Annotated in this window: 55 protein-coding genes, 3 tRNA genes and 8 pseudogenes; 34 read left to right on the top strand and 32 right to left on the bottom strand. The window is 34.7% G+C overall.

The genetic code is table 11. The features are described 5' to 3' along the window. Positions 1-102: 102 nt before the first annotated feature. A complete protein-coding gene (gene purN / locus AAGD62_RS01485; protein WP_010082490.1) occupies positions 103-663 on the top strand; it encodes a phosphoribosylglycinamide formyltransferase in 561 nt (186 codons plus the stop codon). Between the two features lie 9 nt (positions 664-672). Here purN and AAGD62_RS01480 read toward each other — a convergent pair whose 3' ends face one another. The 4 genes from AAGD62_RS01480 to ribF are packed head-to-tail and all read right to left on the bottom strand — an operon-like array spanning position 673 to position 4,754. After that, positions 673-1,992, bottom strand: a complete 1,320-nt coding sequence (locus AAGD62_RS01480) for a M16 family metallopeptidase (protein ID WP_010962819.1) — start codon at positions 1,990-1,992, stop codon at positions 673-675. After that, entirely contained in the window at positions 1,979-3,319 is a 1,341-nt protein-coding gene (locus AAGD62_RS01475; protein WP_155969065.1) for a M16 family metallopeptidase, read from the bottom strand. Before AAGD62_RS01475 ends, AAGD62_RS01480 begins: the two co-directional genes overlap by 14 nt. Positions 3,320-3,348: 29 nt before the next feature. Next, the gene (gene lspA / locus AAGD62_RS01470) at positions 3,349-3,825 is read right to left on the bottom strand and encodes a signal peptidase II (RefSeq protein ID WP_006279329.1); all 477 of its coding nucleotides are present in this window, start codon (positions 3,823-3,825) and stop codon (positions 3,349-3,351) included. Continuing rightward, complete coding sequence (ribF, locus tag AAGD62_RS01465; RefSeq protein ID WP_010082493.1) at positions 3,822-4,754, bottom strand: riboflavin biosynthesis protein RibF; 933 nt, start codon at positions 4,752-4,754, stop codon at positions 3,822-3,824. Before ribF ends, lspA begins: the two co-directional genes overlap by 4 nt. A gap of 68 nt (positions 4,755-4,822) precedes the next feature. Between ribF and grxC the strand changes: the two genes are divergently transcribed. The 6 genes from grxC to AAGD62_RS01435 all read left to right on the top strand — a co-directional run bounded on the left by grxC (position 4,823) and on the right by AAGD62_RS01435 (position 10,714). Further along, positions 4,823-5,161 carry a glutaredoxin 3 gene (gene grxC / locus AAGD62_RS01460; RefSeq protein ID WP_007550037.1) on the top strand — a complete coding sequence of 113 codons (339 nt, stop codon included), beginning with the start codon at positions 4,823-4,825 and terminating at the stop codon, positions 5,159-5,161. Between the two features lie 115 nt (positions 5,162-5,276). Then, positions 5,277-6,149, top strand: a complete 873-nt coding sequence (locus AAGD62_RS01455; RefSeq protein ID WP_007550039.1) for a hypothetical protein — start codon at positions 5,277-5,279, stop codon at positions 6,147-6,149. Positions 6,150-7,099: 950 nt separating this feature from the next. Continuing rightward, a complete protein-coding gene (locus AAGD62_RS01450) occupies positions 7,100-7,699 on the top strand; it encodes a peroxiredoxin (RefSeq protein WP_155969063.1) in 600 nt (199 codons plus the stop codon). Then, positions 7,686-8,624 carry a thioredoxin-disulfide reductase gene (gene trxB / locus AAGD62_RS01445; protein ID WP_155969061.1) on the top strand — a complete coding sequence of 313 codons (939 nt, stop codon included), beginning with the start codon at positions 7,686-7,688 and terminating at the stop codon, positions 8,622-8,624. Before AAGD62_RS01450 ends, trxB begins: the two co-directional genes overlap by 14 nt. 207 nt (positions 8,625-8,831) lie before the next feature. Next, complete coding sequence (locus AAGD62_RS01440; RefSeq protein ID WP_231115827.1) at positions 8,832-10,262, top strand: ankyrin repeat domain-containing protein; 1,431 nt, start codon at positions 8,832-8,834, stop codon at positions 10,260-10,262. Between the two features lie 134 nt (positions 10,263-10,396). Beyond that, a complete protein-coding gene (locus AAGD62_RS01435) occupies positions 10,397-10,714 on the top strand; it encodes a hypothetical protein (protein ID WP_231115826.1) in 318 nt (105 codons plus the stop codon). Here AAGD62_RS01435 and AAGD62_RS01430 read toward each other — a convergent pair. The 3 genes from AAGD62_RS01430 to AAGD62_RS01420 are packed head-to-tail and all read right to left on the bottom strand — an operon-like array spanning position 10,711 to position 14,124. Next, positions 10,711-11,640: a tyrosine recombinase XerC gene (locus AAGD62_RS01430; RefSeq protein WP_155969059.1), complete on the bottom strand. Its 930-nt coding sequence runs from the start codon at positions 11,638-11,640 to the stop codon at positions 10,711-10,713. The genes AAGD62_RS01435 and AAGD62_RS01430 overlap by 4 nt on opposite strands. 2 nt (positions 11,641-11,642) lie before the next feature. Continuing rightward, on the bottom strand, positions 11,643-13,022 hold the full coding sequence (gene lpdA / locus AAGD62_RS01425; protein WP_155969057.1) for a dihydrolipoyl dehydrogenase: 1,380 nt from the start codon (positions 13,020-13,022) through the stop codon (positions 11,643-11,645). Continuing rightward, positions 13,015-14,124, bottom strand: coding sequence for a PQQ-binding-like beta-propeller repeat protein (locus AAGD62_RS01420; RefSeq protein WP_155969055.1), 1,110 nt, complete (start codon positions 14,122-14,124; stop codon positions 13,015-13,017). The genes lpdA and AAGD62_RS01420 overlap by 8 nt, the downstream gene beginning before the upstream one ends. Before the next feature lie 357 nt (positions 14,125-14,481). Between AAGD62_RS01420 and AAGD62_RS01415 the strand changes: the two genes are divergently transcribed. The 3 genes from AAGD62_RS01415 (at position 14,482) to AAGD62_RS01405 (ending at position 15,408) form a co-directional block, all read left to right on the top strand. Beyond that, positions 14,482-14,775 carry a transposase gene (locus tag AAGD62_RS01415; protein ID WP_080717625.1) on the top strand — a complete coding sequence of 98 codons (294 nt, stop codon included), beginning with the start codon at positions 14,482-14,484 and terminating at the stop codon, positions 14,773-14,775. 262 nt (positions 14,776-15,037) lie between these two features. Continuing rightward, entirely contained in the window at positions 15,038-15,187 is a 150-nt protein-coding gene (locus AAGD62_RS01410) for a hypothetical protein (protein ID WP_285520262.1), read from the top strand. Beyond that, positions 15,157-15,408 carry a hypothetical protein gene (locus AAGD62_RS01405; RefSeq protein ID WP_022626339.1) on the top strand — a complete coding sequence of 84 codons (252 nt, stop codon included), beginning with the start codon at positions 15,157-15,159 and terminating at the stop codon, positions 15,406-15,408. Before AAGD62_RS01410 ends, AAGD62_RS01405 begins: the two co-directional genes overlap by 31 nt. 106 nt (positions 15,409-15,514) lie before the next feature. Here the strand turns inward: AAGD62_RS01405 and AAGD62_RS01400 are convergent. Next, positions 15,515-15,601: transfer RNA gene (locus AAGD62_RS01400), tRNA-Ser, on the bottom strand. Between the two features lie 31 nt (positions 15,602-15,632). Continuing rightward, a complete protein-coding gene (locus AAGD62_RS01395) occupies positions 15,633-16,439 on the bottom strand; it encodes a DUF2163 domain-containing protein (protein ID WP_010962809.1) in 807 nt (268 codons plus the stop codon). Between the two features lie 145 nt (positions 16,440-16,584). Between AAGD62_RS01395 and AAGD62_RS01390 the strand changes: the two genes are divergently transcribed. The 6 genes from AAGD62_RS01390 (at position 16,585) to AAGD62_RS01365 (ending at position 26,588) form a co-directional block, all read left to right on the top strand. Then, positions 16,585-17,417 (top strand): IS5-like element ISWpi1 family transposase gene (locus tag AAGD62_RS01390; protein ID WP_094189578.1). Its coding sequence is split into 2 segments (ribosomal slippage): positions 16,585-16,954 and positions 16,954-17,417, totalling 834 coding nucleotides; the frame shifts between segments, so codons are not numbered across the junction. A 39-nt stretch (positions 17,418-17,456) separates the two neighbouring features. Continuing rightward, positions 17,457-18,329: a hypothetical protein gene (locus AAGD62_RS01385; RefSeq protein WP_341812727.1), complete on the top strand. Its 873-nt coding sequence runs from the start codon at positions 17,457-17,459 to the stop codon at positions 18,327-18,329. A gap of 552 nt (positions 18,330-18,881) precedes the next feature. Next, positions 18,882-19,121, top strand: a complete 240-nt coding sequence (locus tag AAGD62_RS01380; protein ID WP_341812726.1) for an IS630 transposase-related protein — start codon at positions 18,882-18,884, stop codon at positions 19,119-19,121. Between the two features lie 27 nt (positions 19,122-19,148). Beyond that, positions 19,149-19,981, top strand: a protein-coding gene (locus AAGD62_RS01375; RefSeq protein WP_341812725.1) for an IS5-like element ISWpi1 family transposase whose coding sequence is annotated in 2 segments (ribosomal slippage) — positions 19,149-19,518 and positions 19,518-19,981 — 834 coding nt in all. Because the reading frame shifts where the segments join, the coding sequence is not laid out codon by codon here. Then, on the top strand, positions 19,974-25,697 hold the full coding sequence (locus AAGD62_RS01370) for a hypothetical protein (RefSeq protein ID WP_341812724.1): 5,724 nt from the start codon (positions 19,974-19,976) through the stop codon (positions 25,695-25,697). Before AAGD62_RS01375 ends, AAGD62_RS01370 begins: the two co-directional genes overlap by 8 nt. A 58-nt stretch (positions 25,698-25,755) precedes the next feature. Beyond that, positions 25,756-26,588, top strand: a protein-coding gene (locus tag AAGD62_RS01365) for an IS5-like element ISWpi1 family transposase (protein WP_094189578.1) whose coding sequence is annotated in 2 segments (ribosomal slippage) — positions 25,756-26,125 and positions 26,125-26,588 — 834 coding nt in all. Because the reading frame shifts where the segments join, the coding sequence is not laid out codon by codon here. Between the two features lie 23 nt (positions 26,589-26,611). Here the strand turns inward: AAGD62_RS01365 and AAGD62_RS01360 are convergent. Beyond that, positions 26,612-27,207 (bottom strand): annotated as a pseudogene (locus AAGD62_RS01360) (IS5-like element ISWpi1 family transposase); the annotation flags it as partial. A 95-nt stretch (positions 27,208-27,302) separates the two neighbouring features. Here AAGD62_RS01360 and AAGD62_RS01355 point away from each other — a divergent pair. Beyond that, complete coding sequence (locus AAGD62_RS01355) at positions 27,303-27,704, top strand: hypothetical protein (RefSeq protein WP_246484375.1); 402 nt, start codon at positions 27,303-27,305, stop codon at positions 27,702-27,704. A gap of 97 nt (positions 27,705-27,801) precedes the next feature. Here AAGD62_RS01355 and ccmE read toward each other — a convergent pair whose 3' ends face one another. From ccmE to AAGD62_RS01305, 10 genes and pseudogenes are all read right to left on the bottom strand, one after another. Beyond that, the gene (gene ccmE, locus AAGD62_RS01350; protein WP_155969452.1) at positions 27,802-28,194 is read right to left on the bottom strand and encodes a cytochrome c maturation protein CcmE; all 393 of its coding nucleotides are present in this window, start codon (positions 28,192-28,194) and stop codon (positions 27,802-27,804) included. Further along, positions 28,178-28,315, bottom strand: coding sequence for a hypothetical protein (locus AAGD62_RS01345; RefSeq protein WP_182158513.1), 138 nt, complete (start codon positions 28,313-28,315; stop codon positions 28,178-28,180). Before AAGD62_RS01345 ends, ccmE begins: the two co-directional genes overlap by 17 nt. Further along, positions 28,312-29,163: a biotin--[acetyl-CoA-carboxylase] ligase gene (locus AAGD62_RS01340; RefSeq protein ID WP_155969450.1), complete on the bottom strand. Its 852-nt coding sequence runs from the start codon at positions 29,161-29,163 to the stop codon at positions 28,312-28,314. The genes AAGD62_RS01345 and AAGD62_RS01340 overlap by 4 nt, the downstream gene beginning before the upstream one ends. A gap of 12 nt (positions 29,164-29,175) precedes the next feature. After that, positions 29,176-30,552 carry an NADH-quinone oxidoreductase subunit N gene (locus AAGD62_RS01335; RefSeq protein ID WP_155969448.1) on the bottom strand — a complete coding sequence of 459 codons (1,377 nt, stop codon included), beginning with the start codon at positions 30,550-30,552 and terminating at the stop codon, positions 29,176-29,178. Next, complete coding sequence (locus tag AAGD62_RS01330; RefSeq protein WP_155969446.1) at positions 30,549-31,991, bottom strand: NuoM family protein; 1,443 nt, start codon at positions 31,989-31,991, stop codon at positions 30,549-30,551. The genes AAGD62_RS01335 and AAGD62_RS01330 overlap by 4 nt, the downstream gene beginning before the upstream one ends. Before the next feature lie 3 nt (positions 31,992-31,994). Beyond that, positions 31,995-33,842, bottom strand: coding sequence for an NADH-quinone oxidoreductase subunit L (nuoL, locus tag AAGD62_RS01325; RefSeq protein ID WP_155969443.1), 1,848 nt, complete (start codon positions 33,840-33,842; stop codon positions 31,995-31,997). A 4-nt stretch (positions 33,843-33,846) separates the two neighbouring features. Next, complete coding sequence (gene nuoK / locus AAGD62_RS01320) at positions 33,847-34,155, bottom strand: NADH-quinone oxidoreductase subunit NuoK (protein ID WP_341812754.1); 309 nt, start codon at positions 34,153-34,155, stop codon at positions 33,847-33,849. Further along, positions 34,146-34,733, bottom strand: a complete 588-nt coding sequence (locus AAGD62_RS01315; RefSeq protein WP_006279581.1) for an NADH-quinone oxidoreductase subunit J — start codon at positions 34,731-34,733, stop codon at positions 34,146-34,148. The genes nuoK and AAGD62_RS01315 overlap by 10 nt, the downstream gene beginning before the upstream one ends. A gap of 73 nt (positions 34,734-34,806) precedes the next feature. Beyond that, positions 34,807-35,088 carry a hypothetical protein gene (locus AAGD62_RS01310; RefSeq protein WP_155969441.1) on the bottom strand — a complete coding sequence of 94 codons (282 nt, stop codon included), beginning with the start codon at positions 35,086-35,088 and terminating at the stop codon, positions 34,807-34,809. Continuing rightward, positions 35,085-35,435, bottom strand: a pseudogene (locus tag AAGD62_RS01305) (IS5-like element ISWpi1 family transposase); the annotation flags it as partial. The pseudogene AAGD62_RS01305 and the gene AAGD62_RS01310, both read right to left, overlap by 4 nt. 58 nt (positions 35,436-35,493) lie before the next feature. Here AAGD62_RS01305 and AAGD62_RS01300 point away from each other — a divergent pair. The 3 genes and pseudogenes from AAGD62_RS01300 to AAGD62_RS01290 form a co-directional block, all read left to right on the top strand. Then, positions 35,494-35,921 (top strand): annotated as a pseudogene (locus tag AAGD62_RS01300) (IS5-like element ISWpi1 family transposase); the annotation flags it as partial. A 51-nt stretch (positions 35,922-35,972) separates the two neighbouring features. Then, positions 35,973-36,320: an IS630 transposase-related protein gene (locus AAGD62_RS01295; protein ID WP_155968342.1), complete on the top strand. Its 348-nt coding sequence runs from the start codon at positions 35,973-35,975 to the stop codon at positions 36,318-36,320. Between the two features lie 19 nt (positions 36,321-36,339). Next, on the top strand, positions 36,340-36,831 hold the full coding sequence (locus AAGD62_RS01290; protein ID WP_155968340.1) for an IS630 family transposase: 492 nt from the start codon (positions 36,340-36,342) through the stop codon (positions 36,829-36,831). 36 nt (positions 36,832-36,867) lie between these two features. On the opposite strand, the pseudogene AAGD62_RS01285 reads toward AAGD62_RS01290, so the two are convergent. Then, positions 36,868-37,700, bottom strand: a pseudogene (locus AAGD62_RS01285) (IS5 family transposase). Between the two features lie 58 nt (positions 37,701-37,758). On the opposite strand from AAGD62_RS01285, the pseudogene AAGD62_RS01280 reads away from it, so the two are divergent. After that, positions 37,759-37,938, top strand: a pseudogene (locus AAGD62_RS01280) (transposase); the annotation flags it as partial. A gap of 121 nt (positions 37,939-38,059) precedes the next feature. Here the strand turns inward: AAGD62_RS01280 and glmS are convergent. The 3 genes from glmS to AAGD62_RS01265 form a co-directional block, all read right to left on the bottom strand. Beyond that, complete coding sequence (gene glmS / locus AAGD62_RS01275; RefSeq protein WP_155969556.1) at positions 38,060-39,880, bottom strand: glutamine--fructose-6-phosphate transaminase (isomerizing); 1,821 nt, start codon at positions 39,878-39,880, stop codon at positions 38,060-38,062. An 80-nt stretch (positions 39,881-39,960) separates the two neighbouring features. Further along, complete coding sequence (gene yajC, locus AAGD62_RS01270) at positions 39,961-40,332, bottom strand: preprotein translocase subunit YajC (protein ID WP_155968557.1); 372 nt, start codon at positions 40,330-40,332, stop codon at positions 39,961-39,963. 137 nt (positions 40,333-40,469) lie between these two features. Beyond that, positions 40,470-40,546: transfer RNA gene (locus tag AAGD62_RS01265), tRNA-Asp, on the bottom strand. A gap of 191 nt (positions 40,547-40,737) precedes the next feature. Here AAGD62_RS01265 and rpsB point away from each other — a divergent pair. From rpsB to AAGD62_RS01230, 7 genes are read left to right on the top strand one after another with little or no spacing between them, the layout of a single operon-like run. Continuing rightward, on the top strand, positions 40,738-41,586 hold the full coding sequence (gene rpsB / locus AAGD62_RS01260) for a 30S ribosomal protein S2 (RefSeq protein ID WP_010962661.1): 849 nt from the start codon (positions 40,738-40,740) through the stop codon (positions 41,584-41,586). Further along, on the top strand, positions 41,567-42,427 hold the full coding sequence (gene tsf, locus AAGD62_RS01255; RefSeq protein WP_155968559.1) for a translation elongation factor Ts: 861 nt from the start codon (positions 41,567-41,569) through the stop codon (positions 42,425-42,427). The genes rpsB and tsf overlap by 20 nt, the downstream gene beginning before the upstream one ends. 10 nt (positions 42,428-42,437) lie before the next feature. Beyond that, a complete protein-coding gene (pyrH, locus tag AAGD62_RS01250; protein ID WP_155968561.1) occupies positions 42,438-43,181 on the top strand; it encodes a UMP kinase in 744 nt (247 codons plus the stop codon). Positions 43,182-43,188: 7 nt separating this feature from the next. Beyond that, entirely contained in the window at positions 43,189-43,746 is a 558-nt protein-coding gene (gene frr / locus AAGD62_RS01245) for a ribosome recycling factor (RefSeq protein WP_155968563.1), read from the top strand. A 5-nt stretch (positions 43,747-43,751) separates the two neighbouring features. Then, positions 43,752-44,015 (top strand): hypothetical protein, encoded by a 264-nt coding sequence (locus AAGD62_RS06820; RefSeq protein ID WP_039964055.1) that lies wholly within the window; start codon positions 43,752-43,754, stop codon positions 44,013-44,015. A 6-nt stretch (positions 44,016-44,021) separates the two neighbouring features. Continuing rightward, positions 44,022-44,717 (top strand): polyprenyl diphosphate synthase, encoded by a 696-nt coding sequence (uppS, locus tag AAGD62_RS01235; RefSeq protein ID WP_155968565.1) that lies wholly within the window; start codon positions 44,022-44,024, stop codon positions 44,715-44,717. After that, positions 44,707-45,333 carry a phosphatidate cytidylyltransferase gene (locus tag AAGD62_RS01230; protein WP_015589049.1) on the top strand — a complete coding sequence of 209 codons (627 nt, stop codon included), beginning with the start codon at positions 44,707-44,709 and terminating at the stop codon, positions 45,331-45,333. The genes uppS and AAGD62_RS01230 overlap by 11 nt, the downstream gene beginning before the upstream one ends. 16 nt (positions 45,334-45,349) lie before the next feature. On the opposite strand, the gene AAGD62_RS01225 is transcribed toward AAGD62_RS01230, so the two are convergent. Further along, positions 45,350-45,541, bottom strand: a complete 192-nt coding sequence (locus AAGD62_RS01225) for a zinc-finger domain-containing protein (protein WP_006279326.1) — start codon at positions 45,539-45,541, stop codon at positions 45,350-45,352. 68 nt (positions 45,542-45,609) lie between these two features. After that, positions 45,610-46,116 carry a pantetheine-phosphate adenylyltransferase gene (gene coaD / locus AAGD62_RS01220; protein ID WP_015589048.1) on the bottom strand — a complete coding sequence of 169 codons (507 nt, stop codon included), beginning with the start codon at positions 46,114-46,116 and terminating at the stop codon, positions 45,610-45,612. Between the two features lie 79 nt (positions 46,117-46,195). Between coaD and AAGD62_RS01215 the strand changes: the two genes are divergently transcribed. The 3 genes and pseudogenes from AAGD62_RS01215 to AAGD62_RS06815 form a co-directional block, all read left to right on the top strand. Beyond that, positions 46,196-46,268, top strand: a tRNA-Phe gene (locus tag AAGD62_RS01215). A gap of 228 nt (positions 46,269-46,496) precedes the next feature. Continuing rightward, entirely contained in the window at positions 46,497-47,360 is an 864-nt protein-coding gene (locus tag AAGD62_RS01210) for a gamma-glutamyl-gamma-aminobutyrate hydrolase family protein (protein ID WP_155969558.1), read from the top strand. Between the two features lie 221 nt (positions 47,361-47,581). Beyond that, positions 47,582-47,712 (top strand): annotated as a pseudogene (locus tag AAGD62_RS06815) (IS4 family transposase); the annotation flags it as partial. Positions 47,713-47,736: 24 nt separating this feature from the next. Here AAGD62_RS06815 and AAGD62_RS01200 read toward each other — a convergent pair. The 6 genes and pseudogenes from AAGD62_RS01200 to AAGD62_RS01175 form a co-directional block, all read right to left on the bottom strand. Continuing rightward, positions 47,737-48,569: pseudogene (locus tag AAGD62_RS01200) on the bottom strand (IS5 family transposase). A 71-nt stretch (positions 48,570-48,640) separates the two neighbouring features. Then, positions 48,641-49,123 (bottom strand): IS630 family transposase, encoded by a 483-nt coding sequence (locus tag AAGD62_RS01195; protein WP_231115908.1) that lies wholly within the window; start codon positions 49,121-49,123, stop codon positions 48,641-48,643. Positions 49,124-49,151: 28 nt separating this feature from the next. After that, positions 49,152-49,499, bottom strand: a complete 348-nt coding sequence (locus tag AAGD62_RS01190) for an IS630 transposase-related protein (protein ID WP_155968342.1) — start codon at positions 49,497-49,499, stop codon at positions 49,152-49,154. A gap of 85 nt (positions 49,500-49,584) precedes the next feature. Continuing rightward, complete coding sequence (argS, locus tag AAGD62_RS01185; RefSeq protein ID WP_155968533.1) at positions 49,585-51,291, bottom strand: arginine--tRNA ligase; 1,707 nt, start codon at positions 51,289-51,291, stop codon at positions 49,585-49,587. Positions 51,292-51,384: 93 nt separating this feature from the next. Further along, complete coding sequence (locus tag AAGD62_RS01180) at positions 51,385-51,621, bottom strand: hypothetical protein (RefSeq protein ID WP_155968535.1); 237 nt, start codon at positions 51,619-51,621, stop codon at positions 51,385-51,387. 195 nt (positions 51,622-51,816) lie between these two features. Next, positions 51,817-53,532: an ABC transporter ATP-binding protein gene (locus tag AAGD62_RS01175; RefSeq protein ID WP_155968537.1), complete on the bottom strand. Its 1,716-nt coding sequence runs from the start codon at positions 53,530-53,532 to the stop codon at positions 51,817-51,819. A gap of 796 nt (positions 53,533-54,328) precedes the next feature. On the opposite strand from AAGD62_RS01175, the pseudogene AAGD62_RS01170 reads away from it, so the two are divergent. The 3 genes and pseudogenes from AAGD62_RS01170 to AAGD62_RS01160 form a co-directional block, all read left to right on the top strand. Then, a pseudogene (locus AAGD62_RS01170) lies at positions 54,329-54,574 on the top strand (PD-(D/E)XK nuclease family transposase); the annotation flags it as partial. Between the two features lie 634 nt (positions 54,575-55,208). Beyond that, positions 55,209-56,756, top strand: a complete 1,548-nt coding sequence (gene ltrA, locus AAGD62_RS01165; protein ID WP_341812753.1) for a group II intron reverse transcriptase/maturase — start codon at positions 55,209-55,211, stop codon at positions 56,754-56,756. Continuing rightward, complete coding sequence (locus tag AAGD62_RS01160; protein WP_213863500.1) at positions 56,753-57,571, top strand: Rpn family recombination-promoting nuclease/putative transposase; 819 nt, start codon at positions 56,753-56,755, stop codon at positions 57,569-57,571. The genes ltrA and AAGD62_RS01160 overlap by 4 nt, the downstream gene beginning before the upstream one ends. The last annotated feature ends 100 nt before the right edge of the window (positions 57,572-57,671 follow it).

Raw genomic sequence — 57,671 nt, 5'->3', positions numbered from 1 at the left:
CACTTATATAAAGAGTTTAGTCTGCCTTCTTTGCTATAAAATAAGTTTTCCTTTTGAGCTGTTTTGTTAGTATTAACTAAATTCTAAACTAACTGTGCTATAATGAAAAAGATAAAACTCGGAATACTAATTTCAGGTAGGGGGTCGAATATGCAGGCCTTAATAGAAGCATGTCAAGATCAGAATTTTTCCGCAGAAGTTGCATGTGTTATCACAAATAATAGCGAAGCTGCTGGTCTGAAAATAGCAGAGCAAGCAGGAATCTCAGCGTTTATTGTTAAAGATAAACCGCTTGATGCTGGTAAAATTCACGAAATACTTGTTCAACATAAGGTTGATTTAATTTGCCTTGCAGGGTTTATGAGAATTCTCAAAGCTGATTTTCTGAGTAAATGGCATAACAAGGTGATAAATATTCATCCCTCTTTACTTCCGTCTTTTAAAGGCCTAAACGCTCAAGAGCAAGCTCTAAAAGCAGGTGTAAAAATTACAGGTTGTACTGTACATTATGTCACTCCTGAAGTTGATGCTGGAGCCATAATTGCTCAAGTTGTTGTACCAGTGTTACCAGCTGATGATATTCAAAGCCTCTCAGAACGCATTCTAGCTGAGGAGCATAAGTGTTATGTAGAAGCAGTAAGGTCAATAGCAGAAGATATATGACTGTAATAATTATTGACCTTGAGCGTTTTTTCCAACTTCAACAAAAAATAAATTTTCAGGTTCCAGTAAAGAACTTGCCAGTTCGTTTACTTCCTCTAATTTAACATCATTAATGATATTCGCATAATTATTTATACGGTTAACATCACGATCATTTATCTGCATATTATCTAGCAGCGTTGCTGTATTTGTGTTATTGGACAGGAAAAGGACAAGATTATTTACCAAGCCAATTTTTGCATCCTTGAACAATTGTTCGTCAATTCCTTGCTTTTTTATTCTGCTAAATGTATCTTTTACTGCTGATATAGCTTTGCCAGCAGTAGAACTATCAGTACTTATAAATCCAGATATAATATTTCCATGTTTATTGGAAATAATACTTGCATAAACACCATAAGTAATACCCAAGTTTTGCCTCAGTTCTGTCATTAATATTGAATTCAGCCTCATGCCACCAAGTGCATCAATTAAGACACCAGCGTTATAATAATTAGGATCTTCATAAGCTATACCTTTTTGAGCAAAAAGTATCACACTCTGTGGTATATCCATAAAAATATTCTTACTTTCTGCAGAACCAAAATTATTTTTTACAGGTATTTTTCTAACTTTTGATCTTTTTGACGGCAATTTAGATAAATATTTATCTAATAGCGTAATAATTTCTTCTTTTTTTGTACAACCAGCAACACTGATAACTATGTTATCTTTAGCAAAATTACGCTTTATGTATGTTAAAACATCGTCTCTAGTAATGCTCATTATAGTATCAAGAGTACCGTACACACTTTTTGAGTAAGGATGTTTTTTAAACAATAACGTATCTAATTCTTTTCCAGCAACAAAATAAGGATTTTTTTCAAGATTATTAAAATCAACTTTGGCTTTCTCGAAAACTCTATTCAACCCTTCAGGGTCAACTTTAGGACGCATTATAGTATCGCTCAGTAATGAAATTGCTTCCTCTAGATTGTCAGACAAAGTATTTAATGAAACCCTAAATGCTTCTAAATCAGCAATAAAATTTAAACTAATCCCTTTATCTTCAAGCTTTTTCGCAAAATCTTTGGCATCATTTTTTCCTGCCCCTTCTTGGATTACAAGAGAAGTAAACCAAGCAAGCCCCTGTTTTTCCTTATTCTCATACACATAACCTGCATCCTTGAACGATATATTTAGTGAAACTTTTGGCAAATCATGATTTTCTACAAATAAAAACTTAAATCCTTTACGGGTAGTGACCTCCTCTATATTTAGGTTACCACTTGCTTGTAAATTAAAGCCTAGACAGAAAAAAAATAGAAATATAATTTTACTTATTCTCATTATTATCTCCTTTTGGTAATAAACGACCAATTAACTTATTAGCAGAAAAAATAGCACGGATTTTATTATTTACATCCTCTAGATTGACATCATTAATCTTGCTATATGAAATATCTATTTCATCAAGTGGAATACCAAGTGCAAGGTGTGGCACATAGAACATCGCTATATGAGTTAAGTCAGATAGATTATCAAACTGTGCTGCCTTATACCTATATTTTGAGCTTTGTAATTCCTCGCTCGTCACCTCTTTAGATACGAAGCCATTAATAGCATTATCTAACTCTCTTTCAACAATATCTAAATTAGCGCCACTTTTTGGAATTATCATAATATCAATGTAGCCATCACTAAAAGCTAGGCTATTATAATAAGCAAACACTGATACTGCCACATCTTTATCTAAAACCAAATCTTTATACAGTTTGCTGGATTTGCCGCCACCTAAAATGTCAACCGCTAAATGAGCAGCAGAGGCTTCATTTATGTGATCAAATAAGGGAACACGATAACGAAAATATAAAACTGATTCTTTTACTTCAGTGCTCTCTAAGGTCACCGATAGACCTGCATTATGCACTGGATCCTGATTTGGGTAATGTCTCATTACAGGCTTAGCTTTAATTTCGCCATATTTTTCTTCTGCTAATTTCACTACTTCATCAAACTCCACATCACCCACAATCAGCAATATTGCATTACCAGGGTGATAATAACTATCGTGAAACCTCACTATGTCATCCTGATTGTAAGTTTTGATATCGCTCTCCCAGCCAATAACAGATCTACCATAGCCATTACGGTAAAATGCACTATCCATTTCTTCCCACAACAAGTTATGAGGTTGGTTATCAAATCTCATTTTTCTTTCTTCCAGTACAATGTTTTTTTCTCTATCTATTTTATCTTGAGTAACATTAAAGTTTCCCATTCTATCTGCTTCAACTTCCATTGCCAGTGGTAAATCTTTTTTGGGGACCAACTCATAATAACAGGTATATTCTTTAGTGGTAAGCGCGTTAAATTTAGCCCCAATGCTACTCATAGTGGCTTCTATGTCTTTAAACTTTCCTGTAGTTTTAAACATTAAGTGTTCAAAGTAGTGAGCCAATCCTGCTTTGCCGATTGGATCATCCATTCCCCCAACTTTGTATATTACTGCATGTAAAACAGATGGAATCCGATGATTAGGAACAACATAAACATCTAGTCCGTTACTGAGTTTAGCATATTTTATGTTGTGCTCTATGCTCAAAGCCTTCAAAGAAATTGAGCAAGTAAAAAAAAGTACAGGTAGTATAAGAAAACTAAAAAACTTGTGAAGCATTATTTCGACCTAATATAAAAACAATTATTTTATTCCTCATTTTGTTTAGAAATAAGCATATCGTATATATACCACTTATATAACAATGTAAACATTCCACAAACTATAGATAAATCTGCTAAATTAAAGGCTGGCCAATACCAATCATCAATATGAAAATATATGAAATCATATACAGCTCCCCAATAGATCCTATCAACTACGTTTCCGATTGCTCCACCAATCATCAGAGAAAAACCAAGGTAAGTTGACTGATCGTCAGACTTGTATATCAAATATGCAAGTATACCAATTATTAGTATTGAAAATGCTGAAAAAAAGAAACCGCCATGTGGTAAAGCGCTACACATTCCAAAACTAATACCTGAATTCCAAACTTCAACTAGTTTTATAAAACTAGCGATCTCAATTGATTCTCCTTCATCAATCAATGAGTTTATGTACAATTTGCTCGTTTGGTCAATCAATACTATAATTAATATAACAACTAAGCATAACTTTTTCATAAATTTGCCTTTAACCTATAAACTTTAAGTATATCATAATTTATCTGTTTTGTTAACTCCTCAATACTATGGAATTTTTTTTCTGACCTTATGAATTTTAAAAGTTGTATATTGACTTTATGACTATATACGTCTTCATCAAAATCGAATATGTGCATTTCTATTATAGGCTTTTTCAGATCCTTAAAAGTAGGTCTCATACCAATATTGACTACTCCATATAACCAATTTGGATTACTATCAGGAAAAGTCACTCTAGCGTAATATGTGCCAAACTTAGGTTTTATCATGCAATCTTCTATAGGAATATTTATGGTTGGAAATCCTATTTCTCTACCTCTACATGCACCTTTTGTCACAACACCAGAAACTTGATAAGGCCTGCCGAGCAATTTATTAGCAATTTCTATTTCGCCCCTTTGTACATACTCCCTTATTGAAGAAGAAGAGCAAATTTTGCCGTCAATTGTTAATGGCTCTAATTTAGTCAAAGAGTATCCATATATTTCAGAATATTTCTCTAGAGTTAATATATTACCCAATCGTTTATGACCAAAAGTGCAATTTTCTCCGACAATTATGTGTTTAGCGCCATATTTATCTATTAAAATCTCACTGATAAAGTCATCGCAGCTAACCTCAGAAAAACCTCTATTAAAATTAATAATATATAAGTAATCTATACCATAGCTGCTGATTAGTTCCTTTTTTTGTTCTTGGTCTATTAACCTAAAATTGTTTCTACCAAATAAAACAGTTGATGGGTGAGGCTCAAAAGTTAAAACTGCAGAGGGTAATCCTCTTTCTTGTGCTACCTTCTTTAGAGTAGAAATTGCAAACTCGTGTCCTAAATGAATGCCATCGAAATTTCCGAAGGTTAGTGCTATATTATTTTCTATTCCTTGCTCACAATTATAAATAATTTTCATACAATTTGATGTTTTTACATGTTTCTTATATATAATAACTATATTTTAGTAAGCTACGGAGATAAATTGTGAAAAATGTTGTGATATATGTAAAGAAGGGCTGTCCATACTGCATAAGGGCAAAGGATTTACTAGATAAAAAAGGTGTGAAGTATGAAGAAATTGATGTGCTCAAAAACTCAGATCTATTTAACGACATAAAATCAAAGTATAACGTTAGAACAGTTCCACAGATTTTTATCAACGATAAGCACATTGGGGGGTGTGACAAATTGATGGATCTTGAAAAAGAAGGAAAGTTGGATGATATGCTAAATAATAATGACAATCACACTGATGTCACAACCTACACAAACAGCAATGATGAATGTGGAGAGTGTGTTATACCACATGATGATTTTATGTAACTTTTTATCTTGTTTTGTCGTGTAATACGTAAATGAAAACTAGTATGCTCACTTTAAACAATTCTTAATGAATTAAAAATACAATTCATTCAGTGAGTTTTTTTAGTGGGAAAAAATGACAAAAAATATTTCAATTATTAGCAGAAACTTAATTAGTATCGAATTAGTTAACAAACAAGATTTAGAGAATTTCATCAAGATTTTCACAGTGCTTGATAAACATATAGCAGCTAAAACACTTTTTACAGAAGAAGTGAGAATAGAGTATAAACAACACAACGGCATAGAAGTTGTTGAATTGCTAAAAGATACAGACTTTACATATCATGAGGTTGAAAATGTATTGAACCACCTGAGTAAACATGGAATGAAGGTGCCCAGCAGTGTTATAGCACACACCCTTTTTGCTGCATACAATCATGCACTTGAATTTAAGGATGTAGCATTTTCCTTTTCTGAAGGCTCTCCACAATTTAACATCAGAGTGAGTAAGAACACCTTCATAATAACTCCTATGAGTGAGGAGAATTTGGAATTGAATTCACAAAGTAGCAAGAAATTAATAGAGTCGTTACAGAGCGAAAAAAATATTTATGATTGTATAGTAGAAGAAAATACCATTAAAGTTATAGTGCATTCTGAAATACATCAAGCTATAAATTTGATTATAAAATCACTGATAAAGTCTCGCCTTTTAGCAAAAGAGGAAGAAGGAAAATTCAAAGAGAAATTGAGACAACTTGCTTTTAAGGATCAAGCTTTTGTTGAGTATTCCAGTATCAAAACCATCAGTAGGTATCCACATAATCATCCTCTGAGAAAGCATGAAAGTGTTACTAAGGATATAGAAAATATTTTATGTGATTTCATAGCAAATGAGAATAGCGAGTTCGCTATAGAGCGGTTAAATAGGCTGAGCTCAGCAGTTTCTCCGGATACTCCAAGAATCATCACTAAAACTATAGATAAACTTGTTAAGTTTCACTAAGGTATACGAGAGCCAATAGACTTCTTGTATTACCTTTTGTCATCCAAGTAGCCAAGGCTACTTGGTTCTTTTTTTGGGTTCCAGCACTATGTACATAGCTGTACAAACATTGTAGCCGTTATTCAAGTAGCTATAGAAACGAAAAACTTACTTGACAAACTCCGCCAGCCCCCTTATCATGAAACTGAAGCTATTTATTTATCTTCTCTATACAGATTAAATGACAAAAAAACTCACGTATCTGGCGTCTCATGTTTAATTTTTTGCACTATGTGCACCTTATGTCTTTATAAAACTTCTAGGTTTTTACCTAATATAAGCTAAAATGCGCTTATAAAGCATTTAAAACATAAAAAAACGCCAACTTAAAAAATGGATAGTGAATAACTAGCTACCCTAGGGTTTCTTTTGCCTTTTTTTCTGTTTAGTAAATTTCTTAATGTTTATAATTTAGATTAGTTGCGGCTTAAAAGCAACTGAATCGCGGTTATTAAACGTTTAGAATAAAAAAACGCCATACTTGAAAGTATAATGTAAGTAATTAGCCAACCACGGGGCTTCTTTTGCCTTTTTTTTCGTTTGGCAAATTTTTTAACATTTATAGCTAAACGACAACCGTCATCCCGCTACTTGTTAGCGGGATCTAGAGATACCGCGAATGAATCGCGGTATGACGGTTCGTGGCGGTATGACGGTTCGCGGTGGCATGACGATAAGCTCGTCATCCCGCTACTTGTGAGCGGCTGAGATACCGTGGCGGTATGACGGTTCGCGGTGGCATGACGTAGAATTTTATACTCACCAACTCAGTATTCCAACCTGGATTGTATCTTATCGGTAAAAAAGAAGAGCTATTTTAGGAAGTTTTTATAGGACTAAAACCAAAGAAAACTTGCATATAAGTTTATCAAGATGTAAAATTGAAGTTATTTTAAAAGAATAGGTTAATTATGAATCTTGTAACAAAATCTGCTATCGATTTTACTGCTCCAGCTGTTCTCTCCGGCGGAGAAATTGTTGATGATTTCTGTCTGAGTAAGCGCATAAAAAATAAGTATGCTGTCCTTTTTTTCTATCCACTTGATTTTACTTTTGTTTGCCCAACTGAATTGATATCGCTCAATAATAGAATAAATGAGTTTGCAAAGCGTGGTGTTGAAGTGATAGGAATAAGTGTAGATTCAAAATTTTCACATTATAAATGGCGAAACACTCCAGTTAATGATGGTGGTATTGGAGAGATTAGCTACACTTTAGTGTCTGATATCAAAAAGTCTATATCAAGAGACTATGGGGTCTTATATGATGACTCAATTGCGCTGAGAGCAACTTTCGTTATTGATGATAAATTTATTGTACGTCATCAATCGATAAATGATTTGCCTTTAGGGCGTAATATCGATGAATTCGTTAGAATCGTTGATGCAATTAAACATAATGAGGAGCATGGTGAAGTATGTCCAGCAGGGTGGAAGAAAGGTAAGCCAGCAATGCAGGCAAGCGATGAAGGAGTAGCTGATTATCTAAACTCATACAGTGAAGAATTATAAATTTAGTACAAAAGTTCTTATTATTGGATCTGGGGCAGCGGGTTATGCTGCCGCTATATATGCAGCACGTGCAAACTTAGAGCCAATTGTAGTAACGGGAATGCAGCCTGGTGGTCAGCTTACAATTACTACAGATGTTGAAAACTATCCTGGTTTTGTTTCAATACAGGGTCCAGAACTAATGGAGCAAATGAGGTTGCATGCAGAAAAGGTTGGAGCAAAAATAATAGATGATGAGATAAAAAGCGTTGAACAACTTGAGGATTTTAATGAGTATAGATTTAGATCTTCTGGTAATACTAATGACTACTATTCAGATGCAATTATAATTGCATCCGGTGCGCAAGCGAAGTGGCTTGGTTTAGAAAGTGAAAAGAAATTTCAGGGTTATGGGGTTTCAGCTTGTGCGACTTGCGATGGTGCATTTTTTAGGAATAAAGTTGTAGCTGTGATTGGTGGTGGAAACACTGCTGTTGAAGAAGCAATATTTTTAACTCGATTTGCCAAAGAAGTGATATTAATACACAGGCGTGATAAATTAAGAGCGGAAAAAGTAATGCAAGATAGACTCTTTAAAAATGATAAAATAAAAGTAATGTGGAACCATACCGTAGAGCAGATTCTTGGAGAAGAAAATCCGAAGAAAGTTACTGGTATTATAGTTAAATCAACGGAAGCTCAAGAATTGAAAGTCGATGGAGTGTTCATTGCAATTGGGCATGCACCAAATACGGGTATTTTTAAAGGCTTTGTTGAAATGGATGAGCAGGGTTACATCATTACAAAACCTGGAACAACTTTAACTAGTAGGGCAGGAGTGTTTGCTGCAGGTGATGTTCAAGATAAGGTATATCGTCAAGCAGTAGTTGCAGCAGGAACAGGATGCATGGCTGCGCTTGATGCAGAAAAGTTTTTGGAGTCGTAGTTAATTCTAGGATTTTATAGCTAAAGTGACTTAAGTTTACCGATAATTTTAAAAACAAAAATTCGTCATTCCGCTACTTGTTAGCGGAATCTATGCTGAGATACCGCGGCGGTATGACACCTTTCTTGGGTTAGCTATAGATAAATTGCTTGCAATTTTCCTTTTTTTTTACATAATTATGTTAGTAAATTATTAGATGGGTTTAATATGCTTTATGGAGAGAATAGGACAAATACTAATGGTTACAGATATCAGAGAACTCTAGATGCACCGACACAAAAGTTATTTAAAGCTATTGATGATGAAAATCTAGAAGATTTTAGACAGGCTATAGAAGAAGGTGCGGATGTTTATGCACGTGATGAGAAGAACATGAGACCTTTGGAGTCTATAAAGGATAAGTTAGTGAATGTTTTATCTAATAAGAGTGCCTGTGCTGTTAGCAGTGATAAGCAAAAAACTACGTTAAAGGAAATGACTAAATTGCTCACTACAAAACAGTTATTTAAAGCTATTGGTGATAAAAACCTAGAAAATTTTAAACAAGCTATAAAAGAAGGTGCGGATGTTTATGCACGTGATGAGAAGGGCATGACACCTTTAATGATTATTGCTAGGGCCCGTGTCTATGATAGGCAGCAACCTGTGCTAAAGGAAATGGTTACATTGCTGTTATTTAAGGCTATTGATGATGGAAACCTAGAAGATTTTAAAGAAGCTCTGGCAGAGGGTGCGGATGTTAATGCGTTTGATAAAGAAGGCATGACACCTTTGATGTCCATAGTTACTAATTTGTCTGCAGGCTCTGAAACAGGAAAAGAATATCAGAATATGATTAGGTTGCTCCTACTGCACCGGAGCATAGATGTTAATATTTCTGAACAAAATAATAACAATACAGTTTTGCATCTAGCAATGTGCTTTCAACAAAAGAAAACTTTACAACTCTTACTAAGTCATCCAAACATAAACACTTATCTAACCAATAAAAACCATCAAAATCCTGAGGAATGTGCTAGACAAAATCGTGCTGGGCATTTGATAATAGAAATACAAAAAGCACAGAAAGGAAAAGAATTATTAGCTGCTCTTTCTAGCGGAAATATTTGCCAAGCGAAAACACTATTGAATCAAGAGCTTCATCCTAATTGCTGGAGAAGAACCCAAGATGGAAGAATAAAAACACCACTTAGCTTAATTATTCGATTATGTTTACGAACGATAACAGAAGATGAAAAAGAAGTATTGACAAAACTTTTAAAACATAAAGACCTAGATTTTAGTTACGAGCAGTATGCACAATTAAAGCAAACAATTGAACAAGCTATTACAGAGCGATTAACCGGTACTATTAATAAAAAAGATTTAGATGATGTAAAAAAATTAGTAGAAGATAATGACTTCATGAATTATGCAATTATTATTGCTGCATGGAGAAATGTTAATAATCCAATCGAGTCTATTGTAAATTATCTAAATGAAAAATTTCCTGCAAATACATTACAACCTTTGGCAAGTACGAATGATATACCGGTAGGTTCTGAGCAAGTTATACAAGAACTTAAAGGTGAACTTGAAAGAACGAAAGCTCAACTCATAGAAAAAGAACGAGAGGCATTGACAAAATTTCACAGTTAGAAGAAGATTTAAGGCAGGAAAAATCGGCTCAAAAAACAAAAATCAATGATCTAAATAGTGAAGTAACTCGACTTAATAGAATTGTGTGTGGAAGAGCAAGCGACACTGTCGAAATTTCACGATTAAAAAGAGATTTGAAACAAGTAAGGGAAGAAAGAGATAGGCTTTTATCAGAAAATAGACTGCTCCGTAGTAATAAAAACGAAAAATCCTCGCAAGCAATTTCTTCTGGTAGAAAACTAAGCAACTACGCTTCTGCATGTTTTATATTGCTTGGAGTATATACTGTTGTTGCATGTTTAGTAATAGAAGATTATCCAGGGATAATAAGTGCTTTCTTTACAGCAGTTGCACTGGCTTTTTTTTTATTAGGATGTTGTAATTTATATAAAGCAAACACAATACTTAGTGATGTTGAAAGCACTCAGCTTGGTGGTTTAGAACGAAGTTAAAGTTTTGATTTCTTCTCCAGGCCCTGCTGAAAATTTTTGTACATGTTAAAAACATCTTGATAATTGAGGTGAGTGTAAATTTGAGTAGTTTCCAGGCTTGAGTGACCAAGCAGTTGTTGTATTGATCTTATGTCAATATCTTCCTGAAGCAAATGAGTAGCAAAACTATGGCGAAATGCATGTGGAGATAAAATTTCTGGTAAATTTAACATTCTCCTTATTTTTTGCAAACGATTGGCCACATAAGTTCTTCCCAATTTTTTTCCTCTTACTCCCAAAAAAAGATATTGTGCTTCATCATTAATGCCAAGATAAGGACAGGCTTTTACATATTCCTGTATACATTTTTTTACTACCGGAAGAATGAATACCTGCCTTTGTTTATCTCCCTTACCTGTTACTATTAAACTTTCATTGTTAATATCACTAACCCTAAGGTTCAACGCTTCACTGATTCTTAAGCCTGTACTATATAGCAGGACGATAATCGCAATTTCTCTTTTTACCACCCAAGATTCGCCCAGATCGGATAGTTTCATTTCTTTCAATAAAGTTTTTATATTAGGTATTGATAATGCTTTGGGCAGAGTTCTTCTCTGAATTGGCCTTGATAAGGAAAATACAGCTTCATTGTCTATATTGTGGTTATTTTTTATGTACTTGAAGAAATTTCTGATTACTGAGAGTGCTCGAGTGTTGGATCTTGCGTTTACACCTCTTGCGTAACGAGAGGTAAGCCAACTTCTTAACTCAGGTACGCTCAATTTTTCCAAAGTGCCGACATTTACTTCTCCACCAATGTGAGTATTTAGGAAACTTATAAGATCCTTCAAGTCCCTCATGTATGACTCTAAAGTGTTTGGTGAATAAGATCTGTTGCACCTCAGCCACTCATACCATTTTTCAATGATTGAACCGAGGTCCACAATTATTTTTTAAAGAAAGCATCGATGCACGCATCTCGAAAGGCTTCATTTATATCAGGATGAGAGTGACAAATTCTGTATATATCCTCTGCTGCTGCACCATATGCCATTGCAACCGCTGCTTCGTTGATTAGCGTATCAGCGTATGCTCCTATGATATGCACACCTAGTATTGTATCTGCTCTGCTACAAGTCAGCACTTTCACGAATCCTTCAGCATCATCAGTGATTTTTGCTCTGCCGTTTGCAGCAAATTGACATTTACCAACTTTGTACTTACGGCCAGCATTTTTGAGTTCCTCTTCGGTTTTACCAATCGAAGAAACCGCAGGGTGAGTGTAAATGACAGATGGTATGATTCCATAATCAACGTGAGGTGACTGTCCTGCTATTATCTCTGCAACTGCCACTCCTTCTTCCTCTGCTTTATGAGCAAGCATTGCTCCACCAATCACATCACCAATAGCAAATATTCCTTTCACATTAGTTTCATATCTGTTGTTAACTTGAACGAAACCGCGATTATCTTTTTCTATTTTTTCATCAATACCAAGATTCTCAGTGCATGGTTTGCGTCCTGCTGCCACCAATACCTTATCCGCCTCTATAGTGTTTGTTTGATTATCTTTTACAGAGCAAACTTTCACACTCAAAGAATTACTACTTTGTTTTATCTCCTCAACTTTAGTGCTAAGTAAAAATTTTATTCCTTGTTTTTGTAGACTAGAAAGTAGAGACTTACTTAATTCTCCATCCATTGCTGCAGCGATTCTATCAAAAAATTCTACTACAGTGACTTCAGACCCTAGCCTCCTCCATACAGAAGACATTTCAAGCCCTATTGCCCCAGCTCCGATTACGACAAGTTTTTTTGGTACTTCAGTTAAAGATAGTGCACCGGTGGAAGAAATAATGTCTTTCTCATCGATATTAATTCCTGGCAAAGAAATAACGTCAGAACCGGTTGCAATTACTATATTTTTTGTCTTCAGCACCTTACCTTCAACTGAAACTTCAAGATTACCTTGGTCAAAAGAAGCAAGCCCATTGATTTTAGTGATTTTGTGAAGGTTAAACAGATATTCTATACCTTTTCCAAGTTCCTGAACTCTGGCGTCCTTATAGCCTAGCATTTCTTTTAAATCGAAACTTGCGTCCTTAATTTTTATGCCAAGCTTCGACAGATCATTTTTCGTGTGAGCATACTGATAGGAAGAATGGAGCAATGCTTTGGAGGGTATGCACCCAACCCGCAGGCACGTACCACCAAAAATGCTATTTTTATCTATGCAGGCAACTTTCAATCCAAGTTTTGCAGCAGCGATAGCACACTTATAGCCTCCTGGGCCACCACCTATAACAATTAAATCATAATCAGTCATAAAAAACAAACCTATTTTCTAAAGAATAAACACCTTTTCCCTCAGTTGTTACATATATCTTATTGCGAGTAAACACTGGAGTGTGAAACACATTACCAGGTACTTTGACTACCTTTCCTGCACTTTCAGATCCCGGAAAAGCAAACATTGAACCTTTATTGCTTGTCACCCACAGTGTATGGGCATGCATAATTGGAGCAAACAATTGCGTATTTTCTATTAAATCAGATGCCCAGACTGTTTCTCCATTTTTTATATCCAGGCCAATTATTTTATCGTCTTTAGTAACTATAAAAATTCTGCCGCCTTCTTTTTGTTTCTCTGCAGGAATAAGAGGACTATAATATGACTCAATGTCTGATACACTTTTTACTTGCAGTGACTTTGACCATAAAATATTTCCTGATTTTACGTCAATACCATAAATATAAGAATTATTTGTAGCTATTAAAGTATCGCCAAGCACTCTCGGTGTAGTAGTTACATCTGTGAGCTGTGTATCCAAAAGGTTTGTAGCCAATTTTTGGCTCCACAATTTTTTACCATCTTCATTAAAAGCTATTAACTCACCATTTGAAAATGGTGCTATTATTTTATCGTTAGAAATTGTTGGCGATATGGAATACAAACCTCGAACCTCATTGATACCGTTTTGATAAGCCCAAGCGGAGCTGCCATCTTTTATATCAAACACGTACAGATAATTATCAATAGTCAATACTACCAATTTATTATTTATTACTGCTGCTTTTCCTCTTACTGGAGCTCTCAATTCTTTTTCCCACTCAATCTTGCCAGTTTTTGCGCCTATTGCGTGTAAAGTGTTATCCACTATAAAGAAAACATTTTTTTCATAATGTGATAGGCTCATGTTACCAATTTTTTTCCTATGTGAGAGGTGTAATTTCCAATTCATAGCCTTTGAGTTATCAATATCAAAGGAATATAAAGCGCCGTGCTTGTCTGATAAAATAACGCTATTTTCTATAAGCACTGGAGCTACATATCCTTGAGATAGTTTTTTATCCACTAGACTTATTCTCTCGCTTGCCATTGTGTAACTGCTACACAATAACATTATCATGACAATTATTACTTTCATTATTTATTGAAAACAAGATTCATTAATATACATCTTAAGAACCTTAATTACAACGGAAATGTTCTTGCTGCATGTTAAAAACGTTGATTTATGAACGAAATATTATATTATTATGTGAGATAATGTATATTCTTAGAGGTAGTACACCTCATCCACTATGCAGCAACGTGCATAGCTGTATGAACATTGAGATATAAAATAATTTATACCAAGAAGAAAGATGTCATCCAAATAGCCTCTTTTCCTGTCATCCCAGTGCTTGACACTGGGATAGCTTTGTTGCATAGCAACTGAAAAAATCTGGTGGCTACTGACAAAATTCATTATAAATAGCTATTTAACTGTTGAAGAAAAAATATGCCACAAAAAATGAGAGTTAGTAACTGCCATGAATATAACAAATTTCTAGAAAAAAGAGGAAATATTTTTCGTTACATCGATAAAGCTATCGAAAATTGGTATGAAAATAGTCCAAAAATGCAGGGCGGCAACTATATTTATAGTGATAAAGTTGTGATTTTAGTGCATATAATCGTTAATCTTTTTAGAATTGGCTTAAGACAAACAGTCGGGTTTATAAAAGGATATTTGCAACAAATAGGAAGAGATTTGGCAGTTATCAGCTATTCGCAAGCTTCAAAAAAAACTTAATATTAAGATCAATGATTGCAGAATTGATAAAAATAATATGGAAGATATCGAAATTGCCATAGATAGCACAAGCATCAGCATTTATAACAACACACAGCAAGGAAAATAGCGCTGATAGAAAATATCGTGGCTATGAACAGACAAGAAAATTGCATGTAATGTTGAATATAAACAGCAAAAAAGCCATAGCTGCAAAATACAGTAACGGTCTGATCACTATGGAGCTTGCGATTTACTTAAAGGAGTTAATTTTCAGCATGCCATAAAAGCACTATATGCAGACAGAGCATATGACAGACATAAACTCTATAAATTGTGTGATGAATGCGGCATAAAGACAAAAATTCCTCCAAAAAAACAATGCAGCAGAGCATCCAAAGTATGGCAGAGAGAAATGCTGCAATTAGACTAATAAAGTCATACAGCGAAGATGGAATGAAGAGGTGGAAAAGGCAAACAAACTACGGAAAAAGATCTTATGTAGAAAGTTTTTTCTCGCGACTGAAACAAACATTCGGGTTTAATTTTCGGAACAAATCTGAAATTAATCGTGGGAAGGAACTGCTACTCAAGTGTTATTTGCTTAATCAATTTACTGACATTGGTATGGCTAAATTTGAAATGGCTACATGAATTTATCGTAAATTACCACCGCATAGTTGTAACATTGTACCATATTACAATGTTCGTACAGTTGTGTGCGCGACCGGGGGTTTTATACTATTCTAGAAGTAACATACGGAAAAGGGGGGATTCGAACCCCCGACATATTTTCATATGTGCACGCTTTCCAAGCGTGTGCTTTAGACCACTCAGCCACCTTTCCATGCTTATTCATAATATTGAAAATTGTACTGCTAAACAATATAAAAACCTGGTATATAGGGTTCACCACGAAAATTCACAGTATTGTTAAACTTGCTTCTGCAAGTTGGAAATGTTTTATCGCAACCTGCGAGTATTGAATATTTATCTCCAGCAAAAATTTGGTATGGAGGCGAAGTAAACAACGTAACTACTTTATTTTTATATTCTTTTACTACACCTTCAAACGCTATTGAGCCAAAGAATTTTACTACTCCGTGCTTATAATATTCATCACTCTCAGTTAAATTCGTGTCTTCAAATCTTCTTTCGTCTATTACTTTAGTGATTGTACTTATTTTACTAAATTTTTTAGTATCGGCTTTACATTTATCATCGCAAAATTGTGCTCTGCATGCAGGAGAGTATAATTCTGCTATGCTTCTCTCAAGCTTTGCTGAAAGCCCTCTAATTTCAACAATAAATCTTCCACTACTTAATGTCACTTTACCAAAAATTCCTGAATGTAGATTCATTGTTCCCTGGGTCAAGTCTTTATAATTCACAAGAAATATTTCAATATTTGCAAAGTCGTACTTTCCTGATAAAACATCTTCTTCTTTAATATCAGCACTATTTAATATCCCTTCAATTTCTAGATTATCAGTTTTTAAATCGCTGTTTAATATTATACTACTGGCTGTAAATCCACTTGAAGATTTATAGAGTATATTATCAATATTTAAATCTTCATCATAGTCAGTGAATCCCATTACTTCTCCACCTGCGAGCTTTAATTTCCAGCACGTAGCAGTGGTAAGTAATTCTCCAGCTAAATGATTTTTTAGTGTGGTTTGCATAGGGGACTCCTGCTTAATTGATTAAATTTGAAAGTAGCTATACGGCCAGTAGAATAAGGGCAGTGTGTTCTTTTCTTATCATCTAAGAGGTTGTCCGGAAATAAGTAAAAGGCTATAATATCTGAAATTTTAGTACGGGGTAAAGATGAGAAAAAAGTATCCAACAGATCTAAGCGAAAGGGAATGGGCAAGAATAGAAAAACACTTCAGAGTATCATACAAGAAAGGAGGAAGGCCGCCAAAGTATAGCAAAAGAGAAATATTAGAAGCAATTTTCTATGTATTGCGTACAGGGTGTCAATGGCGGTATTTACCAAATGATTTTCCGCTATGGAAGACTGTGTATGAGCAGTTCAGGCAATGGAAGAAGCAGGGAATTTTTGAGAAAATGAATTATGAAATTACAAAATATAGTAGAAGAAAAATAGGAAGGAATGAGCAGCCGAGTGCCTGTATAGTAGATAGTCAATCTGTAAAGACTACAGAAAAGGGGGGATCAAAGGCTATGATGGAAGTAAAAAAGTAAAGGGTAGAAAAAGGCATATAATTACAGACACTCAGGGTTTTATACTAGGTTGTTACGTAGGCGCTGCTAACGAAAATGATAGAGATGGTATTAAAATAGCATTAAACAATATGAGAACAAAATATACTAAAGTTAAAAAAATGTGGGCTGACATGGGATACCAAGGAAGAAATTTAAAGAATCACATAAAGGAAGAATATGACATAGATATTGAAATTGTTAAAAGGCCTCCATGTAGATTTTGGGTGCACAAAGATACGCCACCTGAGCTACTACCAACAAGAGAACAAGGGTTTAAAGTACAGCCAAGAAGATGGGTTGTAGAAAGGACTTTTGCTTGGGTTAATAGGAATAGAAGGCTATCGAAGGAGTATGATTTACTCACAACATCCACTGAGAATTTCATATACCTAGCTATGAGTAGGGTTATGTTAAAGAGGGAATATGCTTGAATTTACTAGTTTCCGGACAACCTCTATCATGCGCCATGGATGCACTACGGGATAAATGGTAGAGAATTTGTTAATGGTTTAACGAGAGAACGATCCTTTAAGCCTGGTGAATTGCATAATGATCAAAAATCCATGCTACAAAATTGGGCAATTTCTATTGTTAATGAGCAAGGTAGCTATACATATGGGCAAGTCTGGAAAGATATAAACAATCCTGATATTACCAGAGGGGAATTCTTAGATGGTACAGTAAGCACAAAATTAGTATTCACAGAAGCAACACAGAAGGATATTCCAACTCTTAAAAACAGTATCTCTTGGACTAGCTATATTAATCAATCTGAAAAAGGAACTCCAAAGGTATTTAAGCAACTGAGATTATTTCAAATTGACTTTTTAGTCAAAGATAAGAGATCAGAAGAAACAGGATGGGTTGCAGGTACGTTTATTTATGATTGTACCATAAATAATAAAAATCCATGGTTGAATATGAAGTTAATGGGTATTGCTTGGGGTAACGACACTAATTATTTTACGGCAGATTATATAATCGGAAAAAGGTTATTAGAATGTTGGATAAATCCCGATGTGATGAAAAGTTCTTTAGGATATTTAGGTAGACTTAATGGTCCAATAGATAATAAAAAATCTTCATGTTTGTCATGCCATAGTACAGCACAACATCCTGAGAAATCTTCATCAGTACCACCAAAGCATGCAAAGGAACAAGAAATAAAACATTGGTTTAGGAATCTAAAGGAAGAATCATTTGATGATGGAGCATTTAATTTTGATTATTCCAAGCAGTTGAGCCATGGCATTAGAAACTACTATAGTGCTAAAAAAGAAAATGATCCTATTGGGTGTAATGCCTTTAATTATAAAGATATCACTCAAACTCCAATCAACTAATACAGTTTATGGCTTATTTATAATGGTCTTTTAAACGTGTGAGGGTGAAACTGTCAGATGGAAAACACAACAAGGCAATATCTTCTTGTGGATAGAATACCTTTGAAAGAAACACCTAACTTTAGCGTCACAAAAAATTTCATTATTTACTTTCTTCAAAAACACGAAAAAAGTACGTATATTTGTGAGAACAATTTAAACAAAAGCGGCGTTGTGAAAATAAAAACATAAAATTACTGCAACAAAGCTAGGCAAATTAATTCGTATATAAATGTGGCTAAAGTAGGCTAATATAGCTGGTTTTACGATATAGTAGAATTATTATATAGAAAAGTTCGCACGTATTGAGTGATAGACCAACGCACCCCAAAACAAAAAGTTCTCACGGTTATTATTTTTAATTAAACAAAAGCGACCATATTATTAATTTAATGACAAAAATATTGAAATAATGTTATTAGTTATAAAAAGATAACTTTACTTTGTTGATTTTTTCAACTATAGTACTTCCCAGAGTAAATGATAAAGGTATAATAAGCTATTTGAGTTATAATGGCGTATAGTGTGGATTTAAGGGAAAGGGCAGTATCGATGATAGAAAAAGGGAAGTCAAAGGTTGAGGTGGCAGAGCTTTTGGAGATAGGAATAGCAACTCTGTACCGCTGGTTAAGAAAGAAAGCCGCTGGTGAAAGCCTAAGGCCATCGAAAAACGGCAGCTTTATTCGAAAAATAGACCCAAAAATACTCGAAGAATATGTTAGAGGTTGTCCGGAAATAAGTAAAAGGCTATAATATCTGAAATTTTAGTACGGGGTAAAGATGAGAAAAAAGTATCCAACAGATCTAAGCGAAAGGGAATGGGCAAGAATAGAAAGACACTTCAGAGTATCATACAAGAAAGGAGGAAGGCCGCCAAAGTATAGCAAAAGAGAAATATTAGAAGCAATTTTCTATGTATTGCGTACAGGGTGTCAATGGCGGTATTTACCAAATGATTTTCCGCTATGGAAGACTGTGTATGAGCAGTTCAGGCAATGGAAGAAGCAGGGAATTTTTGAGAAAATGAATTATGAAATTACAAAATATAGTAGAAGAAAAATAGGAAGGAATGAGCAGCCGAGTGCCTGTATAGTAGATAGTCAATCTGTAAAGACTACAGAAAAGGGAGGATCAAAGGCTATGATGGAAGTAAAAAAGTAAAGGGTAGAAAAAGGCATATAATTACAGACACTCAGGGTTTTATACTAGGTTGTTACGTAGGCGCTGCTAACGAAAATGATAGAGATGGTATTAAAATAGCATTAAACAATATGAGAACAAAATATACTAAAGTTAAAAAAATGTGGGCTGACATGGGATACCAAGGAAGAAATTTAAAGAATCACATAAAGGAAGAATATGACATAGATATTGAAATTGTTAAAAGGCCTCCATGTAGATTTTGGGTGCACAAAGATACGCCACCTGAGCTACTACCAACAAGAGAACAAGGGTTTAAAGTACAGCCAAGAAGATGGGTTGTAGAAAGGACTTTTGCTTGGGTTAATAGGAATAGAAGGCTATCGAAGGAGTATGATTTACTCACAACATCCACTGAGAATTTCATATACCTAGCTATGAGTAGGGTTATGTTAAAGAGGGAATATGCTTGAATTTACTAGTTTCCGGACAACCTCTAATAGTAAGAGCACTCTAGAAAAGTCAGATTTTGTTACTAGAGAACCTATTTCCATTTTCAGTGGGATAAAAAATGCAAAGAATGAAGAGGAAAAAAAGAAGCTTAATCAACTTTTAGAGACACTAAGGAAGAAATTGCCTGAGGGCTTTAAGATAGGAGCTGCTATAGGTGAAGGGGATTGTTTCTTTGATTCCATAGCTCAAGGATTGAACGAGCTAAAAGATAAAGGTCTGATTGCAGGTAGTAAAGGATTTAGTGTAAAGTCTTTGCGGGAAAATTGTAAGCAATATGCACAACAAGTTAATCAATCAAAAAAAGGTTCATGGTTGGGTAGTGCTTTAAAAGGAGAAGGTGAAAAACTTTGTGAATATATTCCGCGTATTGAATTTACTGCAGAAGACATTGAAAATACAAGCTCTGATTCAGAAATAAAAATTCTAAAGTTGGAAAACGCTATATGGGGAAGACCTGAAGTTGAAGGAAAAATGATATGCGAAAAGTATGGCGTGAAAGTTAGGACTATAGAATTGAGAGATAAAGAGATAGATGGATTACATGTTACTAAAGGTAAGGTAGGTACAGGTAATAATATTATTTACATAGTGAATTACAGGAACCATTTTGTACCACTTCTTAGTAATATTGAAAAAGATATAAAGAGAAGCATAAAAGTTTCTAGAGAGGAAGCTTACGGTAATGTGGTAGGTTCAAATTCAAACAATATTTCTCAATCTTACATTTCTACACCATTACAAGATATAGAAAACTCCTCGCATAAACAAGGTAGTCATTCAAGGGGTCCAGGTAAGAAAAATCATAAAACAAGTAGAAAACGTGGGCGTTCTGTTATGGATAAAGATAATAAAGCACCAAAAAGGGCGCGCATGGATGTAAATGTTGCTAGTAATGAAGATTTAGAATCTCCTAGTGATTTACAAGATGAACCTAGACAGAATGAATTAGATAATACTTGTCAAACTAAGCAATACATTCCTCATCATTTGATAGGGCTTATGTATCGATTAGACTTGTCAGTGCTTTGCTCACTTAGAAAGTCTACGTATGAACATAAATATCCTTCATTGTCATTAGCGTTTGAAGATTCTGAAATTGATATTTTTAGTAATATTGTTCTTCGTTACGAAAAGAAGTCTATTCATATACGAATTGAAAATGTAGACGAATATTATATAGATAATGATATTAGCTATGCTAAATTATTTACTAAAGAAAGACGAAGTTCTTCTATTAATAGTTACTTTGGTAGTTTTGTTAAACATCTAATCTCTAAATCAGATAGTTTATCAAATAATGTAGAATATCTTATTGTCTATACTAATTCAGGCTTGGATCTTACAGAAAAAAAGGAATTAAAAAAAGGACAGTTGAGAAATTTTTATCCTTTTAAATTTGATAGCATAAATACAGAGGAATGTGACATTTTAAAAGACTTTTTGTTTACAAATGATAATACGCAAGGGAGTGGTTTTTATCAGTTTTTGCAGGATGATGCAACAAGAGAAGAACTTTTAGGACAATTAGAATTTTCTCCTGCTATGCAAAAAGCAATAAAAGGGAGAAAACTTTCTCAAGAGTTTGAAAAAGAAACAAAAAAAGCATTTTTAGATAAATTAGTACTTGCAGTTAATCAGCCTAATAGAGAAGAACTGAACAACATCGTTAAAAACGAAATAAAAAAAAATAGTAAAGTTCAAGACGATTATATAGCATTACAAGAAAGAATATTGTGTGATTTAACAGCTCCAGAAAAGGATAAAAAACTTAAGAATTATATATCTGGAGTTATATATGAATTCAATTTATTAATACTCTTCTTGCATGAAATGTTCTTGAATAAAAACATGCTTTCCATAAGTTTTGAGGAAAGAAGCTATGATACATCTAATAATATTACTATTAATTATAAAGATAGAGTTACTTATGTAAAAGCTCATAATGCAGATAGTAATATTGGTTATGATCAGTTATTTCCCTCCAAAAGACAGGAAAGAAAGAATACGTTTTCTATTAATAAATATTTTACTCTTTTCATTGAAAAATTAGAAAATGATAAGGATATAAAATATTTTATTATCTATACTGATGCAGATCTAGACCTTACAGAAGAAAAAAAATTAAAAAAAGGGCAATCTAAAGATTCTTATCCTTTAAAATTTGATAGTATAGATATTCGAGAAAAAAGATATAAAATTTTAAGAAATTGTTCGTGTATAAATGGGAATGGTCTTTATCAATTTGTGCAAGAAGGAACAACAAGAGAGAAACTTTTAAGTCTATTAAAGCTTCCACCTTCTTTGCAGAAAGAAGAAGAGAAAGGAAGACTCTCTGATGAGAATGAAATAGAAATAAAAGAGAAATTTTTAGATAAACTAATACTTGCAGTTAACCAACCTAATAGGGAAAATTTGAATAGTGTTATTAGAAATGAGATAGGTAAGTCTGATATTCCATATAATTACGAGAAATTACATGAAGTAGCGTTACGTTGGTCAGAATCTCATGAATTTGGCCCTATTACGAAAGGAATAATGGAAAAGCTTTTGGAAGATATAAAAAATAATAGATCTAGTTATCAGAAAATTCAAAATAAAAACATTGATGAAGAAATTAAATTTGCTAAAAGTGTGGTTGGTAAAAAAGGAACACCTGCATTTAATCAGTTCTTAAGTTTTTTAATTAAAGGAGAAGGAAAAAAATATCTGAAAGTCATGAAAAAAGAAGGAATAAGCTTAACTAATGTGTCCAGTATCTTAGGCGGAGCGAGAGGTAAAGCTCCTACAGCATTTAAAGGCTTATATCGTCTATGGTTTGATAAAGAGGGAAACAAAACTCAATATTTAAAAACCCTAGAAAAAGAGGGAATAAATCTAGCTAATATATCTAGTATTTTGAATAGAGCAAGAGGTAAAGCCCCCACAGCGTTTAAAGACTTATATGATCTGTGGTTTGATGAAGAAGGAAATAAAACTCAATATTTAAAAACTCTAGAAAGAAAAGGAGTAAATTTGGCTAGCACGTCTAGTATTTTAAGTGGAGCAAGAGCTAAAGCTTCTACGGCATTTAAAGACTTACATGATCTATGGTTTGATAAAGATGGGAATGAAACTCAATATTTAAAAACTCTAGGAGAAGAAAAAATAAATTTAACTAATATGTCCAGTATTTTAAGTGGGGCTGGGGCTAATGCTGCAACAGCATTTAAAGGCTTGTATGATCTGTGGTTTGATGAAGATGGGAATAAAACTCAATATTTAAAAACTCTAGGAGAAGAAAAAATAAATTTAACTAATATGTCCAGTATTTTAAGTGGGGCTGGGGCTAATGCTGCAACAGCATTTAAAGGCTTATATGATCTGTGGTTTGATGAAGATGGGAATAAAACTCAATATCTGAAAACTCTAGAAGAGGAAGGAATAGATCTAACTAATATGTCCAGTATTTTGCATGGAGTAGGAGCTAATGCTACAAAAGCATTTAAAGACTTATATGATCTGTGGTTTGATGAAGGTGGAAATAAAACTCAATATCTAAAAACTCTAGAAGAGGAAGGAATAGATCTAACTAATATGTCCAGTATTTTGCATGGAGTAGGAGCTAATGCTACAAAAGCATTTAAAGGCTTATATGATCTGTGGTTTGATGAAGGTGGAAATAAAACTCAATATCTAAAAACTCTAGAAGAGGAAGGAATAGATCTAACTAATATGTCCAATATCTTGCATGGAGTAGGAACTAATGCTGCAACAGCTTTTAAAAACTTATATAATCTATGGTTTGACGTGAAAGGAAATAAAACTCAACATCTGAAAATTCTGGAAGAAAAAGGAATAGATCTAACTAATATGTCCAGTATTTTAGGTGGATCAGGAACTAATATTGCAACAGCTTTCAAAGACTTATATGACCTTTGGCTTGATGAAGAAGGAAATAAAACTCAATGTTTAAAAACTCTAGACAAAGAAGGAGTAAGTCTAACTAATATGTCCAGTATTTTAGGCGGAGCAGGAGCTAATGCTGCAACAGCTTTTAAAAATCTATATTACCTATGGTTTGGTGAAGAAGGAAATAAAACTCAATATTTAAAAACCCTAGAAAAAGAGGGAATAAATCTAGCTAATATATCCAGTATTTTGCATGGAGTAGGGACTAATGCTGTAACAGCTTTCAAAGACTTATATGGTCTGTGGTTTGATGAAGAAGGAAATAAAACTCAATACTTAAAAACTCTAGAAGAAAAAGGGATAAACCTAACTAATATGTCTAGTATTTTGAATGGAGCAGGAGTTAATGCTGCAGCAGCTTTCAAAAGCTTGTATGATCTGTGGTTTGATGAAGAAGGAAATAAAACTCAATATTTAAAAATTTTAGAAAAAGACGGAATGAGTCTAACTAATATATCCAGTATTTTGCATGGAGCAGGAGCTAATGTTTCTAAAGCTTTTAAAGAACTATTTGATACTTTTTTTGATGAGCAAGGAAATAGAAAACAGCATTTAAAGCACTTTTTTATTGAGGAAAAAGGTGGAGAAAAAAGCTTTAAGCCAAGTAACTTATCCAGTATTTTAAGTAAAGCAGGAACTAGAGCTAGATATGCTTTTGAAAAATTGCATAATGTCTGTTTTAATGATGAAGGAAAAAGAACAAAACTTTTAGATGATTTCTATAAAGCAGGCTTTAGGCCAAGTAACTTATCCTCTGCATTATGTGGAACAGGAGCTCGTGCTTCTTCTATCTTAAAAAGATTGCATATTGTTTGCTTTAATGAGAAAAGAGAAATAACAAAACTTTTAGATGATTTCTGTAAGGTAGGTTTTAGGCCGGGTAATTTATGTAGTATGTTGAGTGGAGCAAAGAATAATCTAGAAAAGAGTCTGAAGAGGTTTCATGATTTTTGTTTTATAGGAGACACAAAAAGATACTTAAATCGTTTCTTAAGCGAGGAAGAAAGTTTTACGCTGAGTAACTTATCTAAGATATTGCATGGAGCAGGAGCTAATATTTGCCCTGCTTTAAAAAATTTTCATGATGTTTGTTTTGATGAGAAAGGAAACGAAACACAGCTTTTAGGTGACTTTCGTAAGGCAGGTTTTACGCCAAGTGATTTATCTAATATATTATCCATGTCGGGAAATAATGCCACTTTTATTTTAAGAAACTTTCATAAAGTTTGTTTTAATGAAGAAAATTATTTAAATCACTTCTTGGCCGAGAAAAAGCTTTTTACGCCGAAAGATTTATCTAGAATACTACATGGAGTAGGAATTGATGTTTGTTCTATTTTTGAAAGATTGCATGACCTTTGTTTTGATAAAGAGGGAAACAAAACAAAATATTTAAACAATCTCATCAAAAATGGTCGTTATAAGATATCTGATATATTACATGAACAAGTTAAAAAAGCTTCTCCTATTTTTTTAGATAAACAGAATATTAGTAAAGGAGACAAAGTAACTAATGCATCGAGTAATTCATCCGGTAAAACGGAGCAAGAACAAAACTTGGGTAGTTTACAACAAGGTGATTCTAAAATTAAGAGAAAAACCCGGAAGAGTACCGTAAACTGGAGCGAAAACGGGCAAGAAACTGATGACGTAATAGATGATAACCCTGAAACTTATTTAAGTGATACAACAATAGATAATCAATTAATAAGATCACCAAGTTTTTAGAGGTTGTCCGGAAATAAGTAAAAGGCTATAATATCTGAAATTTTAGTACGGGGTAAAGATGAGAAAAAAGTATCCAACAGATCTAAGCGAAAGGGAATGGGCAAGAATAGAAAAACACTTCAGAGTATCATACAAGAAAGGAGGAAGGCCGCCAAAGTATAGCAAAAGAGAAATATTAGAAGCAATTTTCTATGTATTGCGTACAGGGTGTCAATGGCGGTATTTACCAAATGATTTTCCGCTATGGAAGACTGTGTATGAGCAGTTCAGGCAATGGAAGAAGCAGGGAATTTTTGAGAAAATGAATTATGAAATTACAAAATATAGTAGAAGAAAAATAGGAAGGAATGAGCAGCCGAGTGCCTGTATAGTAGATAGTCAATCTGTAAAGACTACAGAAAAGGGAGGATCAAAGGCTATGATGGAAGTAAAAAAGTAAAGGGTAGAAAAAGGCATATAATTACAGACACTCAGGGTTTTATACTAGGTTGTTACGTAGGCGCTGCTAACGAAAATGATAGAGATGGTATTAAAATAGCATTAAACAATATGAGAACAAAATATACTAAAGTTAAAAAAATGTGGGCTGACATGGGATACCAAGGAAGAAATTTAAAGAATCACATAAAGGAAGAATATGACATAGATATTGAAATTGTTAAAAGGCCTCCATGTAGATTTTGGGTGCACAAAGATACGCCACCTGAGCTACTACCAACAAGAGAACAAGGGTTTAAAGTACAGCCAAGAAGATGGGTTGTAGAAAGGACTTTTGCTTGGGTTAATAGGAATAGAAGGCTATCGAAGGAGTATGATTTACTCACAACATCCACTGAGAATTTCATATACCTAGCTATGAGTAGGGTTATGTTAAAGAGGGAATATGCTTGAATTTACTAGTTTCCGGACAACCTCTCAATATCTATGTCATATTCTTCCTTTATGTGATTCTTTAAATTTCTTCCTTGGTATCCCATGTCAGCCCACATTTTTTTAACTTTAGTATATTTTGTTCTCATATTGTTTAATGCTATTTTAATACCATCTCTATCATTTTCGTTAGCAGCGCCTACGTAACAACCTAGTATAAAACCCTGAGTGTCTGTAATTATATGCCTTTTTCTACCCTTTACTTTTTTACTTCCATCATAGCCTTTGATCCCCCCTTTTCTGTAGTCTTTACAGATTGACTATCTACTATACAGGCACTCGGCTGCTCATTCCTTCCTATTTTTCTTCTACTATATTTTGTAATTTCATAATTCATTTTCTCAAAAATTCCCTGCTTCTTCCATTGCCTGAACTGCTCATACACAGTCTTCCATAGCGGAAAATCATTTGGTAAATACCGCCATTGACACCCTGTACGCAATACATAGAAAATTGCTTCTAATATTTCTCTTTTGCTATACTTTGGCGGCCTTCCTCCTTTCTTGTATGATACTCTGAAGTGTTTTTCTATTCTTGCCCATTCCCTTTCGCTTAGATCTGTTGGATACTTTTTTCTCATCTTTACCCCGTACTAAAATTTCAGATATTATAGCCTTTTACTTATTTCCGGACAACCTCTTAGTTTCAAAGTTCTAATTTTTTATAGGAGTTAGCATGAATAATAGTAAACAAGAAAGCAAAAACGAACTTAAAGTAATAAGCAAAATAGAAGTTAACGCCAAACCTAAAGGTTATGATGAAACAGTTGCGCGAAATCCAGCGCAGCTTGGTTATGTCCACAAAGCTTTAGATAAATTAATCGCAGAGCTGAACACGAAATTCGTTCCTGAATTGGATGATGTATTGCATAACAATAGCAACTCTATCAGTCAATTAAATGACATGCTAACAGAAGAAAGGAGTAAGCTTGACGAGCTAATTACAAAGGTTGGTGATAAAGATTCAGGTTTAATTGAGAAAATAGATAAATTGAGAGAGGAAGTAGATTCATTCACGGATTCTGACATAATAAATCCCAACACCTTTTTTTCTCCAGAGTTAAATCCACTAGGATAGAAAATAGCTAATAATTAGCAAAAATAAGAAAAAGTAATAGCCCAGTGGGCTATTACTTTTTTCACATACTATTTAGGTACAGTTGGGGTTAGGGAATCTATTTTAAAACTTTCGGCATATAGTTCTCATCATGTTTTGCAAACACTGTATCTGCAAGAAAAGTACTATTATCAAACATTTTACCTTGCACAACAACACCACTTTTTTCTGAAAACATTGGTGGAAGTATTCCCTGGTATTTTACCACAACGCTTTTGTTAAAATCTGTCATTTGAAAAATTACTTCGCTTTCGCTCTGTATCACGCTATTTTCAACAACCATTCCACCAACACGGATTGGCTTTTGATTATTTGGTAAAACTATTGCCTCACTTACTGTATAGAAAAATGAGATATTTTCTTTGAGCGTTGTTAAAATAAAAAAAACTATGCAGCTTAAAAAGCAGAAAATTCCTGAAGTTATAAGTAATCGCTTATGTTTCTTCTTCATTATTATCTTTCAGGCTTTCTAGAATTTTTTTACTTTTAGTATAGCAAGAAATGGTAAAAATCAGTTCTCCGGTAATCAACGTAAAACTAATAAGGTAAGCAAAAATTACATATGTATTCATAATGCATTATCAATAAATAACTCACCTGCATCAAAATAAATTAAGCTTCCATCCTTTTGCTGCAACACCAATTTACCACTTTTATCTATATCAGCAAAAATTCCTTCATACAATTTGTCAGCTAACTTTACACTGATTTGCTCATTCATTTTGAATGCTTTTTTTAACCACATTTCTCTTATAGCATAAAACCCATCAAATAGCCATTGCTTTCTTAGCTTATTAAAATTTATTATTAATTCCTTTAACAGATCCATGTTAGACACAGATTCACCGTAATTGCTAATGCACGTTGTTCCTGGAAGTGGTGCATGATTGACATTAATTCCAATTCCTATAATGAGCCAATTCGAATTAGATCTTTTTTCAAGCAATATTCCGCTTATTTTCTTGCCATCAATAAGGACATCATTTGGCCACTTATACTGGAGATTTAGACCATTTATAAATGACAGTATAGTATTTCCAACAGCAAAAGCAGTAACAAAAGTCAATTCTGTTAATTTGCTAACATCCGCAATTTTATTCACCAAACCCTTCTCTGTCATCCCAGTGCTTGACACTGGGATCCATGCTTCTTGATTCCTAGATTCCAGCGTCACGCGCTGGAATGACACCGAAAGCTGGCTTTCATTCAGATAATCGTTAAAGAGGTTTATTACCAAACTTGCATAAAAATTACCCTCTGGAGAAATCCAGTTTTTTCCAATGCGCCCTCTACCCTCTGTTTGTTTATCAGCAACAATAACGGTTTCATTTGATATTCCTTTATCAATTAAATCCAACGCTTCTTTATTAGTGCTTGAAACTTCTTTGTAATGATGAATATGAAAGCCCTCAGGGATCACCTTGTCAGCCCTTTAGTTCAATAAGTGAGTAAAGACTTCTACATACAAGAAAAGAACGAGGTTGATCAGTGAAGCCACTGAAGTGATAATGAATAGACCCTTAGAATAAGCAACCTTATTACCACTAGCTTTATCAAAATACATAGCTTTTATGATATTTAGATAATAGTAACACGATACAACACTTGCTATTACAAGGATCAAGGACAGGCTGATAAAGCCAGAATTTATTAAACTTTTGAATATAAAAAATTTAGCGATAAAACCTGCAAGTGGAGGTATTCCCGACATCGAGAGTAACAGCACAGAAAGATGAAATGCTACAATTGGGCGCTTCTTCCCTATACCAGATAAATTTGCAATATCACAATCGTCATCGTCAATTTGTACGAGATATGAGAATAGCCCTATGCTTGTGATGATATATATCACCAGATACATTAAGGCACTATCTGTTCCTGCTTGTGTAAAAATAGAAAGTGAAGCAAATATAAAACCAATGTGACCAATTGAACTGTAAGCAAGCAGCCTTTTTAAGTTTTGCTGACGCAAGGCCCCAAAAGCTGAGATAAGCACAGACAATGCTGAAACGTATAAGAAAATAGGCTGAACATAACTTTTTACATTTACTAACTCTTCATTCATCAATCGAATTAAAAATGTTACAAGTGCAGCTTTTGGAGCTGTAGAAAAAAACGCAGTTACTATGGTAGGTGCACCTTGATAAACATCTGGAGCCCACATATGAAAAGGAGCAATAGCAAGCTTGAAACACAAACCAATTAGGATAAAGACTAATCCAAAAACTATTCCATAAGTTATCTGATGGCTTTGCAAGAATGAACCGAGCTCAGAGAAATTGACTTGTCCTGTATATCCATAAAGCAGCGACATTCCATATAGCATAATGCAGGAAGATAGTGCACTAAGTGTAAAATATTTCACTCCTGCTTCACATGAATAAGCTGAATCTTTATTAAAGCTCGCAAGAACATACAAAGATATACTCATCAACTCAAAAGCTAAATAAAAAGAAATCAGACTATTTGCTGAAACCAAAGTTATCATGCCAAATAGCGCAAAAAGAATCAGTATTGAAAATTCATATTTATAGTCATATTTTGATAAATTCAGCATCAAAAGTATTAAAATTCCTGTGCTGAGAATTAACCCTTGGGCTGACCTGATGTATAAATTGAGTTTTAACAACGAATTAAAGAGAAAAATTTCATTGTTTTCTGCCGAAATAATTAAAATAATCAAAGTTACCACTGTGCAGCCAAGTGCTAATAAGTTGATAGTTCGGCGGTTAAATATAATTCCAAGCAGTAGCAACACTAACGAGGAGATAATAGAGAACGTTTCCGGCAATATCTGTATATAATTCATAGCGCATTATATTTGACTAACAAATTTGCCATACATGGCTTCAAATAATTCAGTGCAAGGGTTGGGTAGAATCCAAGCAAAATAACAAACACTGCAAGCAGAATTAAGACAGAAAATTCTATGCTATCCAAGCGGTTATTTAATAATTTAGAATAGCTAACCCCCCATATTATTTGCTTACATAAATTCAGCATATAAACTGCGCTTAAAATAGTGCCAAGTGCGATAAATCCTGTAAAAAACCCTATGCTCTTAAACATTCCAACCATAGCCAAAAACTCACCTATGAATCCAGATGTTCCAGGTAGCCCTATTGAAGCCATTGAAAATAAAATGAACATAAAACCAAATTTTGGCATTGTGTTTACTATGCCAAAATATTTTGCAATCTCCAAAGTTCCAGTTCGAGTATATAGCATTCCAACACACAAAAATAAAGCAGCAGAAATAAGGCCATGACTAATCATTTGAAATATGCTACCCAGTACTCCTTCCTCACAAAATGAAAAGAGGCCAGCAGTAACGATCCCCATATGTGCTATTGAAGAATAAGCTATTAACTTCTTTATATCATCTTGAGCAAACGCAACTAGCGAAGCATATATCACCGCAATAATGCTCAGCACAACAACGAAATTTGAAAAATATAAACTTGCCTGAGGAAGCATTGGAATAGAAAACCTTAAAAATCCATATCCTCCCATTTTAATAAGCAAGCCAGCTAAAATCACAGATCCAGAAGTTGGTGATTGTACATGCGCATCAGGAAGCCAAGTGTGAAATGGAAACATCGGTACTTTTATTGCAAAAGAAATAAAAAATGCAATCCACAGCAATGACTGCACTTCAAGATCAAGGCTTGGCACTAATGTAGCTAATTTTTGTATATTAAACGTTCCAAAAATGTTATAGATGTAAACCAATCCAAGTAGAAATAATAATGAGCCAGTTAATGTATAAAGAAACAACTTAAACGTTGCATATACCCTGTGTTTTCCTCCCCAGATGCCAATAATAAAGAACATTGGTATTAAAACAGCTTCAAAAAACACATAAAAGCTTATAGCATTCAGTGAAACGAAAAAACCGACTACAAAACTCTCAAGCAGTAGAAATGATGCCATATATGGCCTAAGGGTTGTATAACTCATTTTGCAGTTGTAGAGTATACAAATTACAAACAAGAAAGTTGTAAGCAGAAGGAAAAGCAACGATATACCATCTATCCCTATTCCAACATTTCTAATTGGGTAGCTGACAAACTGAAAGTCCGCATCGTTATAATCAAATTCTATACAAGCTACAATGCTAAGCAAAAATGGAAGTACAGCAAAAAATAGAGCAAGGAATCTTAAGTGTATAGATTGATGATTAATCCTGATTAAGGATAAAATCAACGCTCCTATCAGTGGAAGCAAAAATATACTAAGTAACAACACCTTCTATTTAATTCCAATAATATATAAAGCACCGATTATTAAAGTAACAAACATAATAAATGCATAATCAAATATATAACCAGTTTGTAACTTTATAGAACTTTTTGAACATTCATTAACCAACCTTACAACACCATTTGGTCCAAATGAATCAATAGCCTTAACATCAAACTTCCATAGAAGCCTAGATATAAACCTTATCGGTGCAATTATAACAAACTCATACACCTCATCAAAGTACCATTTATTCTGCAAAAACTTAAGTAAAAATTTACTCTTAATTTGCCTAATTACTTGATATTGGTAAATTAGGTACGCAAGTGCTATTCCACTTAGGCTTGTTAAGGTTGGCAGTAGTTTTATAAAGAAATTATGAACTCCATGCTCATCAATCATCACTAAACTTGATTTCCAAAACGCATTACTAGTTATGTTCAAAATATTTGCTCCCCATATTCCAGAAAATACTGATCCAAAAGCGAGTATCAGTAATGGTATAAGCATAATCTTTGGTGCCTCATATATATTAATTTTACTTTGTTTTTGGCTGTGGAACACAAGAAGCAATAACCTCCAAGAGTAAAACGCTGTGAAGAATGCAACAACTAAGCTTATTACAAAAGCAAAGCTATCCGTGCTATAAGCATGTTCAATTATCAAATCCTTTGAATAAAAACCTGCAAATGGGAATATCCCAGAAAGCGCAAGAGATCCAATCCACATGAGAGCGTAAGTGCAAGGGATTTTCTTCCAGCAATTTCCCATTTTCTGAATGTTTTGCTCATGATGCATTGCATGAATCACATTGCCAGCACCAAGAAATAGTAGAGCTTTAAAAAAAGCGTGTGTCATTAAATGAAAAATAGCAACATTGTAAGCAGAAAGCCCACATGCCATGAACATATAACCAAGTTGACTGCAGGTTGAATAAGCAATTATTTTCTTTATATCGTTCTGAGTAATTGCAACGGTGGCTGCAAAAAAAGCAGTGAGTGCTCCAACGATAACTATTAATTCTCGTGCCACATTTGATAACTCAAACAATGGAGAACACTTTGCTACTAAAAATATACCTGCTGTTACCATCGTTGCTGCGTGAATAAGTGCAGAAACAGGAGTTGGCCCTTCCATTGCATCTGGCAACCAAACATGTAAACCAAGCTGTGCAGATTTACCCATACAGCCAATAAAAAGTAATATGCATATTATATGAGTTACTTTGAATTCACAGCAGAATGCCCTAATGTTCTGCGTGCCAAGAAGATCAGTTGTGTCAAAAACTTCAGTAAAATTCAAAGAGTGAAATGTATAATAAATAAGAAAGATTCCAATCAATAGTGCAAAGTCTCCTACCCTATTCACAACAAATGCTTTAATTGCTGCATTATTTGCAGAATATTTTTGGAACCAAAATCCTATGAGTAAATAAGAACATAGGCCAACCCCTTCCCAGCCAAAAAAAAGCTGCACGAAATTATCGCTTACAACCAGCACAATCATGCAAAACGTAAATAGCGATAGGTAAGAAAAAAACCTCGACTTCCCCTTATCATGCTCCATATAACCGATAGAGTAGAGATGTACTACCAGTGAAACGGTGGTAATAACAATAAGCATTAAGGATGAGAGAGCATCCACACTAATTGCCCAATTTACTTTTAAGATGCTCAATGAAAACAAAGGAAATAAACTCAAGTGATAATTTTCAGAGAAGGTGAGAAAAACATACCAAGATAAAACTGCAGATATTCCAATCCCTGCCGTTGTAACTAACTGACTTTTTCTAAAAAGTGCTGCAAATAGCGAACCAAAAAGTGGCAAAAATACTATTAATTTCAGTATATCCATCATACTTTCATTCTTTCATTAAATTTGCTTGTTCAACATCTATATTGCCACGGCTTCTATAACATACAACCAATATTGCAAGCCCAACTCCTGACTCTGCTGCCGCAACAGTCAACACAAACATCACAAAAATTTGCCCAACTATATCATTCATAAAGGCAGAAAAAGCAACTAAGTTGATATTAATTGCCAGCAATAATATTTCTATTGATAACAATATATTGATTATGCTCTTACGGTTGATGAAAATACCGCACACTCCAATAGTGAACAAAACAGCAGCAACTATCAAAAAGTGATTTAATCCTATTTCCATTCTACTCCTTTTCCAAATTTAGCCTTAATCAATTTTACAGATGAAGATTGTGTCAATTGCTTTAATACATTCTGTTTTTTAACTCCTTTTTTCTTGTCCTGCAAAGTAAGAGCAATTGCACCGACAATTGCAACAAGCAGCAGAATACCAGAAAGATGAAAAGCGTACATGTAGTCGGTATACAGCAAATTACCAATAGCTTTCACATTATTGGTATTATAGTTTATAACATTGCTTATATTCGGTGCTGAGCTGCGGATTACAAAGCTGATGACTAGAAAAAACACAACACACAACATAGCACCAAGAGTGCAATGCTTTGCAAAACCCTGGCGCAACCTTATGTAGTCAATATCGAGCATCATAACTACAAAGAGGAACAACACCGCAACCGCACCGATGTATACTATCATCACCATCATAGCAATGAACTCAGCTCCAAGGAGAATGAAAAGAACTGCAGAGTTAACGAAGGTGAAAATTAAAAATAATACTGCATGCACAGGATTTCTTACACTAATTACGCATACAGCAGATAAAATGCTGAGAATTGCAAAAAAATAAAAGAAAAAAGGCATTGATACTTTAACTGCAACAATAGTTACTAATTTAAAGTGACTATTGTTGTAAAGTCAATACTAAATGCCTACCTTATGGATGAACTTGCGATTGTGATTTTAAACACTCAGGAGTAAGGACATTCTTAATCACAGTACCTATGCTCATATGGCGATCCTTTTGCCTTTCTTCACTGACCTTTTCACAAGATTTTCCAATACCATAACCCACCAGTGCACCAACAACAGTGGCTGCAATAAATACTGCAACAGCAACAATAGCAGGAGCTAAAGTGGCAGCTCCTGCAAGGTATGCTATAGCTGCTCCAATAATTGCACCACCACTTAGAGGTTGTCCGGAAACTAGTAAATTCAAGCATATTCCCTCTTTAACATAACCCTACTCATAGCTAGGTATATGAAATTCTCAGTGGATGTTGTGAGTAAATCATACTCCTTCGATAGCCTTCTATTCCTATTAACCCAAGCAAAAGTCCTTTCTACAACCCATCTTCTTGGCTGTACTTTAAACCCTTGTTCTCTTGTTGGTAGTAGCTCAGGTGGCGTATCTTTGTGCACCCAAAATCTACATGGAGGCCTTTTAACAATTTCAATATCTATGTCATATTCTTCCTTTATGTGATTCTTTAAATTTCTTCCTTGGTATCCCATGTCAGCCCACATTTTTTTAACTTTAGTATATTTTGTTCTCATATTGTTTAGAGGTTGTCCGGAAATAAGTAAAAGGCTATAATATCTGAAATTTTAGTACGGGGTAAAGATGAGAAAAAAGTATCCAACAGATCTAAGCGAAAGGGAATGGGCAAGAATAGAAAAACACTTCAGAGTATCATACAAGAAAGGAGGAAGGCCGCCAAAGTATAGCAAAAGAGAAATATTAGAAGCAATTTTCTATGTATTGCGTACAGGGTGTCAATGGCGGTATTTACCAAATGATTTTCCGCTATGGAAGACTGTGTATGAGCAGTTCAGGCAATGGAAGAAGCAGGGAATTTTTGAGAAAATGAATTATGAAATTACAAAATATAGTAGAAGAAAAATAGGAAGGAATGAGCAGCCGAGTGCCTGTATAGTAGATAGTCAATCTGTAAAGACTACAGAAAAGGGGGGATCAAAGGCTATGATGGAAGTAAAAAAGTAAAGGGTAGAAAAAGGCATATAATTACAGACACTCAGGGTTTTATACTATAGTACTTCCCAAAGTAAATGATAAAGGTATAATAAGCTATTTGAGTTATAATGGCGTATAGTGTGGATTTAAGGGAAAGGGCAGTATCGATGATAGAAAAAGGGAAGTCAAAGGTTGAGGTGGCAGAGCTTTTGGAGATAGGAATAGCAACTCTGTACCGCTGGTTAAGAAAGAAAGCCGCTGGTGAAAGCCTAAGGCCATCGAAAAACGGCAGCTTTATTCGAAAAATAGACCCAAAAATACTCGAAGAATATGTTAAAAAGAATCCAGATCATACGCTGGCAGAGATGAAACAAAATCTTGGATTTGGAATAAATTCAATTTGGTATAGGCTGAAACAGCTAAGAATTACTTTAAAAAAAAGTTACACTATATCAAGAGCGCAATCAAGAAGATAGGCAGCGATTTACCGATAAAATCTCAAAAATAGACCATTCCAGCATCTTATATATAGATGAAGCAGGAGTTGATAATAGGTTATACCGAGAGTATGGACGTGCTCCAATAGGAAAGAAAATTTATGCAGATATTCCAGGAAGAAAACGAGAGAGAATCAGTATAATAGGCGGGTGGATTGGAAAGAGATTTATTGCACCAATGACTTTCAAAGGTGGGTGTGACAAAGAGGTATTCAATACATGGTTAGAGAAGATGTTATTACCTAAATTGCCACATGGTACTACAATAGTTATGGACAATGCCACATTCCATAAAACTCCCAAAACAAAGGAGTTAATAGATAATGCTAGATGCCGTTTGCTCTATCTACCAACATATTCACCAGATTTGAACCCTATAGAGCATTGTTGGAATACCATCAAAAGCCGCCTCAGACCTTTAATGCATAAATATACAGACTTACAACTTTTGGTTGGTAATACCATAATGGAAATTTATCATTCATTTTAGAAAATACTATACGAGGTTGTCCGGAAACTAGTAAATTCAAGCATATTCCCTCTTTAACATAACCCTACTCATAGCTAGGTATATGAAATTCTCAGTGGATGTTGTGAGTAAATCATACTCCTTCGATAGCCTTCTATTCCTATTAACCCAAGCAAAAGTCCTTTCTACAACCCATCTTCTTGGCTGTACTTTAAACCCTTGTTCTCTTGTTGGTAGTAGCTCAGGTGGCGTATCTTTGTGCACCCAAAATCTACATGGAGGCCTTTTAACAATTTCAATATCTATGTCATATTCTTCCTTTATGTGATTCTTTAAATTTCTTCCTTGGTATCCCATGTCAGCCCACATTTTTTTAACTTTAGTATATTTTGTTCTCATATTGTTTAATGCTATTTTAATACCATCTCTATCATTTTCGTTAGCAGCGCCTACGTAACAACCTAGTATAAAACCCTGAGTGTCTGTAATTATATGCCTTTTTCTACCCTTTACTTTTTTACTTCCATCATAGCCTTTGATCCCCCCTTTTCTGTAGTCTTTACAGATTGACTATCTACTATACAGGCACTCGGCTGCTCATTCCTTCCTATTTTTCTTCTACTATATTTTGTAATTTCATAATTCATTTTCTCAAAAATTCCCTGCTTCTTCCATTGCCTGAACTGCTCATACACAGTCTTCCATAGCGGAAAATCATTTGGTAAATACCGCCATTGACACCCTGTACGCAATACATAGAAAATTGCTTCTAATATTTCTCTTTTGCTATACTTTGGCGGCCTTCCTCCTTTCTTGTATGATACTCTGAAGTGTTTTTCTATTCTTGCCCATTCCCTTTCGCTTAGATCTGTTGGATACTTTTTTCTCATCTTTACCCCGTACTAAAATTTCAGATATTATAGCCTTTTACTTATTTCCGGACAACCTCTACCAACAAGAGAACAAGGGTTTAAAGTACAGCCAAGAAGATGGGTTGTAGAAAGGACTTTTGCTTGGGTTAATAGGAATAGAAGGCTATCGAAGGAGTATGATTTACTCACAACATCCACTGAGAATTTCATATACCTAGCTATGAGTAGGGTTATGTTAAAGAGGGAATATGCTTGAATTTACTAGTTTCCGGACAACCTCTTAGTAGCGGAATGACGATTGTGTATCGTGTTTTGCTAAAAATCACAGAATGCAGTCTGGTTACCTTATTAGAAGTTTAGCTTTAACTTTAAATGGACTACTCAACCGTGACAGACTTAGCTAAATTTCTTGGACAATCTGCATCTAACCCTTTTTTTGCTGCAGTAAAGTAAGCAAGGAATTGCATAGCAACACTGTAGATGATTGGAGAGATAAAATTATCAGTGTCTGGAAGTTGCACCACATCTGCGCAAACTCCCCTTAGGAATGGCGCTCCTTGTTTATCACTGAAGGCAATTACTTTGCCTTTTCTTGCAATAATCTCTTGTATATTAGATAGCGTTTTAAAGAATAAATCATCATAAGGGATAATTGCTATAACAAGCACAGTAGAGTCTATTAAAGCAATAGAACCGTGCTTCATTTCTCCCGCTGCAATACCAATTGTATTGATGTATGAAAGCTCTTTTATCTTCAATGCACCTTCCATTGCAACTCCGTATGAACTTCCTCTGCCAATTAAAATAACGTTATTGTGTTCTAATATGCTGCCTGATATATGTTGTATTTTCATCACATTTAAAACATGCTCAACATACTTGGGAATAGAGTTAATAGCGTTGCTTAGCTGTTTTATTCTCTCTCCACCCAGTATACCTTTTATTTTTCCAAGCTCCACGGCAAAGCATGCTAAAGTTGCAAGTTGCGCAGAAAAGGTTTTTGTTGAAGCAACACCAATTTCTGGCCCAGCAAGAGTATGTAACACAATATCTGAGATCTTTTCAATGCTGCTGCTAAATGTATTAGTTATACTTATGATTGTTTGCTTCTGTGATTTCGCATAACGCAGCGCTTCTATGGTATCTGCAGTTTCGCCAGATTGAGAGATAAATAACCCAATGCTGCCTTCTTCCAGCTTGACGTTGCTATACCTAAATTCTGATGAGGTTTCTAGATATACTCGAACTTGAGCGACATTTTCCAGCCAATACTTTGCTATTAGCCCAGCAAAATAAGATGACCCGCATCCAACTATAGTAATGTAACTCAGCTCAGAAAACAATTTTTTGTTAGCAAATATTACCTCTTTATATTGCTTGTAAAATTGATTTATTGTTTTGTTTAATGCACGCGGTTGCTCAAAAATCTCCTTTAGCATGAAGCTAGGGTAACCATTTTTGCTAATTAGAAAATCACTTGGACTACTATTTTCTATACTGCGTTTAACTTGTGTACCATTGTTGTATATACTAACTCCACTAGATTTTATCACTGCAATGTCATCATCTTCCAAATGCGATATTCTTTCCACAAATGCACTTAAAGCATTAGAGTCAGATGCAGCAAACACTGTGTTACAGTTATAGCCTATTGCTAAAGGCAAATTTCTCTTCGCAACAAATAAGGCGTCTGGATATTCTGCAAATAATAAGACCAAGGCAAATGAGCCGTGTAGGTTGTTTAAACACTTAAATAGAGAATCAACTGGCGACAATCCTTCATCGAGATATAAGGTTAGCATGTTTGGTATGATCTCTGTGTCAGTGTCAGTATGGAATGACATGCCCCTTTCTTCTAGGCCCTTTTTTAGCAGATTGTAATTCTCAATTATGCCGTTATGAGCAACAACAACGTTATTTGTACGAATGGGGTGAGCATTTTTAAGGCCTGGGACTCCATGTGTAGCCCAGCGAGTATGTGCTATACCAACTGTACTGTGAGACATCTTGCTGTCATCAACAACTTCACATAACCTTTCGACTTTACCTTCTGATTTTTTGACTTCTATCTTACCTTCGTTATTTATGATTGCTATACCTGAGGAATCATATCCCCTATATTCCAATTTTTGTAACCCAGTTAGTAAGGTTGGTATTACTGAATCACCACTACTTACTACACCAAATATTCCGCACACAAATGGATCACCAAACAAACTTTTTTCTAAACATGTTAAGCATTTTTGCCTTTATTACTGGTTGATTTATATTCTTTTTATCATTCTTTCGATTTTACCTTTTTAATTGGTTTAGCTGCTACTTTTTGAGTTTCTTTGCTTAAAACCTCAGATATAGCGGACTTTAGGACTTTTATCTCGACTTTTGGTGCTATTTCTATTATAAATTGTGCATTTGCTCCATCAACCTTGTTAACTTCACCTATTATTCCACCAGAAGTAATGACTGTATCACCACGTTTTATTTGATCTATCATCTTTCTATGTTCTTTTAGTTTTTTTTGTTGCGGGCGAATAATGAGAAAATAAAATACCACAAATATTAAAATCAATGGAGTAAAACTAGCAAAAGATGCGCCGATACTTGATGTATTGCTAGTTGCATCTGCTGCAAAAACTTCAGAAATGAGCATATTTAATCCTAATTGTTAATGATAAAAACAAACCTATTTAAGTATTAATTACAATACCATGCCATGTCAAGTTTGGTGAAGGCGTTTCTCAATACCGGCAATAATACTGCGAATTCTAAGTTATGCTAAAACTAATATGGCGGGAGTGATGAGACTTGAACTCACGACCTCATGCGTGACAGGCATGCGCTCTAACCGACTGAGCTACACCCCCCTAATTTCTTTTTAGCGTTTTCGGGCTTCAACTTTAAAGCTAATAAACATGTTGCCCTTTGTCAATATTTTTTGTTTGCGCTTTGCTGTCTTTTCTATTACTATGTAAATAATTTAATTTCACACATGGCTTGTACAAGTAGTCCCATTAGGGTTATGCCATGGAAGATAAACTATTTGGAGGAATGATATATGACAAATTTGCCTAAAGTCACTGTGCGTGATTTAGCTGAATCTGGTGTACATTTTGGTCACAAAATTAGTCGCTGGAACGCAAAAATGGCTCCATACATATATGGAGTGCATCAAGAAAATCGTATACATATAATTGATTTGCGAAAAACACTACCATTGCTACAGGTGGCCATGAAGGCTTTATATGACGTTGCATTTCAAGGTGGTCGCATTCTATTTGTTGGTACAAAGTTTCAAGCTTTTGATATTATTGCAAGTGAAGCGATTCGTTGTGGTCAATATTATGTGAATCATCGTTGGCTTGGTGGTATGCTTACTAATTGGGGCACTGTTTCTTCTTCGATAAAAACCTTGATGCAATATGAGAAAATATTAAATGACGAGGATAGCATTTTAACAAAGAAAGAATTGGGAAACATTGAAAAGAAAAAGCAAAAGCTTGATAAGGCGCTTGGCGGTATTAGAGAAATGGGAGCAATTCCTGATATCTTATTCATCATTGATACTAATAAAGAGCATATAGCGGTTAAGGAGGCTAAGAAGTTAGGAATTCCAATAGTTGCAATACTTGATACTAATTCTGATCCAGATGGTATTACTTATCTAATACCTGGAAATGATGACTCAAGAAAATCAATAGAGCTCTATTGTAAATTAGCTACCGACTCTATATTAGCTGGAATAGAGTCTAGTCTAGCAAAATCTGGAGTTAAGATTGATGATATAAGGGGTGATGAGTTTATTCAAGAAAAAGAAGATGGTATTGTGCAAACTAAAAGGAGACGTAGTAAAGTTTACAAAGAAGAAGAAAGGGAGGTAGTAACAAATGAAGATGAATCCAGATGATATAAGAGAATTACGTGATAGAACAGGGCTTGGCTTAAGTGACTGTAAAAAAGCATTGGAAGAATGTGATGGTGACATCAAGAAAGCCGTTGATAAGTTACGTACAATAGGTCTTGCTAAAGCTGACAAAAAATCTGATAGAATAGCTTCAGATGGACTCGTTGCTATGTGTTTGACTGAAAATTATGGTGCATTGGTTGAACTCAATTGCGAAACAGATTTTGTTGCAAGGAACGAGAAATTTATAGAGTTAGTTTCAAATTTAGCATCAATTGCTCATCAAGAACGCTGTACTAGCGTTGATGAGTTAAAAAATGCCAAGTATGAAAGCATTGGCACAGTGCAGGAAGCTATTATGAATGGTACGTCAGTTCTTGGTGAGAAGCTAGAGTTAAGCAAGCTTTGTTACTTAGAAGCTAAGGATGGAGTTATTGCTGGCTACGTACATGGTGATGTGTGTGGCTTAGGTAAGATTGGTGCTTTAATTGCATTGCAATCATCTGGTGATAAGGCGAAGCTACAAGAGATTGGGAAACAAATAGCTATGCATGTAGTTGCTATGAAGCCTGAAGCTTTGTCTATAGATGATTTAGATCAAATGAAGTTGAAAAATGAACGTTCTATAATTGAAGAGCAAGTGAGGGGCTTAAATAAACCTGAAGAAGTAGCAAAAAAAATAGTAGATGGACGAATGGCTAAGTACTATGAAGAAGTTGTTTTACTAGAACAAAAGTTCATAAAGGATGATAAAATGAAAGTTTCTGATTTTATAAAATCAAGCGAGTTGAGTGCTGTTAAACTCTCTAATTACAAGTTACTTGTTTTGGGTGGTGCAAACTAAATGGTAAAAAATGTTTCCCTCAACAAATGAAAAAAGCGAAATAAAATATTCCAGAGTGTTATTTAAAATCTCTGGTGAGGCTTTGATGGGATCAAAGCAATTTGGTCACGATATGGAGACTATAGGTGAGTTATCTAAAGGCATAGTTGAAGTTTGTAATCTTGGAGTTCAGGTATGTATTGTTGTTGGTGGTGGTAATATCTTTCGTGGCACATCTGCGTCTTTAAGTGGTTGTGAAAGAGCAAGCAGTGATTATATTGGAATGCTTGCAACTATAATCAATGCTTTAATTTTACAAAACTTTTTAGAAAAAAATTTAGTAGCTTCGAGGGTATTATCTGCAATACCCATGGCCACTGTATGTGAGCCTTACATAAGAAGGAAAGCTATTCGTCATTTAGAAAAAGGTAGAGTGGTAATTTTTGCAGCAGGCACAGGCAACCCATTTTTTACTACAGATACAGCTGCGGCTTTACGTGCTGTTGAAATGAATTGTGATGTTATTCTAAAGGGTACGCAAGTAAGTGGTGTATACTCCGCTGATCCGAAAAAAAATGAGGATGCTGTAATGTATGATAAGCTTTCTTACACGGATTTGTTGACTCGTGATTTAAAAGTTATGGATGCATCAGCAATTTCACTTGCTCGTGAGAATTCTATTCCCATTATAGTTTTTTCTTTGAAGGGAGAAAAAATAGTCAATATTATTAAGGGTCAAGGTACTTATACTATAGTTTCAGATTGTAAACATTAGGTAATTTATGTTAAATGAAATAAAAGCTAAAACAAAAGAAAGAATGCTAAAAACTATTCAGTCCTTTCATGATGATATTAAAGGCGTACGCACTGGTAGAGCTAGCGCATCGTTGCTTGATGGTATAGTTGTAAATATCTATGGTGGACATCAAAAGTTAAATCAGGTTGCAGGTGTTTCGGTTATAGATAACAAAACCCTATCAATTAAAGTTTGGGACATTAGTGTTGTAGGTGAAGTGAAAAACGCTATATTAAATGCTAACCTGAATTTAAATCCTGTTGTCGAGGGTAGCACCATACGTATAGCTCTTCCGGACTTGACACAAGAAACCCGTGAAAAATTAGTGAAATTATTGCATCAGTTTGCTGAAAATGCACGGATTGCCATTAGAAATATACGTAGAGATATTATGGAAGAAACAGAAAAAATGAAGGAAAATAAAGAAATCTCAGAAGATGATTTTCATGGTGCTAAAAAGGAAATACAAAATATTACTGATAATAATATAAAAAAAATTGATGGTGAATTGTCCATCAAAGAAAAGGATATACTGAATCACTAAATGATATGGAGAAAGCTTACATAGCAAATGATGTCATTCCAGTGCTTGACACTGGAATCCAGTCTTTACTATACAACTATCTGATGCACTTGTTTGAAATCAAATTTCCTGGATCCCAGTGTCGGAGCACTGGGATGACACCAATTTTGCATTCAAGTATCAACTATTGGTGTCACTACAGTAACTCTCTTCCTGTCATGCAAGTAGCTGACACCTTCCAGGTGTCCATTGAAATCCAAAAAATTTCACTCAAGTCAAAATTAGGTTAAATTTAAATGTTGAATCAAGAATCTTTACCGAAACATTTAGCAATTATTATGGATGGTAATGGTAGATGGGCAAACAATCAAGGAAGAGTAAAAATTGATGGTTATAAAAAGGGCAGTGAAGTTGCATACGATATTGCCAAGTATTGTACGGACCTAACCATACCCTACTTAACTTTGTATGCATTCTCTATGGAGAATTGGCTTAGACCCAAAAACGAAACTGACTGTCTATTTGATTTATTTTACTCCGTTTTAACTAATGAAGATAAAGTCAATTTCATTTGCAACTGTAACATTAAGTTGAATTTTATTGGCAATTTAAGTCTGTTATCCAGTAAAATATTGGATCAAATTAAAAAAGCAGAAGAAATGACACATAAGAACGATGGTTTATTACTCACTTTGGCAGTCAGTTACGGAGCAAAGCAAGAAATTACACAAGCTATAAGCAATATTATAAAAGAAAATATTGCTTATGTATCAGAAGAGGAATTTGAAAAATTTCTGTATACTAAAGATTTGCCAAAATTGGATTTATTAATTCGCACTGGCGGCGAAAAAAGGTTAAGCAACTTTTTATTATGGCAAGCAGCTTATGCTGAATTGTATTTTTGTGATACTTTATGGCCTGATTTTTCTTGTCAAGATTTGAGTAAAGCATTAGAAGATTATACAAAAAGAGAGAAAAAATATGGTAGATAATAATTTTATAATTAGAATGTTGTCCTCAATAGTAATATTATTCATATTTTCCTTTGCTACATATTTTAGTGATTTATCGTTTTACCTATTGATTTTTTCAATAGCAGTTTTATCTTCTTTTGAATGGTATAATCTAACCCAAGGAAATAAAATTTTATACGTTTTTGCATTATTATTGATTGCACTACCAAGCGCCTCATTAATATATTTATATAATCTACCACAGGGAAAATACGCATTAGTATGGTTCGTCTTAACCATTTGGGGAATTGACGTTACTGCCTACCTATTTGGTAAGAATTTTGGTGGAGCTAAAATTTGCCCAATTCTTAGCCCTGGAAAAACTTGGACAGGACTTCTTGGTGCGATTTTAGCTGGAGTAGTGTGTACAATTTTTGGATCAATATTTTTTGGTCTATTTTCAATTTTTTATTCTCCAATCATTGGCCTTGCAATTGCTATTCTAGCGCAACTTGGCGATTTCACTGAGTCGCTTGTTAAAAGAGCTTACGGTGTTAAAGATAGTGGAAATATGATACCTGGCCATGGGGGAGTGCTCGACCGTATGGACAGTTTCATTTTTACTGCCCCTCTTATTGCTATTTACATAAGCTAAGTCTGCAGAAGTGCCATTAGAGCTCATCCCTAGTCAGCTCCCCAACCGCTTCCACAGTACAGTCATGGACAAACGTCTTTTCACAATAAGGGCAGGCTATTTCCTCTTCTTCTCCCATATCTAAATATATTAATGGATGGCCAGAACCCTCATCATTCTCATCACCATGACAACAAACTTTTCTATTATTAACCCTCACTTTTGACATGCTGCTCCTTTAGCTTATAACATTTTATATATTGAATATACCCATTCAGAAATAAAAAACAACAAGCACTATTCTCCATTTTTTATCCTATTCAGGTTAATCAATTCGTTTTGAACACCTTTTGATACAAATTTGCTAACATCTTCTCCTAATCTTGCTATTTCCTTTACAAAGCTTGATGAGATAAATTGAGTATCTTCAGAAGCAGGAAGAAATATGGTTTCGATTTCAGGAAGAAGTTTATAATTTACCCAACTCATTTGAAACTCGTAATCAAAATCCGACACTGCTCTTAATCCTCTAATAATAACAGAAGCATTCTGCTCTTTGGCAAACTTCACTAGCAACCCATTAAAAGATATAACATCTGCATCAATTCCTAGTCCTTTGATTTCATTTTCAGCCATGCTTGTGCGTAGCTTTGTGTCAAAGGCAGTATGCTTATTAACGTTTTCTGCAACTCCTATTATTAATTTATCGACTAGTTTACACGCTCTTTTGATTATGTCAATATGCCCAAAAGTTATAGGGTCAAATGTGCCAGGGTAGATTCCTATTTTGTCATTAATGTTCATCCTTTATTTTTATAAACTACTTTAAAAACTTTTGATAGACATAATAACATTTTTTATCTAAAAATAAAAGTATACAGTTGGCCTGATAGCTCAGTTGGTAGAGCAAAGGACTGAAAATCCTTGTGTCGCTGGTTCGATTCCTGCTCAGGCCACCTTCTCTTTCTTACCAAATTTACCTTTTTGTTGTAAAACGTTCTATAATATGTTATGATATTGATATAAGTGTTGAGAGGGTAAACTATATGTATAGATATTATAGCAGAATATTTAATATCTTATTAATTATAGTTCTATTATTAAGCAATATTACTTATGCTGGCGTTAGTGAAAAACCGGCATCTCAACATGTAACCAGAAAAGAAGAACCAGTGTCAACTGTCTTGACGGCAGAAAATACAGTAAATAATGACGTAGTTGTTGGTTTGTTGAAAACGGAAGAAGCACATGAACTTGGGCTATCTCAAAATATCTATGAGATGTTTAATAACTTTGTGGTTAAGACTGTACTGATTGATTATAATAAGATAATTAGCCTTAAAAAAATTCAGACAGAGTCACTTAATCTCGCAAAACAAGATAAAACATTGGCAAAAAAGCTAACATTAGAACGAATAAAAGTTGAAGTTGCACAATTCATTAAAGAGCACAAAATAAATAGGATATTTATTCCGGATAATTTACATTCAGCACCCACTCCTTATCGCCAGCTTGTTACTGAAGCAATTGTAAAAATAGTTGATGATAACCCTGCAATTCATTTACTTGGCATATGTGAAGGCATAATGAATGCAAAGGGAATTGAAGTAGTGAGTGTTGTGAGTGATGAAGAGAAGCAAAGATCTCATTTAAAATCAGCACCTAATCCACAGAAAGAGGATGTACCTCTCCAGCAGATAAAGATCGTTCCAAATAGTCGTTTAGCAGAAGTAGTAGCCAAATTCCTAATACCTAATGAAAATGGCTGGTTTTCAACATATTTTCCAGATGCTCATTCAGGAGCAGTAGGTAATACACCAGAAAATAGAAGAAAATTGGAGTCACTTGGATATAAAGTTGCAGCATTTTCCAGTGAGGGGGTAATAGAGGCTATTGAAGATAAGCATGGTAATGTTCACTTTCAAAGTCATCCAGAAGCCCTTGTTGTGAAGTCAGATAAAAACCTCTATTTATCAAATCACAAGGAACGTCAAGTGTCTACACTAGTTGCTATAGCGATTATGAATGATTTTCTTTATCGTGCTTAATGGCTATAGCTTTAGGCTTACCGACGATTTGATAAACGATAGATTTGTCATGTATCCGTTCAGGCAATGGCGTCAACTTAAGGAAAAATATCAGCGATAGTGTATAAAATTTCTCTCCAAATTTTTTATCATTAAATTATCCAAAGAGTGCAAGGGACAGCACTTTTGTTTCTATTTTATTGCAACAAAAAAGTTTAAAATGTGTCTTTTTTAGGTGAGGCATGCAAAAAGGAAAAGATCTTATCTTACAAATTAAAAATGCAATATACTCGAAAACTTTTCAGAAAATCCATTGTGTTGAGTTTTACACGAACAAGCTTTTTCGACAGTATTTTCTATGATTTTAAAGTTAGAGGTTGTCCGGAAACTAGTAAATTCAAGCATATTCCCTCTTTAACATAACCCTACTCATAGCTAGGTATATGAAATTCTCAGTGGATGTTGTGAGTAAATCATACTCCTTCGATAGCCTTCTATTCCTATTAACCCAAGCAAAAGTCCTTTCTACAACCCATCTTCTTGGCTGTACTTTAAACCCTTGTTCTCTTGTTGGTAGTAGCTCAGGTGGCGTATCTTTGTGCACCCAAAATCTACATGGAGGCCTTTTAACAATTTCAATATCTATGTCATATTCTTCCTTTATGTGATTCTTTAAATTTCTTCCTTGGTATCCCATGTCAGCCCACATTTTTTTAACTTTAGTATATTTTGTTCTCATATTGTTTAATGCTATTTTAATACCATCTCTATCATTTTCGTTAGCAGCGCCTACGTAACAACCTAGTATAAAACCCTGAGTGTCTGTAATTATATGCCTTTTTCTACCCTTTACTTTTTTACTTCCATCATAGCCTTTGATCCTCCCTTTTCTGTAGTCTTTACAGATTGACTATCTACTATACAGGCACTCGGCTGCTCATTCCTTCCTATTTTTCTTCTACTATATTTTGTAATTTCATAATTCATTTTCTCAAAAATTCCCTGCTTCTTCCATTGCCTGAACTGCTCATACACAGTCTTCCATAGCGGAAAATCATTTGGTAAATACCGCCATTGACACCCTGTACGCAATACATAGAAAATTGCTTCTAATATTTCTCTTTTGCTATACTTTGGCGGCCTTCCTCCTTTCTTGTATGATACTCTGAAGTGTTTTTCTATTCTTGCCCATTCCCTTTCGCTTAGATCTGTTGGATACTTTTTTCTCATCTTTACCCCGTACTAAAATTTCAGATATTATAGCCTTTTACTTATTTCCGGACAACCTCCTATAGTATTTTCTAAAATGAATGATAAATTTCCATTATGGTATTACCAACCAAAAGTTGTAAGTCTGTATATTTATGCATTAAAGGTCTGAGGCGGCTTTTGATGGTATTCCAACAATGCTCTATAGGGTTCAAATCTGGTGAATATGTTGGTAGATAGAGCAAACGGCATCTAGCATTATCTATTAACTCCTTTGTTTTGGGAGTTTTATGGAATGTGGCATTGTCCATAACTATTGTAGTACCATGTGGCAATTTAGGTAATAACATCTTCTCTAACCATGTATTGAATACCTCTTTGTCACACCCACCTTTGAAAGTCATTGGTGCAATAAATCTCTTTCCAATCCACCCGCCTATTATACTGATTCTCTCTCGTTTTCTTCCTGGAATATCTGCATAAATTTTCTTTCCTATTGGAGCACGTCCATACTCTCGGTATAACCTATTATCAACTCCTGCTTCATCTATATATAAGATGCTGGAATGGTCTATTTTTGAGATTTTATCGGTAAATCGCTGCCTATCTTCTTGATTGCGCTCTTGATATAGTGTAACTTTTTTTTAAAGTAATTCTTAGCTGTTTCAGCCTATACCAAATTGAATTTATTCCAAATCCAAGATTTTGTTTCATCTCTGCCAGCGTATGATCTGGATTCTTTTTAACATATTCTTCGAGTATTTTTGGGTCTATTTTTCGAATAAAGCTGCCGTTTTTCGATGGCCTTAGGCTTTCACCAGCGGCTTTCTTTCTTAACCAGCGGTACAGAGTTGCTATTCCTATCTCCAAAAGCTCTGCCACCTCAACCTTTGACTTCCCTTTTTCTATCATCGATACTGCCCTTTCCCTTAAATCCACACTATACGCCATTATAACTCAAATAGCTTATTATACCTTTATCATTTACTTTGGGAAGTACTATATTTTGATCATTACATATTGTAACAAAAAAAAATCAACTCATTTCTTCTAACGGCTCTATATTAAAGATAGAAAGTCCAGAAGCGATGACGTGTGCTAAGGCCTGCACGAGAAACATTCTTGCAGCGGTGAGGTTTAAGTTGTCTTCCAGTATGAAACGCATGTTTAAATCACTCTTGCCATACCCCCATAAAACGTGAAACGCTTCTGCAACTTCAAGTAAGTAGAAAGTAATTCTGTGTGGCTCACAAAGCCTTGCTGCAATTTCTACCACATCTGGCCACTTTGCTAAGGTTTTTATGAGGAAGAGCTCTCCACCTGTCCTTAAAAGTGAAGGATCTGCTGTTGGGAGCTCTTTTGGAGCATTACGCATTAACGAATGAGCACGAGCATGCGCATATTGCACGTAAAAAATAGGGTTGTCTTTTGACTGTTCTTTAACTTTAGCAAAATCAAAGTCCAAGACCATATCATTCTTGCGTGTTAGCATTATAAAACGAGTTATGTCCCTGCCAACTTCTTCCACTACATCTCTTGCTGTGAGGAAGTTTCCTGATCTTTTGGACATCTTAACAGGTTTGCCGTTCTCGAAAAAATTCACAATATTATGCAGTTTTACCTCTATTTTTGCTTGATCATCACTGAGCGCAGAGACGACTGCTTTGAGTCTTTTGACATAACCGCCGTGGTCACTACCAAGCTCTACGATCATATTGTTAAAACCACGTGATATCTTATCAAAATGGTAAGCAATATCCGAGGCAAAATAAGTCCAACTGCCGTCCTCTTTCTTCAATGCACGGTCAACGTCATCACCAAATTTTGTAGAGCGAAATAGCATCTCTTTTCTGGAAGTCCAATTTTCGCTTTCTTTGCCTTTTGGTTTCTCCAGGTACCCTTCATACACTAGACCCTTGTCAGACAATATCTTTATACTCTCTTCAATTTTGCCACTTTTTTGTAGCTCATACTCTGAAGTAAAAACATCATGATTTACTCCAAGCAAGTTCATGTCTTCCTTTATGAGTTCTAAGATAAAACTTAAAGTATATTCCCTAATTATTTGATTATCTTGCTTTTTTAGAAGCTCCTTGCCATATTTTTTAGCCAGCTCCTCCCCTATCGGTTTTAAATATTCACCTGGGTATAAACCTTTTTCTATACTGATTTTTTCTCCCAGAGCTTCTTTGTACCGCAGATATACTGACTTTATTAGTGTATCTATCTGCGCTCCAGCATCGTTAATATAGTATTCCTTAGTAACTTTATAACCAACTTTTTTCAATAAATTTGCCAGAACGTCACCAAATACTGCCCCTCTTGCATGACCAATATGCAGTGGACCAGTTGGATTTGCAGATACAAATTCAACATTGATGGCCTGATTGTTCCCTATATCTAGGGTGCCAAACTCTGTTTTTAGCTCATTTATTTGTTTTAAAATCCCATGCCATACTTTTATTTTTAAGTGTATGTTGATGAAACCAGGGCCCGCTATTTCCACTTTTGCAACTTCATCAAAAAGTTCAAATTCTTTGGCTAAAACCTCTGCAATTTCAATGGGATTCTTCTTTTCATGCTTTGCGAGCACCATAGCAACGTTTGTGTAAATGTCTCCATGGACTCTATTGCTTGGAGGCTCTATGATAAAGTTTGCTGCACTTGTGCTTATAACACCCCTTTGTTTCAACTCATTCAATTTACTAAAGATTAGAGAGGAAATCTGCTTAAAAATGTTCATTCACTATATTGCTATAAAATCTATAGCAGTATAGTGAATAAGTGGGGCTAGTTGAAGGTTTATCTTAACTATTTTATCTTCCTGGATCAGAGTTTATATTAAGTCGTTGCCGTAACCATGGTAAGAGAAAGCCATACCTTCACTGTAACCATCATTACCAGCATCAGGCTCTTCAACATCATCAGTTACTACCTGATCTTCAGTTACCACCTGATCTTCAGTTGTGATTTTATCCTTGATCGTCTCGTCTACACCCTCATCACTATAAGAAAATTTGTTAGTATATGAATAGCGATTATTGATTTTATCACTATAGTTATGTTTTAACATAGAGACCTCCTATACAGTCAAAATTGGAATTACATTAAGATAGAACAAGCTATGAATATAACGTGAATGAAAGAAACTACAGATCACGAAATTTCCGGATAACTATGGAACCATTATAAAATAATAAAATTAAAAATTTAATAATTTTAATTATAAATCTAGCATATCAACTAACGGTATGATTTAAATTTTCTTTCAATTCCACTGTATCTTCGCCAGTTTTGCATACAGCCCGTCTTTACTTATTAGAGAGTCATGAGTTCCTACTTCTTCTACTTTCCCATGATTAATTACTATAATCTTGTCAGTCTTGAGTGCGGTTGATAGCCTGTGTGTAATTACGATTGTTGTTCTGTTTTGCATTAACTTGCTCAAGGCTTTTTGCACGAGGTTCTCACTTTTGTAATCAAGGGCAGAGGTTGCTTCATCCAGTATTAAAACCTGAGGGTTTTTGAGTATGGCTCTTGCTATTATAATACGCTGTTTTTGTCCTTCAGAAAGTTTTAATCCTCTTTTTCCTACAAATGTATCAAATTTATCAGGCAGCTTATCAATAAATTCCATCGCATAAGCGCTGATGGCTGCTTGCTTCACTTCCTCATATTCGGCACCTGGTTTGCCATATAGTATATTTTCCATTATTGAGCAAGAGAATATCATGTGATCTTGTGGCACTAAGCCAAACAACGATCTGAGGTCATTTAGCGCAATTGACTTAATATTGTGCCCATCGATAGTAATGCTACCTTTGTTTGGATCATGAAAACGGAGCAGAAGCTTTAAAATGGTGCTTTTACCACTGCCAGATGGTCCAACAATTGATACTGCTTGACCTGCCTCTATAGAAAACGATACATTGTTTAACGCTGGCTTATCAAGCTGAGATTCATAAAAAAATGTTACACCATTAAACGAAATTCCTTTTTGAACACTATAAATTTTTATAGGATCATCGGCATCTACTATAGAGCTTTTCATATTTTTAAATTCAAATAAACGCTCTACTATTCCAAGACCTCGTTGTAAATCACTGATATTATCGCTCAAATTATTTATAGCTCCTGCCGCAAGCGCTGAATAAAACACAAATGAGGAGAGTTCTCCAATAGTTATATTATTGCTTAAGACTTCTTTAATACCAAAAAAGAGCAAAACAACTAGTGAACCTATCACACACGTGATAACTAGAGTTACTAAAATAGCACGCAAGAGTACTAATTTTACGTATGATTTTGATACTGAGTTTAAATGTTCCTTAAAACGGATTTTTTCGTTTTCCTCGAGTACAAACGATTTGATAGTCACTATAGATCTAAAATTTTCCTCACTAAATGACGCAAGCTCACTTAATTTATCCTGAGCAAAGCGTGCATAGCTACGCACTTTTTTTCCAAGTGAGGTCATGATAATGAGTAGTATAGGTATTATTGCGGCTGCATACGCAGTTAGTTGTATATTTGTATATAATAACATAGCAACACTGCCAATCAGAATCACAAAATTTCGTAATATGGTTAGTAAGCTGCTGTTTATTATTGATTGCAACACAGATGTATCAGTAACTAACGCTGAGATAACATCTTGTACGCCTGTGTTCTCAAAGAAACTTGGTTGCAAGTTAGTGATACTGCTATATAAGTCATATCTGATTCTTGCGATAACTTTCTCGCTGCCAATGCCAATGAAATATAACCGAGTAAATGCAGTGAGAGAAATGGCTAAAACTATAAGTATTGCAACTAATAGTTTGGTAGTAAAATCGTGCTCTGTGCCAGAATCAATTATATTGCTTAAGCCTCTGCCAAAGAGGAGGATCGTTAAGGCTGAAAATAAAACTGCAATAAAAGCTATGATGAAATAAGATAGATTAGGCTTTATATAGTAAAATAACTGCCTAATATTAGATCGCATCTTATTTTAAAGTTTCTAAAGTTAAGTATATAGATTTTAGTTTCAGGGGAAAGGGGAAAGGTGTAGTATGAAGCAATTTAGGTTCTGCAGCTGTTGTGATTTTAGTCCACCAAGAAAGGGTAGTAGCTCGCAGAAACAAAAAACTTGCTTGACAAACTCCGCCAGCCCTCTTATCATAAAATTGAAGCTATTTATTTATCTTCTCTGTACAGATTAAATGACAAAAAAACTCACGTATCTGGCGTCTCATGTTTAATTTTTTGCACTATGTGCACCTTATGTCTTTATCAAACTTCTACCTACATAAGCTGAAACGCGCTTATAAAGCGTTTAAAACATAAAAAAACGCCAACTTAAAAAATAGATAGTGAATAACTAGCTACCCTAGGGTTTCTTTTGCCTTTTTTTCTGTTTAGTAAATTTCTTAATGTTTCTAATTTAGATTAGTTGCGGTTTAAAAGCAACTGAATCGCGATTATTAAGCATTTAGAATAAAAAAACGCCATACTTGAAAGTATAATGTAAGTAATTAGCCAACCACGGGGCTTCTTTTGCCTTTTTTTTCGTTTGGTAAATTTCTTAAGTATTTATGGCTAAACGACAATCGTCATCCCGCTACGTGTTAGCGGGATCTCTTGTTAGCGCCGCGGCGGTATGACGGTTTGCGGTGGTATGACGATAACCTCGTCATCCCGCTACGTGTTAGCGCCGCGGCGGTATAGCTATACTTAAAAATATGGTTGAATAGTTGTTAATAATAGTGTATAATTATTAATCTTTTCTCAGTATTTTTACTATGGCTCTTTCTAAATTTCTCGATCCAAAGTTAGATTTAACATTTAAGAAAATCTTTGGCACTGAAAAAAATAAGAATATTCTTATCCATTTTTTAAACGATATTTTAGGATGTACTGAAGTCAACACTATACAAGAAGTAGAATTCTTAAGCACCATTATGGACCCTGAAATTGCTTCTGATAAACAAAGCATTGTTGATGTTCTTTGCAGGGATTCTAGTGGGAACAGGTATATAATTGAGATGGTGCGACCTGAAAGTCTTCGGTCATATTGTTTAAAAGGAGAGGAATTCATTCAGAAAGAAACTGAAAGGATTCTAAAACTTATTAAACCAGATGTTTTGCCATCTGAGTCTACGCATCAGTGCGAATCGGGCAACCGGTTGGTGCCAAGCGATGCGGACAATGAACCTCCTCTTGAAAAAGAAGATGCTCAATCGTGAGAGAGGCATAAACTGCAAGCATCATGTGGTTGGAGGGCTAGGCTTAGTGGTATGGTGAACGTAAGTGAAGCTTTATAAGTACCGATACGATGAAAGAGCTAAAGATGCTGATAAGCTCTGACCAAAAGGTAATGTGGATAAGATACATTTTTCATCTCTGGATGTACGCAAATAACAATTCCACCGGTATAGAGAAGCCACCTAACCCACTGTTGTATGACTGGAGAAACAGGGTAAGCCTGTATTTTCGCCTACATGGCAAGCAAACCGCAAGGAATGCTGATGGAAGTGCAGGTAAAGGAGAATGGAGAAAGCGAATGCCATTTTGTAACGAAATGGATAGAATTTGTAACATTAATTCTCGTGAAAACGAGCAGACTTCCATTTGGTCCCTCGTGACAAGAAACTTTGTTAACCACTTAAGGTAGGAAAGCAGATGATTACAAGTAAACCTGTAAGTGCATCTACCGAAAGCTTTGAAGCATGGAAGCAATTGCCATGGAAGAAATGCCAGAAAGTTATTGTGAGGCTACAAAGACGTATTGTTAAGGCTGTCCAAGAAGGAAGATGGGGTAAGGTAAAAGCTTTACAACATCTTCTCACACGCTCTTTTAGCGGAAAAGCTTTGGCTGTTAAGAGAGTAACTGAAAACCAAGGAAAAACCACAGCAGGTGTAGATCGTCAACTATGGTCAACTTGCAATGCTAAATTTCAAGGAATAAAGCTGCTAAAACAAAGAGGATATAAACCTTCTCCGCTCAAACGAATTTATATCAGTAAATCTAATGGCAAAAGAAGGCCTCTTGGTATACCCACGATAAAAGATAGAGCGATGCAAGCATTGTATCTGCTCGCGTTGGAACCGGTAGCTGAAACAATCAGTGATCGTCACTCTTACGGCTTTAGACCTAAAAGATCCTGCGCAGACGCTACTGTGGCTTGCCACTTATTACTGGCAAGTCGTAATCAACTACAATGGATACTCGAAGGTGATATCAAAGGTTGTTTTGATAACATTAACCATGAATGGCTCATGAAGCATATTCCTATGGAGAAGAAAATTCTTCATAGATGGTTAAAAGCTGGTTTCCTAGAATCGAAAACTCTGTATCCCACAACTGCTGGCACTCCGCAAGGAAGTATAATTTCTCCAATACTAGCTAACTTTACCTTAGATGGTCTTGAACAGTTATTAGAAAGTCGCTTTGGTAAATTAGGTAGCAAAAGAAGAGGAAAAATCAGAAGTGGAGTGAATGTAATCAGGTACGCAGACGACTTTATTATTTCAGGTTTCACACATGAAGTACTGGAAAATGAAGTTAAGCCTTTAGTATCATCTTTTCTTCATGAGCGAGGTTTAATTCTATCAGAAGAGAAGACAAAGATTACATCTATCACAACAGGGTTTGACTTTCTTGGTTGTAATGTACGTAGATATAATAAGAAGTTAATTATTAAACCTTCGAAAGAAAGTATTAAAAGACTTCTGAATAAAGCACGTACATTGATAAAAGCAAATATAGCGAACACTCAGGCTATAGTAATTAAGTCACTCAATTCTCTACTGAGAGGATGGGGAAATTACTATCACCATGTGTGTGCTAAAAAAGCGTTTAGAAAGATCGACAATGAAATTTGGCATAGTTTATGGAAATGGGCAAAGAAAAGACATCCTCGTAAAGGATTACGTTGGATAAAGAATCGTTACTTCAAAGTAATGGGTCAACGCCAATGGGTTTTTGCTGCACCCATATGCAAGAACAAACCAAAAGAGATACGGTATTTAAGACTGCTTAAGCTGATTGATATACCTATCAGACGACATGTTAAAATCAGAGCGGATGCAAATCCCCTTGACTTAAAATGGAAAAAGTATTTTGATGAGAGAGTGAAACGAACAAGAATGTTAGCAAGCTCTTTCTCAAGAGAAGGTTCTCTACTGTTGGTGTCACCATTAAGAATGATGTTTCCTGAGGAATCATGAAGGACAAGCCGGTTCTAGAAAAGAAGAACTTAGATAAGGGGCTCAAGCGTAGTGTTGGGAAACCTGCATGCTGCGTTTCTAAGGGAGGGGGTAGTAGTAATACTGCTTCCTTACCTGACCAGGTCGCTAAAACTAAGGGCTTTGAAAAACGTGCCCAATACTATGCTGCTAAAGCCTATTCAAGACAAGCTGATAAAGGTGATCAATACCATGATCTTAAAGAAATTATCTTTATTGCTATAGCAGATTGTATTTTATTTCCTGATAAGTCTGAGTATAAGTCAAAGCATACTATTCGAGATGAAGAGACTAACGAACATGATCTAAAAGATTTTTACTTTATATTTATTGAGTTGCCTAAATTTCCAAAAACTAAAGAAGATCAGCTTGCAAGTATAGTTGAAAAATGGGTCTACTTCTTTAGATATGCAGACGAAACTAGTGAAGAAGAGCTAGAGAGAATAATAGGAAGTGATCTAATAATTAAAAGAGCATATGAAGAACTAAATAGGTTCAACTGGTCAGAAAAAGAATTTATTGCCTATGAACAAGAAATTAAGCGTATTCTTGATGAAAAGGCTATCCTCGCTCAAAAACTCGATGATGCTACTCAAAAAGGTAGACAAGAAGGTAGAGAAGAAGGCATCCAAATCGGCCATGAAAAAGGTAGAGCGGAAGGCAGGGAAGAGGGCGAAAAACAGGCTAAAATAGCTGTGGCAAAAAAACTACTTAAAGCAGGTGTCTCTACTGATATCATATCACAAACTACAGGTTTTTCTCATTCTGAAATTTTGCAACTCAAGGAAAAAACATAATATTTCTAACTTATGAAAACCTCTCCTAAGTTAGACATATCCCCTAATTAAGAGTCTAATGAACTGTCTAAAATAGCTATAAAGATTGCACATAGAATTA

This window comes from Wolbachia endosymbiont (group A) of Eristalinus aeneus (assembly GCF_964026915.1).
In the GTDB taxonomy this organism is placed as follows: domain Bacteria; phylum Pseudomonadota; class Alphaproteobacteria; order Rickettsiales; family Anaplasmataceae; genus Wolbachia; species Wolbachia pipientis.
The sequence above is the reverse complement of the archived record's forward strand: the minus strand, read 5'-3'. Positions and strand labels throughout refer to the sequence as shown.

What these genes read in the sequence shown, in the direction of transcription:
- AAGD62_RS01440 (WP_231115827.1), top strand. Translation starts at nt 8,832, where the DNA reads ATGCTTTATGGAGAGAATAGGACAAATACTAATGGTTACAGATATCAG.
- AAGD62_RS01230 (WP_015589049.1), top strand. Translation starts at nt 44,707, where the DNA reads ATGGTAGATAATAATTTTATAATTAGAATGTTGTCCTCAATAGTAATA.
- AAGD62_RS01295 (WP_155968342.1), top strand. Translation starts at nt 35,973, where the DNA reads ATGGCGTATAGTGTGGATTTAAGGGAAAGGGCAGTATCGATGATAGAA.
- nuoK (WP_341812754.1), bottom strand. Translation starts at nt 34,155, where the DNA reads ATGGAAATAGGATTAAATCACTTTTTGATAGTTGCTGCTGTTTTGTTC.
- AAGD62_RS01480 (WP_010962819.1), bottom strand. Translation starts at nt 1,992, where the DNA reads ATGAGAATAAGTAAAATTATATTTCTATTTTTTTTCTGTCTAGGCTTT.
- AAGD62_RS01355 (WP_246484375.1), top strand. Translation starts at nt 27,303, where the DNA reads ATGAATAATAGTAAACAAGAAAGCAAAAACGAACTTAAAGTAATAAGC.
- AAGD62_RS01380 (WP_341812726.1), top strand. Translation starts at nt 18,882, where the DNA reads ATGGCGTATAGTGTGGATTTAAGGGAAAGGGCAGTATCGATGATAGAA.
- AAGD62_RS01180 (WP_155968535.1), bottom strand. Translation starts at nt 51,621, where the DNA reads ATGTTAAAACATAACTATAGTGATAAAATCAATAATCGCTATTCATAT.
- AAGD62_RS01225 (WP_006279326.1), bottom strand. Translation starts at nt 45,541, where the DNA reads ATGTCAAAAGTGAGGGTTAATAATAGAAAAGTTTGTTGTCATGGTGAT.
- AAGD62_RS01405 (WP_022626339.1), top strand. Translation starts at nt 15,157, where the DNA reads ATGGCAGAGAGAAATGCTGCAATTAGACTAATAAAGTCATACAGCGAA.
- lspA (WP_006279329.1), bottom strand. Translation starts at nt 3,825, where the DNA reads ATGAAAAAGTTATGCTTAGTTGTTATATTAATTATAGTATTGATTGAC.
- lpdA (WP_155969057.1), bottom strand. Translation starts at nt 13,022, where the DNA reads ATGACTGATTATGATTTAATTGTTATAGGTGGTGGCCCAGGAGGCTAT.
- AAGD62_RS01455 (WP_007550039.1), top strand. Translation starts at nt 5,277, where the DNA reads ATGACAAAAAATATTTCAATTATTAGCAGAAACTTAATTAGTATCGAA.
- AAGD62_RS01450 (WP_155969063.1), top strand. Translation starts at nt 7,100, where the DNA reads ATGAATCTTGTAACAAAATCTGCTATCGATTTTACTGCTCCAGCTGTT.
- ltrA (WP_341812753.1), top strand. Translation starts at nt 55,209, where the DNA reads ATGATTACAAGTAAACCTGTAAGTGCATCTACCGAAAGCTTTGAAGCA.
- AAGD62_RS01415 (WP_080717625.1), top strand. Translation starts at nt 14,482, where the DNA reads ATGCCACAAAAAATGAGAGTTAGTAACTGCCATGAATATAACAAATTT.
- tsf (WP_155968559.1), top strand. Translation starts at nt 41,567, where the DNA reads ATGAAGATGAATCCAGATGATATAAGAGAATTACGTGATAGAACAGGG.
- purN (WP_010082490.1), top strand. Translation starts at nt 103, where the DNA reads ATGAAAAAGATAAAACTCGGAATACTAATTTCAGGTAGGGGGTCGAAT.
- AAGD62_RS01175 (WP_155968537.1), bottom strand. Translation starts at nt 53,532, where the DNA reads ATGCGATCTAATATTAGGCAGTTATTTTACTATATAAAGCCTAATCTA.
- coaD (WP_015589048.1), bottom strand. Translation starts at nt 46,116, where the DNA reads ATGAACATTAATGACAAAATAGGAATCTACCCTGGCACATTTGACCCT.
- AAGD62_RS01345 (WP_182158513.1), bottom strand. Translation starts at nt 28,315, where the DNA reads ATGAATACATATGTAATTTTTGCTTACCTTATTAGTTTTACGTTGATT.
- AAGD62_RS01475 (WP_155969065.1), bottom strand. Translation starts at nt 3,319, where the DNA reads ATGCTTCACAAGTTTTTTAGTTTTCTTATACTACCTGTACTTTTTTTT.
- AAGD62_RS01160 (WP_213863500.1), top strand. Translation starts at nt 56,753, where the DNA reads ATGAAGGACAAGCCGGTTCTAGAAAAGAAGAACTTAGATAAGGGGCTC.
- AAGD62_RS01370 (WP_341812724.1), top strand. Translation starts at nt 19,974, where the DNA reads ATGCTTGAATTTACTAGTTTCCGGACAACCTCTAATAGTAAGAGCACT.
- uppS (WP_155968565.1), top strand. Translation starts at nt 44,022, where the DNA reads ATGTTGAATCAAGAATCTTTACCGAAACATTTAGCAATTATTATGGAT.
- pyrH (WP_155968561.1), top strand. Translation starts at nt 42,438, where the DNA reads ATGTTTCCCTCAACAAATGAAAAAAGCGAAATAAAATATTCCAGAGTG.
- rpsB (WP_010962661.1), top strand. Translation starts at nt 40,738, where the DNA reads ATGACAAATTTGCCTAAAGTCACTGTGCGTGATTTAGCTGAATCTGGT.
- AAGD62_RS01190 (WP_155968342.1), bottom strand. Translation starts at nt 49,499, where the DNA reads ATGGCGTATAGTGTGGATTTAAGGGAAAGGGCAGTATCGATGATAGAA.
- ribF (WP_010082493.1), bottom strand. Translation starts at nt 4,754, where the DNA reads ATGAAAATTATTTATAATTGTGAGCAAGGAATAGAAAATAATATAGCA.
- AAGD62_RS01315 (WP_006279581.1), bottom strand. Translation starts at nt 34,733, where the DNA reads ATGCCTTTTTTCTTTTATTTTTTTGCAATTCTCAGCATTTTATCTGCT.
- argS (WP_155968533.1), bottom strand. Translation starts at nt 51,291, where the DNA reads ATGAACATTTTTAAGCAGATTTCCTCTCTAATCTTTAGTAAATTGAAT.
- AAGD62_RS06820 (WP_039964055.1), top strand. Translation starts at nt 43,752, where the DNA reads ATGGAGAAAGCTTACATAGCAAATGATGTCATTCCAGTGCTTGACACT.
- ccmE (WP_155969452.1), bottom strand. Translation starts at nt 28,194, where the DNA reads ATGAAGAAGAAACATAAGCGATTACTTATAACTTCAGGAATTTTCTGC.
- frr (WP_155968563.1), top strand. Translation starts at nt 43,189, where the DNA reads ATGTTAAATGAAATAAAAGCTAAAACAAAAGAAAGAATGCTAAAAACT.
- nuoL (WP_155969443.1), bottom strand. Translation starts at nt 33,842, where the DNA reads ATGATGGATATACTGAAATTAATAGTATTTTTGCCACTTTTTGGTTCG.
- AAGD62_RS01395 (WP_010962809.1), bottom strand. Translation starts at nt 16,439, where the DNA reads ATGCAAACCACACTAAAAAATCATTTAGCTGGAGAATTACTTACCACT.
- AAGD62_RS01335 (WP_155969448.1), bottom strand. Translation starts at nt 30,552, where the DNA reads ATGAATTATATACAGATATTGCCGGAAACGTTCTCTATTATCTCCTCG.
- AAGD62_RS01420 (WP_155969055.1), bottom strand. Translation starts at nt 14,124, where the DNA reads ATGAAAGTAATAATTGTCATGATAATGTTATTGTGTAGCAGTTACACA.
- AAGD62_RS01385 (WP_341812727.1), top strand. Translation starts at nt 17,457, where the DNA reads ATGCACTACGGGATAAATGGTAGAGAATTTGTTAATGGTTTAACGAGA.
- yajC (WP_155968557.1), bottom strand. Translation starts at nt 40,332, where the DNA reads ATGCTCATTTCTGAAGTTTTTGCAGCAGATGCAACTAGCAATACATCA.